Origin of the sequence: Streptomyces sp. HUAS TT11 (assembly GCF_051553595.1) — a bacterium.
GTDB lineage: Bacteria > Actinomycetota > Actinomycetes > Streptomycetales > Streptomycetaceae > Streptomyces.
Window position 1 is genome coordinate 6326476 of the sequence record NZ_CP196184.1, and the last position, 54799, is coordinate 6381274.

The following is a 54799-nucleotide window of genomic DNA, read 5'->3' on the forward strand; positions in this document are numbered from 1 at the left end:
CCATTTGGGCGGCGACGACCTGGGCGAACGTGACCAGTGGTCGCTGGTCTTTGCAGCCGAGCGATCGGCGGGGGCCGCCGTCAGAGCCGCTGGCGTCGGAGAGGTCGACGGCAATGAGTTTGGTGGCGGTGAGGTTGTGATCTTCGCCTACGGCCCTGATGCAAAAGCTCTGTACCGGGCGATGGAGCCCCACTTGCGCGCGCTACCTTTCCGCCCAGCACATGTTGTCCTGCGCTACGGAGAACCTGCCGACGATGTCGCAAGTGAACGCATCGAGCTTTGAGCATGCTTGCGGTTCTACGAGTTGGACACGGAAGGCATCTACCACGACGGAGGACGTTAGTACCCTGCGCTCATCAGTCCGCCGACCTTGGAGGCTTCGTGGGCCATGCCGCTCTCACCGCACCAGATCGGCTGTGGTCGGCGCAGGAGGTCTTGTTGCGCCCTAGCCCGGTGCCGGCCGGGGCGGGGGTCTACGGCTGGCACTTCAAACAAGCGCCCTGTGCGGATCTGGCTGCTGGACGCCTGCTCTACGTCGGCATAGCCCCGCGGTACATGGCGAACCGGACCAGCACGCAGAACTTGCGCAAGCGCGTGCGCTACCACTACCGAGGCAACGCGGCCGGGTCGACGCTTCGCCTCACGCTCGGTTGCCTACTCGGAATCGAGCTTCGTCGGGTGGGGAGCGGGACGCGTATGACCTTCGGCAAGGCCGGGGAAGCCGTCCTCAGCCAGTGGATGGCAGAGAACGCCCGGGTGTGCTGGATCGAGCACGACGAACCGTGGACGCTGGAGTCGGAACTCATCTCTCAACTCGACCTGCCGCTGAACCTAGACCAGAACCGCCACAACCCGTTCCATAGCCGTCTCAAGGAACTGAGATCCCAAGCCCGGCAGCGTGCGCGAGAGCTGGCCATCAGCGCATAGACCGTCTGTCGGTCTGACATCACCAACTGACATCAACGGCGGCGAACGATGGCACACGGCGGTGGCTGGAGCCAGATGCGCGAGCGACCAGCAGTCCCAGTTCCGGCAGGCCGCACCGAGTCGCGATCGAACTTACAAGGCGGATGTCGGCGGTTCGGAACCGTCCGCGCCCACCAGTCTCAGGACACGACTAAGGCCCAGGTCAGCGGGGGGATACCCAAGGCCTGGGCCTTGATCTTTACGGAGCGTTCTGGGCCACCGTGCCGCTTACGTGCCGGATGGACAGCGCGGGGGCCGCTTCACCCTCTTGACCAGCCCGTCGACGTAGTCGGCGATCTGGTGGTCGCGGCCGTTCACGAGGTGCTGATGGACCAGCGCGGCCCGCACCGACGAGTGGCCCATGCGGTGCATCAGCTCGCGGGTGGTGGCGCCGGTCGCGGCGAGGGCCTTCCTTCGCGATCTGCGGTTCGGCATGCTCGCAGATGTGAGCGCCTACAGCAGCGACCAGGACCTGTCGGTCACCGACGTGACGGGCAACGGTGTGGAGGTGGATGTCGGAACCGATCTCCTCAACGGCAGGATCCGGCTGTCGCTGCTGTGGACGCAGGAGATCTACCTGACACCCGATGATGCGGAACAGGTGGCGCATGCTCTGCTGCGGGCAGCCGAGCGGGGTCGCGGCCTGGGGCGTGCATCGGCCTGAGAGGTCTGCGCGTTCGGTCGTCACGCCACCGAGTGCAACCGGACCGTGGGATGGAGTTTTCCCTACTGCATCCAGCACCTGTCGTCGCTTTCAGCGCAGGTCAGGAAGACACTGGGTGGCGCCCCCCGAGGTAGCAGACCGGCTGCGCCACTTCCAGAGGAACTGACCTCATTCCGCCGCGCTTCAGGCGCAGTTGCAGGAAGATGCAAAGTAGGCAAATACGGTTGCAGCAGTGAAACCGGCCAAAGTCGCGGAAGCCAGGCGGCCACGCCGTCCTGGCCTTGCGGGTCGGAACATCTCCCAGGTGCCGTAGCCCAGGAAGGCCAGCACGGTCCCACCTAGGCCCCCGGTGAGAAGAGGGCTGCGACCCCAACCCCAGAGGAATGCGAAGACCACGCCCGCAAGCAGAACACAAGCGGCCACTGTGAGCAGTACCTCTGACACGGCCTCGCCGAGGAACTCGCCCACGGCCCTACCTGCCTTGCGGACCACGCGAGCAGCGCGGCCATGGCTTATGGGACCAGTCAATTCCGCCCCCGACGAGCCTGATCTCAGCATGTGGGCTCTGATCTTAGGGCCGATTCCACCGAGGCGTGCCACACACGTGCCGGACGGACCTGAAACCAGCGAGTAATCGCAGGAGAACTGTGTACTGGGCCGTCCATCCGGTGAGGACTGCCGCCCGATCCCCGAGAGTCCGCAGCAGGGGAAACGCGACTGCCAGTCACGCAGCCGATGCGGCTCCTCTCTGAAAATCCCCATGTCGTCGAGAGTCGATGGCGCGGCGACTCGTGGCTGTGGCACGCGTCAATCGAGGAGCCGAGACGCGACGAAGTACCCGGCCCGTACGGAACCGGGGATGCGCGGTCCAGGCCCGGACTAGCGCGCCACCCGGTAGCGGACGTAGACGACTCCCGTCTTGAAGGTGCGGGTTTCGACGAGTTCGAGATCCACCCGGCGCTCCCTCCGGGGAAAGAACGGAATGCCACCGCCAACCAGCACCGGGTAGACCCTGGCCCGGTATTCGTCGATCAGACCCGACTCGGCTGCCTCTGCGGCGAGAGTCGCGCCGCCGATCGCGATGTCGCCCTGCCCCGGTTCGTTCCGCAAGCGCTTGATCTCCTTGGCCAGCCCCCCTGAAGCCAGGCGGGCGTTGCCCTGCACCGCGGAGAGCGTGGTGGAGAACACCACCTTCGGGAGCCGCTTCCAGATCGCGGCCCACTCGAGCCTTGAGTCGTCGAGCGCTGGATCCTGGTCGGCGGTCTCCCAGTACAGCATCGTCTCGTACAGCCGTCGTCCCAGCAGGTGGATGCCGACCTCTCGAATCTCGTCGATCCAGGAGCGAAACACCTCCTCGTCCGGCTCCGTCCAGTTGAAGTCGCCGTCCGGTCCGACGATATAGCCGTCAAGGGAGACGTTCATCGAATAGGTCACGCTGCGCATCAGTAGTCCTCCTCGGTAAGGGGTTCGACATTACGACCGCCGTGCGCCGCAGAACTCATCGCAGCTCGCGGAAGTCCTTCTCGCTGAAGTCGAGCCGCCCGTCATCCGTCATACCGAAGGTGGTGATGTGGTCACGGAGCACCGCGACTCGTTGGGGCGGAATGGGCACGCATCGAACTGCCTCACTCGATCGGTTCTTGAGCCCGCGGCCTGCTTGAGCAGCCGGCCTCGGTCCAGGTCGCCATGAGGTCACGGCAGATGACGATGAGTGTTCCGCTCCAGCAGGCGATCTCGTGGCTGCAGCCGTCCTTGTGCGGCAGGATTTCGTCGAGCATCACGGTCCCCGGATTCGCCGCTCGGCCGTCGTCGGGCGGATCGATGATGCTGCTGGACACGCCCGTATAGCGGATCACCAAGTCTTGGTCGTGCTTCCAGCAGTTGTGCCGAAACCGGATCTCGATCCCACCGTCGCCGAAGTCCCGGATGTCCTGGAGCGCCAGGTCCTTCACACAGCGCTTGCTGTGGAAGTCGTAGTGGTCCGGGTCGGTGGCGAAGGCCCGGGCTCCCGGAGGCAAACCACCAGCGATCGAGGGCAGATGCTGTAGGTAGCGGGTCGGATCCAATACGCCTGACAGGTCGCCGACCCGCGCATCGAGATTGACGTACTCCACCGACCCTCGTTCCCGGTCATGGCCATCTGCCGACGGATGAATTGTCGCATCCCGCAGCCTTGGCAAGTCCTTCACCGCCGACACGCCGAATGCGCTCTATGCGGGTGCCTGTCCGACCCCGGGCGTACGGAGCTTCTCGAGGACAGGCCAGGGCGCGGGTCGGTGCGCGTGCGGTCGCCCGGGTCCGGTGGTGCCGACGCGCGGATTCCTGCTTCACCATGCTCTGCCGCGCCGTTAATTCCTTATGGATCCGGCCCGGTGGCGTGGTACGTTGCAAAACTTTGTTCCAATCGGAAGGAATGCCATGGACATCCCCTCCCTGCACAGCCGGTTCCTCGGCGATGTGCTTCCCCGGATTCAGCAGGACGCGCGGGTGAGTGGTGTCGCCGTCGCGGGGTCGATCGCGGGGGGAAACCCCGACATCTACTCCGATGTCGACCTGATCGTGGTCATCGACGACGAGGCGTTCGACTCGGTGATGAAAGAGCGGCTTACGCTGATCAGCTCATGGGCCGCCCTGGTGGCCGGATTCACCGGGGAGCACGTCGGTGAACCCCGCCTGATCATCACGCTCGTCGGGCCGCCCCTCCTCCATGTCGACTTCAAGTTCGTGAAAGCCTCCGACTTCGCCAGGCGTGTCGAGGACCCGGACATTCTGTGGGACCGGGACGGTGGCCTGGCCGATTCGCTCGCGGAACATCCGCCGGAGACCTCGTCGTTCGACTTCCAGTGGATCGAGGACCGTTTCTGGATCTGGGTGCATTACGGAGCGACGAAACTCGGCCGCGGTGAACTGTTCGAGGTCATCGGCTTTCTCAACTACCTTCGCGAAGTCGTGCTGGGCCCCCTGGCGGCTCTCCGAGCGGGTGCGACGCCCCGCGGCGTGCGCCATCTTGAAACCATCGCACCGGATGAGGCGCGCGACCTTCGGACGACTCTGTGCGGTGACGACCGACACGGCGCCGGTCAGGCACTCCTCGCCGCCGTCGAGCTCTACCGGCGGTGGCTCGACGACACGGGAGCGACGATCGATCGCCGTCACCACGCGGAAAAGCTCGCCGTGCAGTACCTCCACGACGTCATCGATCAGAGAAGCTGACCGAGCGGTTCGGTGTGCACCGATCGGTGGTCGTCGACTTCTCACCCCGATTCACGTCGACCATCAAGGCCAAGGGGGACAGGCTCCGTCGTGGACGTCCGCGGAACGTCGCAACAAGCGTGACAATTGGCGGCCACAGGCCAAGCGCCCAGGAATGATCGTTCGGGACGAAGAGCGTGCGCGCGGGATGTGTATCGGTGTGCACCGTCCTGGCGGATGGTGTTTGCCGTTGGCGCAAGTGGCAACGCGAAGTCCATGAGTCAATCAAACGGCAGCACGAATCAAGATTCCGTATCCGAGCGGAGTGCATCCGCCAAGGCCCGGCGGGCCACGGCGAAGGCGACTGCTCCCGCGTCGCGGGCGGCGGACAAGGCGGCCGAGAAGTCCGGCGACGTGGCGTCGACAGCCCTGGACGCGGCCGAGCGTACGGCCGGCACGGGCACCGCGGTCGTGCACGGCGCGGCCGAGCGTGTACAAGCCGGTCGCCAGGCAGTCATCGCTGCCTCCGGCCAGGCCGTGGCCCTCGCCAAGACGGGGTGGACGTTGATCGCCCATCGAAAGATCCTCGCCGCTGGTGTGGGTGCGGGCCTGTCAGCGTTGGGTGCCACGTCATACCTGGCGGGGCGTCGTGCGGGGCGTCGCACGCACGGTCCGATCACCCGTCTGACCGGCGGGCGGATCTGAGGCGGGAGGCGAGCCTCGTCACTCGTAGCGGGGCCGCCGAGCGCTGTCACAACTCGACGTGCCGGCCGCCGGTGCGGCTGGGCCGGGGTCGAAGCGGCATCCGGCAAGATGCTTCACCACCCGGCGACGAAGGAGTGGATCCAGCGGGCTTGAAGCCCAACACGGTGGCAGGGCCGGGCCGTTCGTATGTCATCCGAAGACGGCCACGTCGATGCACGTCGCCCCGAGGCCACCGGGCCCGTTGCACAGCCGGGGCAACCGCTCCGTACGGAAGGACGAGGTCGGAGACCGCCTTCTTGTCGGAGGGCAGCCTCACGGGCGGGCGATCGGCTCGTCGAGCGGCACGAGGTTGTCGGCGCTGAGCAGATCACCGCTGATCGCTGAGTGGACCGTCGTGCGCAGCCCTCCGATACCCGGATCGGAGACGGACACGGTCAGGGTGTAGGGCGGCTGCCCCGTGATCGTATTCGTGGAATCGATCGGCGCAACAAGCTCCTTCATGACACTGGCGCCCTCGTAGCCGGGGCACAGGGCCTCGAGCGGCAGCGAAACCTCAGCGCTTCCACCGCTGCCCGCGTCGATGTGCATCTTGTTGTCGCGGTCGGCAGCCGTTGGACGGTTCCACGTGACCGGAAGCCCGTGCGCGCCGCCGACCAGCCCGTGCGGCCCCTCGATCTCCACCGCCACTCCCTCCGCACCCAGCGTCCGGGACAGGGTCAGTGCCTGCTTCCCGCGGAGGGCGAAGAGAAGCTGGATGGTGAAGTGACCCGGGGCATCGGACGTCCGCTCGTATCCGTAGGGGCCGAGAACCAGTTGTGGGCCGGCCGGCGGGGTGCCGGGCGATGCCGGCGAGGAGGCCGCTGTGGGCAGCGCGAAGTAGTGGAAGTCCTTGACTCCGCACTCGCCGCCGTCGGAGACCCCGCCACCGTCCAGTGCCACGGCGGTCGTTGGGCCCGATGAATCGGGTGCCCACAGTTTCTGCCGGCAGACCAGGGCGATGAGGGCGGCGGCAGCAACCGCCCACGGAACTGTGCTCCACGCCCTGACGTTCATCGGCCCCCCTCCGGGACAGCGGGAGGCTAGCGGATCCCGCCGACCACACAGGCGGTGGGGGTGCGGGGTTCGGGGTGAGGAGTGGTGTGCGCCCACGGCCCGGCCGACCTGTCAGGGCCCTACAGCGCCAGAGGGTCCCCCCCACACGAACGCCTCGCCCATGGCGGCGCAGCACTGCGTGCCGCGGCGGCCGGTGACGTGCCGGCCGGGGCCGTCTCAGCCCGCCGTAGTGACGCGCTCGGCTGCGGTCACCTGGTCCGGGCGCTCCCCGCCCGAGTGCACGAACCGCGTGGCGAGGCCGGTCAGGAGTGCCAGGACGAGGGCGCCGCCGCCGATCAGGAACAGCACGCGGTGGTTCTGGCCCGTCAGGTCGAAGACGTACGAGTACAGATACGCGGACACCGCCAGCGAGAGGGCACCGGCGACGGTGGCCTTCCCCCAGGCCGCCGACTGCTCCTCGGCGCGTGCGGGCACCAGTTCGTGGACGCGGCCCAGGACCATGGGCACCACGCCGGGCGGGAGGGACCCGATGACGGCGCTCAGCACAGCGACCTCCGGCAGGCCGTGTGCGAAGGCGAGCGTGATGAGCGCTCCCGTCTGCACCAGGGTGATCAGCAGCAGCGCCCTGGCGAATCCCAGGCGGTCGCCGAGGAGACCGTAGAGGGCGGGACCGACGAGGGCCCCGAGTCCGTACACGATCCACACCATGGAGCCGCTGCCGGAGCCCCTGCCCAGGCCGCGGCTGACGAAGTCGGCGAGGAAGGACATGGCGGGGACGATGCCCATCGAGATCAGGGCGTACTGCACGAGGAGCAGCGTCAGTCGCGGTGATCCGGCCGACTCGCCTCCCCGGGGCGCGGCACCGGGCGGCGTGGCCGCCGCGGACGCCCGGGCCGTCGGCCAGCCGTTCCAGCTCAGGGCCGTGAGCAGTGCGCACAGCGCCGCCAGGCCGACCCATGCGCTGCTCAGGCCGGCGGTCAGCAGGAGTGGCACCAGCGTGCCTGAGGCGGCGATGCCCAGACCCAGGCCTGCGAAGATCGCGCCGCTCGCCAGTCCCCGGCGCTCACCGCGCAGGTGGGGCAGTACGGCCCCGGCGACCCGCACCATGATCACGCCGCCCGCCACCCCGGAGACCAGGCGCCAGGCGAAGAACCAGACCACCGAGACGGGGACGCTGCACGCCAGGAGGCCCGCCGTGGTGAGCACCATCACCCAGCGCAGTGCCCGTCGGTCGCCGAGCCGCCGCGCGACGCGGCGGGCGGCGAGCGCACCCAGAAGGTAGCCGGCGAGGTTCGCCGCGCCCAGGTAGGCGACGGCCGAGGGCGAGAACCAGTGGGCGTTGATGAGCTCCGGCAGCAGTGGTGTGTAGGCGAAGCGGGCCAGGCCGATGCCGACGAAACTCGCGCTCGCGCCCGCCGTGACGGCGCGCCAGGGAGCGGGTCCGGGAGGTGTGGGGTTCATGTGCGTGTGCCCGCTTTCCGCCCGGGTGTGACGGGCCGGGGCAGGGCCCGACCCGTCTGCCCGAGCCATCTTTGACAGCCTCGTCATGTTTGACAGAGTTGCAAACTTTGACGATGGCGTCAAAAATGAATTACCGTGGGGTTATGGCGGGACGGCGGCAGTTCGACGAGCAGCACACCTTGGGCCGGATCCTGGACGTCTTCTGGCACCAGGGCTACGGGGCGACCTCCATGCAGGACCTGGCGACGGCCACCGGCGTGCAGCGCGGCTCGCTCTACAACGCGTACCAGGACAAGGAATCGCTGTTCCTGCGCGTCTTCGCGGGCTACGCGGACGCTTTTGTCGCCGACGCCCGCACCGCCCTGGACCAGCCGGACGTCCGGCGGGCGCTGGAGGACTTCTTCGACTTCACCATCACGTCCATGACCCGCGGCACCCCGGCCCGCGGCTGCCTGTCCACCAAGACGGCCACCGACACCCAGGCCGACGCGGAGCCCATCCGTGCCGCGATCCGCGGCATGCTCGACCGCCTCGAGGGCACCATGATCGAACGGCTGTCCCGGCCGGACGCTGCGGACCGCCTCACCGTCCCGCCCGCCGAGGCGGCCCGGGTCCTGGTCACCATGACCCGCGGCACCGTCGTCATGGAACGCGTCTACCAGGACCCCGAACGGCTCAGGGCCACCGCCCGATCCATGATCACCATGCTCCTCGCCGGACACCGGGAACCTGCCGCCACATGATCGCCCCACCCGGGGTGCCCGGGCGGGGCGAGGACACCGAGCCCGCGCCGGACCAGGTTTCCTGCGACCTCCAGGAGGTCGACGATTCACCTGATGAGAGCTCAGGTCCCGTGCTCAGGCGCGTCGTTCGGCATCAGGGCGAACTCCCCTCATCGACCGGCGAACCGGCGAACCCGGACGGTGGATGTGGGGGAGAGGAACTGCTCTCGCCCGCCCGAACCGTGTGGCGTGCGCTTACTGCACCCGAGATGACACCGCCTCAGCGGAGGACCGGTCCTGCATGGTGAAGTCGGCCCGGACGGCGACGCCGGACTGCAGCAGCTTCTGGTGGACCATCGGGTTTCGGCCGGGGAACGAGGCCACGACGCTGATGTATCCCTCGGGCAGTCCGGTGACGGCGTACTCGCCCTGAGCGTTCGTGGTGGTCCGCACCAACTGCCGGCCGCTGGTGTCCATGACGGTCACGGCGGCATGGTGGACCGGCTGCTGCTCGCCGTTGTGCACGGCGCCCTCCAGCATCGGCAACGGCTCACCGAAGTGGTGGCGGTGGACCGGCAGCGCGGTAGGCGTGGGTGCGTTCACGGACGGGTCCTCCACCGGCGGCTCCTCAATGTCCTCCCGCTCGTCCTCCCCGCCCCGTCGTACCGCCTCGCGGTGGTGCCTCCACGCGTCGAGGCCCAGCAGGGCCGCACCCGCCGTGATCCACGCGCAGAGCACGAGAACCGGCTTGAGTACCCCCGCATCGTCGAAGTAGAGGATTCCCTTCATGGCGTCCACCGCAGTGCCCAACGGCATGACGGCGTGCAGGTACTGGAAGAACGTCGGTAGCAACGGGACGGGTGACACGCCGCTGCTGGGAACGCTCAGCACGATGTACAGACCCATGCCCACCAGGGGGAAGAACTGCTTGGTGAAAGGCGCCACGCCGGAGGCGAACGTGGCCACCGCCGTGGTGAGCAGGAAGGCGATCGCCAGGACCCAGGGGTTGTCGGGCAGGTAGCCCAGCCCGACGCCGGTGTAGAACCCCACGACGCTGAAGAGGGCGGCGACGGCCACGATCGTCATCAGTTTCCTGCGACGGTTGAAGGTGACCGCCCGCAGGAGCGTCGTCGCGAGTATGTAGCCGGGGATGCTCCAGGCGACACCGAAGTAGACCAGGGTCGTGCCGTTCTGGTCCTTGGCCACGGTGGGCGCCACCTCCGTCACCGTGAGCTTCTGGTGGTTGTGCGCCGCAAGCTCGGTGAAGCCCTTGGTCAGCGCCTGCTCGAGGGACATCCCGTTGGCCCTGGCCACGTACAGCACACTCTGCCGGTGCCCGGCGACGTAGCCCGCCACGGCGTCCCGGTCGAGGACCGCTCGGCGGGCTTCCTGGGCGTCCGCCACGGCGGTGACGTCGAACCCACCGGGATGTTGCCGCTGCAGAGCGGCGTCGACCTTGCGTTCCGCTGCGCGTCCGGCGACCGCGATCTTCGCGTGGTGCGGCTGAGGCGCGTGCAGGGCCGGAGCCAAGCAGAACAGAAGCCCGAGGAACAGCAGCGTCGGAAACATCAGGGTCTCGGCCACGGTCCTGGCCAGAGGTATGCCCTGAGGATGCTCGATCCGGTGTGTCACAGACCCACCCCTTGGGTGCCGTGGTGAGCCACGCCGTAGGGCTCGCAGGATGCGCTGCCGACCGGATGCGCGGCGATGCCATGGCCGCCGTGGCGGGGCCGAGGAAGCAGTTCGCACGCACCCGAACCGCGCGCAGTAGGCCCTGGTTCGCGGGCGGGCGGCACCGTTCCGACGGCGGTCTTCGCTGCGTCCACGGCTTGGGCGGAGGTCTCGGAGCTGTTTCCGGGCCTCCGTGGGGAGGCCGCGGGACCCGGTCCTTCGACCCTGCGTATCGCGAACGTCACTCGCGGCGCGGCGAGCTCCATGGCGCCCCTCTCCGGTCCTCGCAAGTGGCCGTGGCCCTTGCGGCGCTCCGTTGATGTACCGATCGGCACATTTACGTCGGGTGGACCATACGCGTACCGATCGGTACAGTCAAAGGTGTGCCTCGCCCCGTCAACGCCGAAAAGCGTGCCGAACTGCTGAAACAGGTTGTGCACCACCTTCAGCACCACGGTCTCGCGCAGATGTCGCTGAGCCCGCTCGCCGAGGCCATCGGCACCACCAAGCGCATGCTGCTGTACTACTTCGGCAGCCGCGAGAACCTGCTGGCCCAGGCGCTGGCCGCCAGCCGTCCCGACATCCGGGCGGTGTTCGACGACGTCCACGACCCCGCCGGTCTGGGCAAAGCCGTCCAGGACCTGTGGGAGGCGATCACCGTCGGGGAGCAGTCCGGGGTGATCCGCATGCTGCTCCAGTTGCTCAGCCTGGCCGCCACCGAACCGGAGCAGTACGGGAGCCTCGGTGCCGACACCGTCGAGGCCATGATGGGACCGATCGCCGCCGCTTACGTCCGGCTGGGGCATCCGCCACAGCGGGCGCGGGCCGCTGCCACACTGCTCGCCTCCGGTCTGCGCGGGCTGTGTCAGGACCGTTTGGTGACCCATGACGTCGCGCGTACCGACGCGGCCGCTCGCCGCCTCGCCGAGAGCGCGGTCGCAGCCGCCGCGATCGGCTGACGCCCGCTGCGTACGCCCGGTCAGGAGACGGACGATGCCGAGACGCGGCCGAACGCGTCGTGGCCGGGGTGACCGCTCCGCGGGTTCGTCCCTGTCACGGGGGCCTTCTGAAGGCCAGGCACGCTCTACAGGAGACGGCCTGTGTTGCACACGCCCGATGCGACGGCATCACGCGTACGGAACCTGCCGGATGACGGGACCGTAAGCGTCGTCAGGGGTGTCGGATCGGCGGCTTCGGTGCACAACGGCCGGGGATTCATGGGAAATCGGAGTACGGCAGGGTACGTACGCCGGACTCGGCCCAAGGCGGTAGCCCGTAGCCCGCAGGCCGGTGTCAGTCGGCCAGATAGTCAAGTCGGTGGACCGTCGGCCGGGTTGTCACGGATCCACCCCGCACCTGCCACTCGACCTGCGGAGCCACCTCGCTGCCGGCCACGAAGAATCCGAGAACCCGGTCCCCGTCCTCGTCGGAGGCCGGGATCGCTGCCATGGACCGGAGCTGTTCCATGAACCAGTCCACGGCCGACTCGCGGACATCGCCGCCGTAGAAGACGTAGTAGGTCCAGTTGAAATGGCGGTTCGGAAAGCCCCAGCCGCCGCTGTAGTGCTCGTCGGAATGGTCCGCGATCACTTGCCGGACGGCGGCGAGTTGCCGCTCGTCGCACTCCAGCCAGCCCCTGATGGAGACGAAGACGCCCATCTCGCTGCCTCCCGTCGGACCGATATCACCGGCAACCCCTGAGCCGCGCTCGGTCATCGAGTCAGGGCGACGACCGCCGCCTCGATGGGTTCGATGTCCGGTTCACCGTCATCCGAGGTGTCGACATCGACGACGGCATCGGCTCCGCTCGGCGGATGGAAGATCGACCGCTTCAACTCGCCCCGCTGGAACTGGGACCAGAGCTGTCGGTCGGCTGCCCCGCCTGCGGCCGCGCGGGCGTGAAGGCGTTCCCCGATGACCGATTCGCGGGCGATGACGTGAACAGCGAGCACTCGGGCCTCACATGCGAGCAGCGCATCCAGCAGCGTGCGCGACAGCACGGAGGACTCCACGACGAAACTCACCCCCGATGAGGCGAACAGCCGGGCCGCGTCGACCATCACGGTCTCGGCGCGAAGACTCACAGGGCCGCCGGCGATGTGGAAATCCGGGTCGAGCCGGACGCCACCGTCCGGGGCGACGGAAGCGGAGGACAGCCCAAGGCCGACCTTGATCTCGTCCCGGGTCAGGAACGGCACACGGAGACGGCGTGCCGTCGCGCGGGCAACGGTGGTCTTTCCGGCTCCCGGAGACCCGCATACGGCGACCACCACCGGCCGTTCCCACCTCGACATCCGCCGATCCTGCCGGATCCTGACCGGGCTGTCCATGAGCCGATCGCGGCCGGCCGAGCAGCCGTCTGTCGTCGCACCACCCGGCGGTTCGCATCGCGGGAGCCCGTCGGGCACGACCCGGTGGCTGCGCCCCCGCTCGTGCCGGGGGAACGCGGAGGCCGACGGGAGCCGGGGTGCCGAGGACGAGTTCACCCCCGGCGCACCGATTCCGTGCCATGACTAGGCCGGAGGGGCGTAGGGGTTCCCGTCGGGTGCCGGGGGGCCACCCCAGTGCACGCTCGGCGGCGGGACCGGCACCCAGTTCGGGCCGCGGTGGTCCAGCCACCACCGGCCGATCGTGTGGAACTTCTCCTCGAATCTGCGATCCATGCTCAGGAACCCGGTGATCGGCGCCCGCAGACGGGTGCGGCGGCCGCCCGCTTCGTAGAGCACGACGGTCCGGCTTCCGAGGAGCGAATCGATCTGGATGGCTTGGACGTTCGACCACGGGATGGTCCGGCGGCGGAGGTTGTGCACCACTGCCGCCGACGGGGTGAGAGTGATCCCGAAGGGCCGCGAGGTGATCAGAAGCAGGGGCACCAGGGCACCCCAGGCGATCAGCATCGAGACCAGTACCGGGTCGAACGGTCCTCCGTCCAGCCACAACAGGACCGGGGCGCACAGGATGACGACGACGCCCGGCAGCACGGGCAGCAGACGCTGCAGGGGCGTCAACCGGTAACGGATCCGCTCCGGCGGTACGGCTGCCACCTGCGATTGCTCCATCGATCCCCACCCCTGGCACCATGCGCTCGGCGGTGGCCCACCACCGCCGGGGCAGCATGACGGATCAGGGGCGCGCTGTCCATGCAGTACGGCCGGTGAGGCGAGCGGTCGCCGGACCCATGGCCGTCGCCGGTCGGTCGGTGCCGTGCCACGCCGGTCGCGGGCCGTCACCGCGGGCCATCGATTCAGGGCCCGCACAGGCGGATGCGGCGATGTGGCCGGTGCGGCGGACGGCGGTGGCCGGACTCGGTGAACCGGGCTCCCGCCACCGCCGTGGAGGGAGATCAGTCGGTGTTCAGGGCCCGCCGCAGGACCGTGACCGCCTGGGTGACGGCGGCCTCGGCCGCCTGCGTCCCGCGAAGCGCGTTCAGCATCACGAAGTCGTGGATGATGCCCTGGTAGCGCACCGCGGTGACCGGGACACCGGCCTCGCGGAGCTTGTTCGCGTACGCTTCGCCCTCATCGCGCAGGACGTCGGCCTCGCCGGTGATGACAAGGGCCGGGGGCAGTCCCTCGAGCTGCTCGACGGTCGCGCGCAGCGGCGAGGCGGTGATCTCGGCGCGCTGGGCCTCGTCCGTCGTGTACTGGTCCCAGAACCACTGCATGGCGTCGCGGCGCAGGAAGTAGCCCTCGGCGAACCGGTGGTAGGAGCCGGTGTCGAAGCTCGCGTCGGTCACCGGGTAGAACAGCACCTGCTGGAGCAGCGGAAGGCCGCCGCGCTCCTTCGCCATCAGGGTGAGGGCCGCGGTCATGTTGCCGCCGACCGAGTCACCGGCCACCGCGATCCGGGTGGCGTCCAGGTCCTTGGTCGCGCCCTGCTCCACGACCCACTTCGCAACGGTCCAGTTCTGCTCGATGGCGACGGGGTAGCGCGCCTCGGGCGAGAGGTCGTACTCGGGGAAGACCACGGCGGCCTTCGCGCCGACGGCGAGTTCACGGACCAGACGGTCGTGGGTGTGGGCGTTGCCGAACACCCAGCCGGCGCCGTGGATGTAGATGACGACCGGCAGGGTGCCCGTGGCGCCGGCCGGCTTGACGATACGCGCCCGGACGGTGCCCGTGGGGCCGCCGGACACCGTGATCCACTCCTCGTCGACCACCGGCTTCTCGATCTCGCCGGACTGCACCTCGTCAACGGTCTTGCGGCCTTCGACGGGCCCAAGGTCGAACAGATAGGGCGGGTTGGCCGTGGCGGCGGCGAAGTCCGCGGCGGCCGGTTCCAGGACGGGAGCGGTCGGCGTGTTCTGCTCGGACATGCGTCTTCCCTGTTCTTCTCGGGTGACGATCCGTGCGATCGGGGTCGCCTGAGGCCTGTGGCTGAATGCCGGGCCGCCGGCCCCGGACGCCCCGGTGCCACCTGCGTGCTGACGACAACGACTCTCGCACCGGCGGCCCGACGTTGGATGTCCTGTGTGCGCAGGCATGTGGTCCGGGCGTGCACGATGCAGGTCAGGGGTGCCCGCAGGGGCGTTGACGCCACTGGACGGGTGTGCATCCGAAGGCCTCGCGAAAGCGCCGTGCGAAGTGTGAGGGGCTGGTGAAGCCGCGGGCGCGGCGGGAGCCGTGGCGCCCCGGGCCGCCCGCCGGGCATCCACCGGGGCGGTACGACGAGCACGGACCGTCCGAAGCCGCCGCGCCGACCGTCACTGCGCCGGGTCCGACGACTCGGGTACCCGGACCGGGTCGCGCCTCTTCGACCGCAGCAGCGACCTTCCCCCCAGAACGGCCGCGACCAGGGCGAGAACGAACGCACCCCCGATGACCGCGACCACCAGGCCGACGGTCATCAGGAACACCAGAGAGATCACGGAAGCCTCCTCGCGGCGAACCCGGCCCATCGGTGGCAACGGACGCGATCCGTCCGGGGCCGGTTGCGCGGTGAGCGGCGCAGTGCCCGACGGCGCTTCACCTCGGGGGACGGGCGGTAACTCGGTGGCGATCATCACCTTCGGGACGGTCACCCTGACCGGGGAGGACGCAACCACGTCGTCCTTCGAGGTCGACCTCGCCTGACGGCCGTCACCCGTAGGCGCGCGCCCCGGCCCGGCAGGCCGACTCCACGCGACCGACGTCGAGTTCCCCGGCACTTCCGCCGTGAACCGGTTCGGCTGCGCCGCCGGTGGGGGGCCAGCCCTGCGCCGTACGGACCGCTCGTCCGGGACGGCCGGCCGCTGACGCCCCGTCCATGAGGCCGTCCGGGTGGCGTACGGACCGGCACGGGCGCGGGTGTGCCGGATGTGACGGGCCACCACCGTGTCGAGCCGTCGGCGCGGCGGCATCGGCCGGCTCGCTTCATGCGAGGACCCCGGCCGTGCGTGGCCGGGGTCCCGGTGTCGGCTCGGTCAGATCTCCCGTGACGGCTCCGCGTGCGTGTGCTTCAGCCGCATCCGTGCGTCCACCGTCTTCTCGGCGGTCACGTCCGCCCAGAAGCGGTGGCAGGAGACGAAGACCGCGAGCTCCCGCTCGCGCTGCCGGAGCTTCTCCACCTCGGCCTGCTCGTCCTCGGTCCAGCCGGGGGAGGCGGGGCGCTCCACCTTGCGCCAACCGGTGTCGTCGCTGAATCCGTCCAGTGGCTCCACCGACCAGGGAAGTCGCTTGAGGAGGGCCAGGAGCTCCGCCCGGACCTGATGCAGCTCCTCCTGACCGGCGAGGAGGTCACTCGGAAAGTCATAGGTCGCAGCCACGCCGCAATGCTACGCCTGTTCGATTTTGGGATGCGAGTCGCTTCCTGCGGTTCACTCGAACGATTGAGCCAGTGCGCTGACCTGCAATTTCCCCCTCTTTGAGGGCTCCTGGGGCGCCTCGCGCCCCCTGTTCGGGTTCTCTGCCGATGTTTCTCAGGACAGGCTGTTCAGGTGGAACTGGACAGCCGTGCCTGAAGGAATTAGCGTGAGGGCCCATGGAGCAGAACATCGAGGGCGTCTCCGCGTCCGCCGCTCGTGCGGCGCGTGACCTGCGGGTCGTGTTCAGCCGACTGCGCCGGCGCATGCGGGAGGTCGCGGGGGAGGAGGGCCTCACGCCCTCCCAGGTGTCCGCGCTCACCCTGATCAGCAAGGGCGGTGCCGCCACGGCCAGCGCCCTGGCGTCCGCCGAGGGCGTCCGTCCCCAGTCGATGGCCGCCACGCTCGCCGTCCTCGAACAGCTCGGCCTGATCCGCCGCAGTCCCGACCCCGACGACGGCCGCCGCCAGCTCGTCACCCTCAGCGATGCGGGCCGTGAGCGCGTCGAGGGCGACCGGCAGGCCCGTCAGGAGTGGCTCGCCCGCACTCTTCAGGACCGTTACACGGAGGAGGAGCGCCAGACGGTCCTCGAGGCGCTCTCCTTGATGGAACGGCTCACCCGGCCGTGATACCGAAGCTCGTCCCCGCGGACGCCGGCATCCGGCGCGCCGCTCCGGCCGCCCGCAGCGTCCGCCGGCCGTCCGCCCCGATGATCCCGGATTGCGTACGGAACCCGACGTCCGCCGCCGAACTCGGCGCCCCCGCCGTCGGGTTGCCGCGGACCCACATGTACCTCGGAGCCCCGGGCACCCCCGCCGCCGACACGGCGCTCCCCGCCCGCGGCGCCGACACGGGGGGGCCGCCCGAACCGGCCCCGTCGACGGCGGCGGGACCCGTGCCGCCCGTACGGGTCGCTCCGCCGGATCGTTCGCCCTCCTCTTCCACCCCCAGCTTCCGAAAGGCCTGAGCCATGGCTCTCACCACCCTCGACCCGCGTACCGCTCTGGTCGTGATCGACCTCCAGAACGGCATCGCGGCCATGCCCGTCCAGCCCCACAGCGGCGCCGAGGTGGTGGCCCGCACCGCCGAACTCGCCGACGCCTTCCGGGCCCGGGATCTTCCGGTCGTCCTCGTCCGGGTGTCCTTCGCCGCCGACGGCTCCGACGCGGTCCCCGGCCGCACCGAGCAGCAGCGCGGCGCGCGTTCCTTCCCCGAGGGCTGGGACCTCGTCGTCGACGAACTGTCCGGCCACCCGGGCGACATCCAGGTCACCAAGCGCAACTGGGGTGCCTTCCACGGCACCGGTCTCGACGTCCAGCTGCGCCGCCGCGGCGTCACCCAGATCGTGCTGACCGGCATCGCCACCAGCATCGGTGTCGAGTCCACCGCACGGGCCGCGTACGAGCACGGCTACCACGTCACGCTCGTCACCGACGCCATGGCCGACGCCGACCCCGAGGCCCACCGCGGCAGCGTCGAGCGGATCTTCCCGCGTCTCGGCGAGACGGGCACGACGGCCGAGGTCCTGGATCTGCTGGCCAAGACCCACGCGGTCTGACCCCTTGGCGGCCGCCCGGCGGCCCGTTCCGCCGGGCGGCTACCTTGATGCCCGTGACCCTCGATGATCTGCGTGTCTTCGTCGCCGTCTGCCGGGCCGGAAGCCTCAGCGCCGCGGCCCGGGAGCTGGGGTGCACCCAGTCCGCCGTCAGTCAGCACGTACGGCGGCTGGAGCGTGAGGTGGGGGTCGGCCTCGTGGAGCGGCAGTCGCGCGGAGTCGTGCCGACACGCGCCGGACGTGTGCTCCGGCAGGCCGCCGAGGAAGGGATGTCCGGCCTCGATCTCGCGCTGCGCAGACTGGCGGAGATCGCCCGGGGCGACGGCGGTGTCGTACGGATCGCCACCGGGAGTGTCACCGTGCGGCACTTCATGGCGGCCGCGGTGGCCGAGTTCCGCGGGCTGCACCCCCGGGTCAGCCTGGAGTTCCGGACCGAGAGTTCGAGCCGCGGATGCTTCGACGCGCTCCGTGAGCCCGGGCTCGACCTCGCCTGGGTGACCCTCGGGGCGCCGGTGCGCGGCGTCGAGCAGCGGCCCGTCGTCCGCCTTCCCTGGGTGCTCGCGGTGCCGGTCGACGACGAACTCGCCGGGCGGGAGCGGGTGGAGGCGGTCGATCTGGCCGGGCTGCGGCTGATAGGGCTGCCCGAGGGGTCCACCTCCCGCGCTCAGCTCGAGGCCTCCTGTGCCGAGTTGGGGATACCGGCGGCCTCCTCCGACACGAGCGTCGCCGACTGGGACACCGCCATCCTGCTCGCCGAACTCGGCGTCGGGCACGCGGTCGTGCCCGATCTGCCCGGCTGGCGCGCCGACGAACGGCCGCGGCTCCGGTTCGTCCCGGTGCCCGAACTGCCACCCCTCACCGTCGGCTGGGCGGTCCGCCGGTGGGACACCCTGTCCCCGTCGGCCCACGCCTTCGCCGACACCGTCACCCGGCACAACACCGCGCCCTGAGGGTATTTGGGCCTCCGGGACGCCGACCGAGGCCTCCGGCCCGGGACTTCGGTCGTTCCGACCCGGCCCTCATGCGTCGAGGAAGGACCAGCGCAGCTCCCGCACGAGCCGGGTCGCCACCGGCGCCGCCACCCCGTGCCGTTCGGCGGCACGCAGCAATGCGCCGCCGATCGCGTCCAGTTCGAGTGCCCGGCCGGCTTCGGCGTCACGCTGCATCGACGACTTCATCTCCGCCGGGAGCGCGTCGTAGCGGGCCAGGGCCACCGCGGGGTCCGTGGCCGCGCCGGCCGCCCGGGCGACCGCGGTCGTCTCCTCCACCAGCGCCGCCAACTCCTCGCGATACCGGGTGCGGACCTCGCCCAGGGGCACCCCGTAACGCGTCGTCAGCAGCGCGAACGGCGCGAGGAAGACCATCTTCGCCCAGAGGGCGGCCGCCTCACCGTCCAGGACGCGCACCCGCACCCCCGCCCACTCCAAGGCCCCGGTCAGCCGGTCGAGTCGTCCCCGGGGCACGTTCTCACCGGTCAGATCGATCTCCACGAACGGGCTGTCGTGCTCGATCACGCCGGGCGCGACCCGCGTCGACTCGACGCGGATCACCGCGGGGGCCAGGCGCCCGGCCCCATAGCGCTCGCGCAGTACCGCCGGGTGTTCCACGCCGTTCAACAGCGGTACGACGAGGGCGTCCTCGGCGAGCTCGTGCGCCGGCACCCGCTCCAGCGCGGCGTCGAGCGCGGTGTGTTTCACCGTGACGAACACGATGTCGGCGGGCTCCCGCAGCCGCGTGTCCGCCGCCACCCGCGCGGTGAACGGCCCGTAGCGGCCGCTGCTGACGCGGATGCCGTGCTCGCGCAGTGCCTGTACGGTCTTGTCGCCCGCCAGGCAGGTCACCCGATGGCCGGTGCGAGCCAGCAGTGCGGCCAGCAGCCCCCCGACACCGCCGGGGCCCAGGACCGCCACGCTGAGGTCGTCGTTCGCCATGTTCCGTCCCCGCTCCTCGCCGTGTGCCCCCGCGGCCGGGGCCCCTCGGCGAGGATCACAAGGGCCTGGAATCCAGTCAATCCTCGGGGGAACTTGCCGATCTCCAAGGAAATGCTTGGGTATCGCTCACAGCCGCACCGAGGAGCCCGGTACCAGCAGGTGCAGTCGGTCCGACAGATCCGCGTCCGCGGACGCCTCGGTGAGTGCGGCGCCGTCCTCGCCGAAGTGGGCCCAGTGCTCGAAGTGCAGCGGAACCACCTGCCGGGCCCCGAGGATCCGGGTTGCCTCCACGGCCACCTCGCTGGTCAGTGTGAGCGGCGCGTCCGGAACGAGCGGGGTGCGGGCGGCACCGGCGAACGGGACGGCCACGTCGAACGGTCCGAGGCGGTCGGCGATGTGGCGGACGACGTCGAGGGAGGCGTTGTCCCCGCTGACGTACACCGTGGGCAGGCCCCCGCCGGACGGAACGAAGCCGGTGACCTCGCCGACGACGGGCTCGCTGCCCTCGGCCCCGTGCAGCGCGGGCCCGGCGGTGACACGCGGCACCCAGCCACGGGGGCGGGGGAGTTCCAGGTGCTCCCAGGAGGACAGGGCCCGCACCGGCGCACCGGCGCGGTCGTACGCCGACGCGGTGGACGGCGCCAGGGGCGCCTCGGCCGGATGACGCCGACCTGCGGAGCCGGATTGTCCGGGTGCTGGTCGTGCGGGAGGAGGACGGCGTCGACCGGGCCGATCTCCACGGCCCGGACTGCGGGACCGACCGTCTCGACCAGGCTGCGCAAGCCGAGGGGGTACTCGCCGGTGCGTCGAAGGTGGGATCGGTGAGCAGGCGTGGACCGCCCGGTTCGATGACGGCGGTGGGACCGCCCACATGGAGGATGCCCACAGTGGTCACACGCCGTACGATCGGGCGGCCGACGAGGATGTTCCCACCGATGTGCCCGGGAGGGCGGGACCGTGCCGCGCGATGGGGTCACACTGGACCCATGTGCCGCAGCATCAAGACGCTCCGCCCGCCCGCCATCCCCGAGGACGCCACGGAGGAGGAGATCCGCGCCGCAGCCCTCCAGTTCGTGCGCAAGATCTCCGGGTTCCGCGCCCCGGCCGCCCACAACCGTGAGGTCTTCGACCACGCGGTGGACGTGATCGCCGCGGCCACCGCGGAACTGCTCGCCGGCCTGGAGGTGCGGGGCCGGTCCCGGGAGGCTACTTCCGAGGTGCCGGGCGGCGCATGAGGCAGGCCGCGCCCGCGCCCGCGGCGAACAGGGCCGCCACCGAGACGGCCGTCGCCAGCCAGGTCGCGCCCAGCCACTGGCCGCCGAAGTAGCCGAGAGCCACGCTGTAGGCGGCCCATGCGACACCGGCGAGCGCCGACCAGGGCACGAAGTCACGGGCGCGGCGATGGGCCGCGCCCGCGCCGAGCGAGACGACCGAGCGGCCGGCGGGTGCGAACCGGGCGAGGATCACCAGCGCGCCGCCGCCCCGGGCGAGCGCCGTTCCGAGGCGTTCCTGGGCGCGGGTCAGCCGCCGCGAGCGGGCGATGGCACGGTCCAGGCGGGCGCCGCCGCGCCAGGCCAGACGGTAGGCCACCAGGTCGCCGAGGACCGAGGCCGTCGCAGCGCACAGGACGAGACCGAGAATGTCGGGTGTGTGTCCTACGGCCGATCCGGCCGCCGCGGCGGTCGCCGCGGCGATGACCAGGACACCGCTCGGCAGCAGGGGTACGAAGACGTCCAGCAGGACCGACGCGGCCACCGCCGGATAGATCCAGGGGCTGTCGGCCAACGACCCCATACTCTCCCACACCCGAACTCCCCGTATGACTCCCCAGAGGCAACTGCGTGCCGCAGTCTCGCTGGGGAGCGGCAGGAAGCGGCCTTCGACAGCCGTACAGCGTACGCCTGGCTGTGGCGGCCGAGGCACCGGGGGCTGGTGAGCCTGCCGGGTCCGTCCGAGGCGGTCGGGGCGGGACTCGCGTCCGGGGACGACCAGGCGGGAGGAGCGCGCGGAGCGACGGCGGTCCGGCCGGACGGGCGCAGTACGCCCATTCCGGCGCGCCGGACCGGGCATGACCGCCTCGGCCATGGCGCGAAGGAGCGGTCCTCGCCGTTCACGCGCCGCACCGCATCGTCCGGCGTCCCGCCCGCGCCGAACCGCACCTGCCGACCGGCCTTCGCTCTCCGGAGCCCTGGGCGTTCGGCCCTGCCCGATTTCCGGGGACGCGGCACGGCGAGCGCCGGGCGGTACCGGCCACCGACGACGAACCGACTGCCGTGGCGAGCCGGGCCCCGAGCCGGAGCGGTTCGGCGCGTTGCCGCCCCGGTGCACGCGGCGCCGTCGGGCGGGGCGAGCGGCGCGGTGGTGAGGGGCAGCCGAGCGACTAGTCGATGCGTGCGAGTGCGCCGTGCGGCCGTGCCGCCGGAGCGGCTCGCGGACCCGACCTCGGTGCCGTCGCGCGCAGGACCGCGCGCGCCACCGCGTCGGCATCGGACAAGGTGACCGAATCCACTCCCGGGCGGGCGCCCGCCGCGGTCACCCAGTGCACGCCCTCGGTCGGCACCCCGAAGGCGAACCGCCGTGGGTGCGCCACGCCCTGACGGTCGATCAGGTGATAGGGGCGCGGTGTCACGTCCACGCCCCCGGTTTCGTACCCGTCGACCGTGTGCGGACGGCATCCCCCCGCGCGGAAGAGCCCACCGAGGAGTTCGTCGGCGGTGTGCCGCAGATCGGGCTCGGGCAGCCGCGCCTCGACGAGTGTGCGGACGCATACGGTCGAACCCGGGACCGAGGCGGAGCGGGCGACCCATGTGCCGGGCTCGGCCCGCACCTCCAGGCCCGGTCCCAGCACGTCCAGCACGCCCGCTTCCATCAGCGCCGCCATCTCCTCGATGCGCCGCCGGGGCGGCCCGATGGACAGGAACGCGTTGAGCGGGGTGTACCAGCCGTCCAGATCGTCCCGGCGGGAGCCGCCGGACAGACCGGCGTGGTCGACGATCAGCCGCAGTTCGTTGCGCAGGTCGCGCAGCACGTCCAGGGCGGCCTTGAGCGGACCCTCGACATTGCCGAGCGCGGCCTGGGCCGCGTCCTCACGGAGGTGGCCGAGCAGCCAGCCGCGCCAGGCGGCGGGGGAGCCGAAGGTCCGTCCCGTGTACGGGCGCGAGACACGGTCCCAGCACCAGCGGTCGGCACGCGGTACGCCGAACTCTTCGAGGACACGGCTCTCCTCGGGCCCGGCGGGTTCGGTGGCGAGGAAACGGTCCCGGAAACCGGCGTGTTCGGCCTGCACACGGCCCAACAGCGCCTCGTAGTAGACCGTCTCCACCTCTTTCGCCACCAACGGCCATATCTCCGCCCGGAAATCCGGTGCCTCCCCGGAGTCCGCGCGCTTGCGGAACCCGGCTATCACCTCGTCGGTCAGCAGCAGCGGGGCATGGCGGCCGTGGGGTCCCTTCGCGTTGTCGCCGCGCGCCTGGTACGGGACACCTCGGCGGGAGCCCGCGTACAGGCGCGGCTCACGGCCCGAGGGCCGGTAGCGCAGCCCTTGGGGAGTACGGACGAAGCGGCCGCCGCGGCCCGTCGTCAGCAGGGCCGCGTGGTCGAAGAAGTTGAGGCCCAGGCCGCGCAGCAGAACCGGTTCGCCGGGTGCGAGCGGGGAGAGGTCGACGTCCGCCGGGTTGGCGGGAGGAATGTGGCGCAGACCGTAGCGGGCCGCGTGCGCGGCGAGCCGGCGCCGGTCGGGGCCGTCGATCGAGGGGAGGTGGCCCTGGGCGAGGACCACGGCGGACAGACCGGCGAGGGTGCGGCCGTCGGACAGGGCGAGGACCTGGCGGCCGTCGGGCGACTCGGTGAGGCGTGTGGCGCGGGCCGTGTGCACCTCGACCCGGAGCACGTCCGGCGCGCCGTCCACCACCCGGGCGAACACCCACTCCAGGTAACGGCCGTACTGGGCGCGGGTCGGGTAGTCGTCCGGCCCCAACCCGCCCTTGGCCGGCCCCGTTTCGCCGCCGTCCGGCCATCCGCGCCCGTCCGTGTCGGCCACGCCGTCGCGTGCCCACTCGTACAGGCTCGGCCCGGGCCGGATCGGCCCCGCGCACTCCACGCTCTCGTCGGTGAACAACGTCACCTGGCAGGCCACCGTGTTCATCAGGAGCTCCGGGGACTGCGCGGTGCGCCAGACCCGGCCCGGCCCCGGGGGCGCGGGGTCGACGACGTGCACGGTCAGCCGCGTGCCGGGCGGAAGGAGTTCCGGGGCGGAGGCGCAGAGGCGTTCCAGAATGCTCGTGCCCCGTGGCCCCGCGCCGACGACGGCGACGGAGACGGAGACGGGCACGGATTCCACGGTCGCGGCAGACAAAACGGGTGACTCCCGGGCGTGTGGGGGGCGCAGGGCGACAGATCCGCCCGCGTGAGGCGGACGGTCCGCCTCATCATGCCTGCGTGGGCCGCGGAAGCCAACGCGCGTCCCACACGCCCCGGATGTCCCTCATGAGGCGGTCAAGGACGACTCCTCCACGGTCGTGAGCCGCGCCTTTCCGGTCCCGTCCGGGCGCGCCCGGTCGACCCGCAGGGAGGCGGAACGGCCCCGCAGCGTCAGCGTCATGAGCTGGTTGCCGAACCACGGGCCGCCCGCGCGGCGCCAGTCGAGAGCGGTGCGCGCTCCCCGCCTGTGCCGGGCGACCCGGCGGCCCAGGGCGCGCCCCAGGCTGCTCCAGCCGAAGCGGAAGCCGAGCTTCATGGACAGCGGGACGGAGTTGTGCACGGGGGAGCAGGTCAGTTGGAGGACCCGGGCGTCGGGTCCCGCGCCCGGCCACTGCGGTTCCGCCACGTACGCGTGATGCACGTCGCCGGACAGCACGTACACACTCGCCGGCGCGCCCTGCCCGGTGCCCGCCTCGGAGACGAGGGCGGCCAGTGCGTCGAACGACTCCGGGAACGCCGCCCAGTGCTCCAGGTCGGCGGTCCGGCGCAGCCGTTCGCCGAAGCGGGCCCAGCGGGCACCGCGCTCACCGCGGCACAGAGCGGCGCTCCATGCCTCGGCGTCGTGCACGAGGTGCGGGAGCAGCCAGGGCAGCGAGGTGCCGATCAGGAGGTGGTCGCAGGTGCCCCGGGTGCCGAGCACCCGCTCGCGCAGCCAGTCGGCCTCCGCGGGGTCCAGCATCGCCCGGCCGCCCTCGTCGAGGACGCGGGCCGCCCGGGTGTCCACCATCACCACGCGTATTCGGCCGAAGTCGCGGTGGTAGCTCCAGCGGACCGTGTCGGGACGGGCGTCGGCCTGGGCGGTGTACGCGCGCAGGACGTCCGTGCCGTCGGGGGTCTCGCGGACGGCCGCGTAGACCGGGTCGGCGGCCAGTTCCGCCGGGGACAGATTGCCGAGGTGCTGGTGGACCCAGTACGCCATCAGGCCGCTCAGCAGCCGTTCGCGCCACCAGGCGGTGGCGCGCATGTCGGCCACCCAGGACGCGCTGGTGTTCCAGTCGTCGATGATGTCGTGGTCGTCGAAGATCATGCAGCTGGGCACGGTCGACAGCAGCCAGCGGATCTCCGGGTCCAGCCAGGACTCGTGGTAGAGCCAGGTGTACTCCTCGTAGTCCGCCACCTGGACGCCCGGGGGGTCGGTGAGGCCGCGACGCGAGTCGATCCGGGCACGGACCGCGGGGGACGTCTCGTCCGCGTACACCTGGTCGCCCAACAGCAGCAGCACATCGGGCCGTTCGGCGTCCGGGTCGGCGGCGAGCCGCGCCGCCATCGTGTCGAGGGCGTCGGGGCCCACCGGGTCCCGACGGCCCCGGGGAGGTGCGGCCAGTCTGCAGGAGCCGAAGGTGACACGGACGACCTCGGGGTCGGACGTGCGGATGGTGGAGGGCGGGTAGGGCGACTCGGGCTGCGGCCACACGGGTGTGTCGTCCAGCAGCACCTCGTAGGTCTCCGTCGTGCCCGGCGTCAGCCCGGTGACCGGCACGATCGCGTAGTGGTGCCCGGCGATCTGGAAGGTGCGGGCCCTCCCGCCGGCGCCCGACGGGCAGCGCACCTGCGCGGTGCACGGACGGCTCGCCTCGACCCAGACGGTCGCCGACGAGTCGTCCACGTACCTCAGCAGCGGTCCCAGACACAGTCTCACCACGGTGATCCCCTCCTCCGTCGCCCCGTACGGTACGGAACGACGGAGGGGGGCCGGGAGGGGCCCTGCGTCAGCAGCCCGACAGGTAGCTCTGGAGCGCGCTCTTCTCGGCGGAGTCGACCGAGAGGTTGTAGTAGTACTTCACCTGCACCCAGGCGCGGACGTACGTGCAGCGGTACGCCGTGCGGGACGGCATCCAGGTGGCCGGGTCCTGGTCGCCCTTGGCCTGGTTGACGTTGTCGGTGACGGCGAGCAGTTGCGGACGGGTGACGTCGTTGGCGAAGGCCTGGCGCTGGGCGGTCGTCCACTTGCTCGCGCCGGAGTCCCACGCCTCGGCGAGCGGGACCAGGTGGTCGATGTCGACGTCGGAGGCGGCGCTCCAGGTGGCGCCGTCGTACGGGGAGTACCAGCTGCCGCTGGTGGCGACGCAGGCGGAGTCGGTGACGACGTTCGAGCCGTCCCGCTTGAGGATGTACTCGCGGGTGTTGCAGGTACCGCTGATCGTGATCCACGTCGGGAACAGGTCGCGGTTGTAGCCGGTGCGGTTCTCGGTCGCCACGGTGAGGGAGGAGAGGTAGCTGCGGGCGGTGGTGGCGCTGACGGGTGTGGGGAGGGCTGCGGAGGCGGTCGGACCGTTGAAGAGTCCGACGGAGGCTATGAGTCCGGTGAGGGCCGCGACTATGCTGAGGTGTCGACGCGCGTAGACCTTACGCATGCGAACTCCCTTGTGGGGTAGGGGCGTTGAGGTGCGGGCGAAGGAATGCTCGTGGGGGGTCGTTGCGGGCAGGCGTGCGTTGGGTGAGAAGCTAGTGACGCGTACATGACATATCAAGGTGTGTGACATGACTTACGGCCCGGGGAAGGATCCCTCGAGGTCGCGTACGATGGACGGCGCAGAAGGGGAGTAGCTCTTCGCCGGACCGTCGACATACTGCTCAGCCCGCCTGAGCCGGCGCCCGGAGGCGGATCCCGTCGTGGGATCGGCCAGCGAGACCTTCGGCATGCAGTGCACGTCCGTGCCCTACGGCATGGGTGATCCGTGTGCTGCCGTGCCGAGGTGTCCAGCAGTCACAGCACTCTCGGTGGGGCAGCCCCGACCGATTGAGGAATCTTGATCAGCATCACCGTCCTGGCGCTCGTCTTCGGCGTCGTCTTCCTGGCCGAACTGCCGGACAAGACGGCCCTCGCCGGGCTCGTCCTCGGCACCCGGTACCGCGCCTCGTACGTGTTCGCCGGAGTCGCCGCCGCCTTCCTGCTGCACGTCGTGCTGGCCGTTGCGGCGGGCAGCCTGCTGACCCTGCTGCCGCAGCAGATCGTGCACGGGATCACCGGTCTGCTCTTCCTCGGTGGCGCCGCCGTGCTGCTGCTGAAGAAGGACGACGGCGACGAGGAGATCCGCCGGCCCGAGAACCAGAGCTTCTGGAAGGTGTCGACGGCGGGCTTCATGCTCATCCTGATCGCCGAGTTCGGTGATCTCACCCAGATCATGACGGCGAACCTCGCCGCCCGCTACGACGACCCGCTCTCGGTGGGCCTCGGTGCGGTCCTCGCCCTGTGGGCGGTCGCGGGCCTCGGTATCGTCGGCGGCAAGGCGCTGATGAAGAGGGTGCCGCTGAAACTGATCACGAAGATCGCGGCGCTGCTGATGCTGGTCCTCGGGGCCTGGAGCCTGTACGAGGTCGTGGCCGCCTGACGGCCGCGGTGCGGGGCGCGGGTGGGGACCGTGGCCGCCGGGGTCCGCGCGTCCGGGGCGTGCGGCCGTCCGGTGCCCTTCCGGTGTCCGCCGGGTGGCCGGTTGATGTCCGTGCGGATCGTGGCACCTTCGATGCAGGTCGGGCGCGGTGGCGGGGCCGGGAGTCGTTTTGTATCGTGGAGGAACAAAGTGGCTCCCGTCCGCTTCCCCTGACCGGCGGGCGGGGCCGCCTTGTCCCCGGAGGTCGCCAGCCGGCCCCTTCCCCCCGCGCACTGGAGACATGCCGATGACGGCCACGACCGTTCTCACCGCCCGCGCCCTGCTCCTCGACATGGACGGCACCCTCGTCAACTCCGACGCCGTCGTGGAGCGGTGCTGGCGGCGCTGGGCCGATCGGCACGGGCTCGACGGCGACGAGGTGCTGAAGGTCGTGCACGGGCGCCAGGGCCACGCCTCGATGGCCGTTCTGCTGCCGGACCGCCCCATGGAGCAGAACCTCGCCGACAACGCCCGCATGCTCGCCGAGGAGACCGCCGACCTGGACGGTGTGGTCGAGGTTCCGGGCGCCGCCGCGTTCCTCGCCTCCCTCGACGGACTCCCGCACGCCCTGGTGACGTCCGCGGACGTGGCGCTGTCCACCGGGCGCATGGGTGCCGCGGGCCTGAAGCTGCCCGACGTGCGGATCACCGCCGAGTGCGTGGGCGCGAGCAAGCCCGACCCCGAGGGTTTCCTGAAGGGTGCCGCCGAACTGGGGGTCGCCCCCGAGGACTGCCTCGTCTTCGAGGACTCCGGCGCGGGCATCGCCGCGGGACGGGCCGCCGGGATGCGGGTCGTCGGCGTCGGCCCGCGGGCCGGAGCCCACGGACCCGATGTGCTGGTCCGGGACCTCACGCAGGTGCGTGTCGAGGCGACGACGGACGGCCGGATCCGGCTGCACATCGGCTGACCGGGGGTTCCCGGCCGGACGCGTCAGGGCTGGGACGTCTCCGACTCCAGCTTCGCCCTCGTGGCCGGCCCGTACACGCCGTGCTCGTCCTGCATGATGCCGCGCATGAACTGGTACGTGCGCACGGCGTTCTCCACCTGGTTGCCGTACCGGCCGTTCGCCGGACCGAAGTACAGGTTGACCTGGCGCAGCCGGAGCTGCAGCTCGGTGACGCCCGGGCCCCTGTCGCCGTGCCGCAGGGACTCCTGCGAAGGATCGTTGTCCCCGTCGTCGCCGGACGTCGGCGACGGAGAGTCGGTGGCCGACTCGGTCGTCGCCGACCGGCTCGGAGCGGTGGAGGCGGTCGCGCTCGGCGTCGTGCTGGGCGAGGCCGGGGGCGAAGTGCTGGTGGACGGCGAGGGGGACAGGCTCGCCGGGGCGACGGGCGCGGACGCCGTGGACGCCGACGCGGACGCGGCGTCCGGTACGGCCTGCTCCGGCACGCTCGCCCGTACGTCCTCGGGCAGCGCGCCGTTCCGCTCCGGCGAGTCGTAGGAGAAGAGCCCACTGGCCAGCCCGGCGGCCGCCACGACCGTCGCGACGGCCGCGCCGGCCGCCAGCACCACCGTGCGCCGCCGGCGCCTGCGGTGGGTCGGCGCGGCGTCCGGCGGGGCTGCGGCGGGACGTCCCTCGGCCCGGTCGGCCCCGGCGGGCAGGGTGCCGAGCTGCATGGTCTCGTCCGGCCGGCCGGCCCCGTCGGCCCGGGAACCGTCCTGCGTCAGGGCCGTGAGCTGCATGGTCTCGTCCGGTGCGCCGGACGTGGCGGGCATCGCGGAGGTGTCGGGAAGGGCGGTGTCCGGTCGCTGCGCACCCTCCGGTGCCGCGCCGGCCCCCTGCGGCACGGCCACGAGCTGCACGGTCTCGTCGACGGCCGCCTGCGCCGCGCTCGTGGTGACCCCCAGGTCCACATACGGCCGGATCCGCAGCGGATCGAAGTCCTCCGCCGCAGCCGCCTCCGCGGTACGGGCGTCCCGGATCGCCTCGGACGCCCGTCGGGTGCACCCGCACGACGGCGTGCCGTCCGGCCGCCTCGGTGCCTCGCACTCCGGGCAGGCCTGTCCGTTCGTTCCGTTCACGCGTGAGTCCCCTCCCGACGAATTCCAGAAATTATGCAGATCTCCCTCACACAATCTCCCAGGAGCCCCCGGAATCCCTGCTTCCCCCGGGCACTCAACAGGCCATAACGGGGCACACCAACCAGGATGGGGATGCACGATGGACGGGAACCCCGGGCCTGCGCGGGCCCCGCGCCCGGGCCCCGGGTCCACGGAGGTCGTACGACGTCACGTCCCCGGGAGGCCTCATGACCGACGACACTCAGGGCAGGGCGGGAGAGGCTGCACGGACGGAGTCGGACTTCGGCATCGGCGGCGGACCGCTCTCCACGCGGCGCCGGGCCGTCGACGAGGGCATGGGCGGGAGCGTCCTCGTCTCCATCGGAGCGCTGCTGCTGGGTATGCTGCTCGCGGCGCTCGACCAGACGATCGTGTCGACCGCGCTGCCCACCATCGTCAGCGACCTCGGCGGTCTGGAGCACCTGTCCTGGGTGGTCACGGCGTATCTGCTGGCCTCGACCGCGGCGACGCCGCTGTGGGGCAAACTCGGCGACCAGTACGGGCGCAAGAAACTGTTCCAGGCCGCGATCGTGATCTTCCTCATCGGGTCGGCGCTGTGCGGCATGTCCCGGAACATGCTCGAGCTCATCGCCTTCCGCGCGGTCCAGGGCCTGGGCGGCGGCGGGCTGATCGTGCTGTCCATGGCGATCGTCGGCGACATAGTCCCGCCCCGCGAGCGGGGCCGCTACCAGGGACTCTTCGGTGCCGTCTTCGGCGCCACCAGCGTGCTCGGGCCGCTCCTCGGCGGCCTGTTCACCCAGCATCTGAGCTGGCGCTGGGTGTTCTACGTCAACCTGCCCCTGGGCATCGTCGCCCTCGCCGTGATCGCGGCGGTCCTGCACATCCCGAGGAAGGCCGAACGGCACGTCATCGACTACCTCGGCACCGTCCTCGTCGCCGCCGTCGCGACCTGCCTGGTCCTGGTGGCCTCGCTCGGCGGCACCACCTGGGGCTGGGGCTCGGCTCAGACCGTCGGCCTGGCGGTCCTCGGTGTCGTCCTGCTGGCGGCCTTCGTCCTCGTCGAACGCCGGGCGGCCGAACCCGTCCTGCCGCTCAAGCTCTTCCGCGTCCGCACCTTCACGCTCTCGGCGGTCATCAGCTTCATCGTCGGCTTCGCGATGTTCGGCGCGATGACGTACCTGCCGACGTTCCTGCAGATCGTCCACGGCATCACACCGACCCTGTCCGGTGTGCACATGCTGCCGATGGTGGCGGGCATGCTGCTGTCGTCCACCGGCTCCGGCCAGATCGTCAGCCGCACCGGCCGGTGGAAGGTGTTCCCGCTCGCGGGCACCGGCATCACCACGATCGGGCTGCTCCTGCTCCACCAGCTCGACGAGCACAGCAGCACCGCGGAGATGAGCGTCTACTTCTTCGTCTTCGGCCTGGGCCTCGGCCTGGTCATGCAGGTCCTGGTGCTCATCGTGCAGAACGCCGTCCCCTACGAGGACCTCGGTGTCGCCACCTCGGGCGCCACCTTCTTCCGCTCCATCGGCGCCTCGTTCGGTGTGGCCATCTTCGGCACGATCTTCGCGAGCCGTCTCGGCGGCGGCCTCGCCGAGGCGCTCGCGGGGCGTCCGCTGCCGAGCGGTGTCAGCGCGGACGCACTGAAGTCCGATCCGCGCGGTATCACGACCCTGCCCTCCGCGGTACGGCCCGCGGTCCTGCACGCGTTCGCCGGCTCGATCACCGACGTCTTCCTGTACGCCGCGCCGGTCGCCCTCCTCGGGTTCGTCCTCGCATGGTTCCTGCGCGAGGACAGGCTGCGCGGGTCGGTGACGGCGCCGGACGGTACGGAGACGCTGGCCAGCAACCCGGTCGAGCGCTCCTCGTACGACGAGGTGTGCCGGGCGCTGTCCCTGCTCGGCTCCCGCGAGGGGCGGCGGAGCGTCTACGACAAGATCACCCGGCGGGCCGGGTACGACCTGCTGCCCGGGGCGAGCTGGCTGCTGCTGCGGATCAAGAAGTACGGCTGGGCCGAGCCGGGGGTGCTCGCCGAACGCAGCACCGTGCCGCTCACCGTCATCCTCGCCTCCGCGCGGCAGCTGGAGGAGCGGCGCCTGGCCCGGCGCGAGGGGCTCGACCTCATGCTGACCGAGGAGGGCCGTGAGGTCGCCGAGCGACTGGCCCGGGCACGCGAGGAGTCGCTGGCCGAACTGCTCGGCGACTGGTGGGGCCCGGACCGCCCGACGGACCTGGTCAGGCTGGTCCGGGAACTGAACGCGGAGCTGTGCGGCTGCGACGCGGAACGCCCGGACGAACGGTCGCCCACGCGGCGGCCCGGCACGCTCTAGGACAGCTGCTTGGCGAACCAGTGCTCCGCGTAGGCCTGGTCGTTGTGCGGCGGGGTCTCCAGGTATCCGAGCCGGGTGTACAGGGCGCGGGCCTCCACCAGGTCGTGGCGGGTGTCGAGGACGATGCGCCGCGCGCCGAGTGTGCGGGCGGCTTCCTCGGCGGCGGCCACGAGGAGCGGGGCGCCGCCCCGGCCGCGCATCCCCCGGTGGACGAAGACCCGCTTGAGCTCGGCGGTGGCGCCGTCCAGCAGCCGTACGCCCGCCGTCCCCGCCGGTTCGCCCTCGTACCTGGCGACCAGGAGCGTCCCGCTCGGGGGAGCCAGATAGCCGCCGGAGTCGGCGGCGATCTCGCGCTCGAGCTCGTCCGGGTCGGTCGAGCGCTCCTCGTGCAGCTGGTACCAGCGATCGCTGACCTCGGTGTAGTACGCCCGCCACAACGCGGCGGCGGCGGGCGAGTCGGGGCGCTCGGGGGTGATGGTCCAGGTCATGCCCGCCATTGTGGGGAGCGACCGGGCGAGGGCCGCAACCGAATATGCGCTGCGCGGTCCCCTCGGTGGCCAGGACAGGCGACACCGCCGCACGGCCCGGCGAGCAGCGGGAATGCGGTCGTTCGCCGGTCGTTTGGGGGCGGCCGTCCGGGCAACCCGGGCGAAAGACGGCCCGCTGGGCCGACAGACCGGAAGGCATCCATGTCCACAGGCGTGATCATCGTTCTGATCGTGATCGTGATAGCGGCGGCCGTCCTCGCGGGCGCCGCCGCCCTGTCCCCACGTGCCCGGGGCGCCCTCGGTGGGGGAGGTCTGCAACACCGCTTCGGGTCGGAGTACGAGCGGACCGTCGCGCGGCACGACGGCGACACGAAGGCCGCCGAGCGTGAACTCACGGAGCGGCTGAAGCGCTACGGCTCGCTGCACGACCGGCCCCTGGAGCCGTCCGAGCGCGAGCGCTACACCGCGCTCTGGACGGCCGTTCAGGAACGTTTCGTCGACTCGCCCGGGGAGGCGGTGGCCGCGGCGGACCGGCTGCTCGCCGAGGTGGCCGGCGCCCGGGGCTACCCCGACGGCGACCGTCGCGAGGAGCAGCTCGACGCGTTGTCCGTGCACCACGCCCCGCATGTCCAGGGCTACCGCAGGCTGCACAGCGCCGCTCTGGCCCCCGGCACCGGCTCCCGGGACGGTGCCGGCACGGAGGAGCTGCGCGAGACGCTGCTGGAGGCGCGTGCCCTCTTCGAGGACCTCACGGCGCCGGCGCGGCGGCAGCCGTCCCGCGCCCCGGCGAAGAAGGCGCCTGCGCAGGCCTCGGACCGCACCGAGGGACGGTCCCACCACCCGTGGAGGTTCCACCGGCAGCACGCGAAGGGGAGTTGAGGGCGATGACCGAGGTGACACCGAGCGAGGGCGCCGTCCGCCGGGAGGGGGCCGGGACGCGGCAGGAGCAGGCCGTCCGCCGGGAGGGGGCCGGGACGGGGCGGGAACACGACGCCCGCCTGGAGGGGGCCGGGGCGCGAGGGGACCAGGTCGCCCGCCGGGAGGGGCTCGAGACGCGACGGGAGGCCGGTCGTACGGAGAGGCCCGGCCCACGGTCCGGTGCGGGCGGGCGCGGGGAGGCGGCCGTGGCACCGCGACCCGAAGCGCGCGGGGCCGGGGAACCGGGGACGCGCGGTGACCGGCGTGATGCCCCGCTGCTGCCCCCGCACGAGAGCGACGAGCTGGGGATGCGCCTGCAGCACGCGGTCGGCGGGTTCGTCGACAACCCCAGGGAGGCCGTCGAGGAGGCCGACCATGTGATGGAGGAGGCCGCCGCACGGCTCGCGGAGGCCCTGGCCTCGCGGCGGCGGACCCTGAAGGCCTCCTGGCAGGACACCGGCGACGGCCCGCACGCCACCGCCGACACGGAACAGCTGCGGCTGGCCCTGCGCGACTACCGGGCCACCGCCGAGCGGCTGCTGCGCATGTGAGCCGTGCGACACACGGTGGGGCCGCGACCCGGACCATGGCCCCGGGACGCGGCCCCACCCGGGGTCGCGCTCAGTCCGCGCGCGGATGTCCGGCCCGGCGCTCGCACCAGTCCCGGACGATCTCCTCGACGTCGTACGGCTTGAGGCCCAGCGGCGGTCCCGGCGGCGGCTTGAACATCATGTCGCGGATCTTCACGTTCAGATCCTCGACCAGTCGGCGCACCACCCGCTCGGACGGCGCCGCCGCGGCCGCCGCCAGCGTGTCCTCCGCCTCCTTGCGCAGGGCCAGCGTCGGCGGCAGGACCGCGAGCCCCTCGCGGGCCAACTTGCGCTTGATCCACCACAGTTCGTCGTACACGGCCTCGGTGACGGCGGGTGCCGGTTCGCCCACCCCGGGGAGGTTCGCGAACTCTCCGCGCCCCTCGGCGTCGCGAATCTGTTTGTCGACGAAGGACTCGAAGCCGACGCCGGGTGGCTTGCGCTCGGTCATGGGTTCATTGTGCCGGACGTCACCCTGAGGGTCGATCGGGCGAATTATCATTCCGCAGCGGTAGGCCAACCGGGCTCGCCCGCAGAACACTTGACCGCCGCACTCAGGAGGAGCGCACGTGCTCGAACTCACCATGGCCTCGGTCTCCAGGGCGGACGTCGGGGCGACGGCCGGAATGCTGATGGCCGACGCGCCCAGCGATCCGGGCACCGTGCTGCGGGTGGGCCGCGACAAGTCCGTGTGCCGGCTGGCGACCCCGGACGACTGGCTGTTCGTGTCGCGGGTGCACCTGGAGTTCCTGTGCGGACCCGATGGCGTGTGGCAGGTCACCTGGCTGCGCGGCTCGAACACCGATCCCTCCTCCGAGGTGGTGCTGACCCTGCCCGGGCTCCCGGTGCAGGCCCTGCCCTACGGCGGCACGGCCAGGCTCCCGCACGGCGGCTCGGGAGAGCTGGTCATCCAGGACCGCACCGCCCCCCGCAGCGTCAACGTGGGCTTCTACCACGAGGTCTGAGCTGCGGGCACGGCGTCAGCCCGTCACCCGTGCGAGCGCGAATCCGTCGTGCCCCTTGCTGCCCACCGTCTGTACCGCGGTCCCGCTCAGCCCGGGGTGCGAGGCCATCAGCTCCAGCGCGGCCCTGGTGCCCAGCACGCCGGGGTCCTCGCTGTCCGTCTCGGTGACGCGCCCGCCGCGCACCACGTTGTCGAGGACGATCAGGCTGCCGGGGCGGGTCAGCTCGAGGGCCCACTTCACGTAGTGCGCGTTGTTGACCTTGTCCGCGTCGATGAACACCAGGTCGAACGGCTGGGGGTGCTCCTCGGCCAGCTTCGGCAGCGACTCCAGCGCCGGGCCGACGCGCACCTCGGCGATCGAGTCCAGACCGGCCCGGGCGAGATTGCGGCGGGCGACCTCCGCGTGGGTGGCGTCGTACTCCAGGGTGACGAGCCTGCCGTCCGCGGGCAGGGCGCGACCCAGCCAGATGGTGCTGTAGCCGCCGAGCGTCCCGATCTCCAGGACGCGGCGCGCTCCCTGGATCAGGGCCAGGAGCTGAAGCAGCTTGCCCTGGTTCGGCGCGACGTTGATGGGTGGGAGTCCGGCCGCCTCGCTGTCCCGGAGGGCCGCTGCGAGCACGTCGTCGGAGGGGGAGAGGAGGGTGGTGAAGTACGCGTCGACGTCGTCCCAGAGCTCTTGCGCTGTGGTCATGCACCAAGCCTTTCCTGTGCCTAGTTAGGTCAGCTAACTAGTTTCGCTAAGGAATATAGCCGGAGCGGAGGGCCGTGTCAGCGTATATGCGGTCGTGAGGCGCGATATCAGCCGTTCGAGGGAGCCGGTCCCGGATCGAGTGCCGCCACCGGCCGCGCCTCAGCCGCGCGCGGGCTCGACCGACGGTGCGGAACCCGGCAGCGGGCGTCCCGCCGACTCCGCCATGAACCACACCGCGGCACCGCCGATCACGGCCGCCGCCATCATGTAGTAGGCAGGCATCATCATGTTCCCGGTCGCACCGATCAGCGCCGTGACCACCAGCGGCGTGGTGCCGCCGAACAGCGACACGGAGACGTTGAAGCCGATCGACAGCGAGCCGTAGCGGACCCGGGTGGGGAAGAGGGCGGGCAGTGCGGCCGGCATCGCCGCGGTGAAGCAGACCAGCAGCAGCCCCAGCGCGCCCATGCCGAGCGCCACCGCGAGCAGTCCGCCCTGGCGGATCAGCAGCACGGCCGGAACCGACAGGAACAGGAAGCCGGCGCAGCCCGCCGCGATCAGCGGGCGGCGGCCGATCCGGTCGGTGAGGGCGCCCGCGAACGGCTGCACGACCATCATCAGCGCCATCACGCCGAGCACCACCAGCAGTCCGTGGGTCTCGTCGTACTTCAGCTCACTGGTCAGATAGCTCGGCATGTACGACAGCAGCATGTAGTCGGTGACGTTGAAGACGAGCACCAGGCCCATGCACAGCAGCAGCGCCTTCCACTGGCCGGTGATCATCTCGCGCAGCGGCACCCGGGGGCGGGCGGCCTCCGCCTTCTCCACCTCCGCGGCGAACGCCGGGGTCTCCTCCAGGCGCATCCGCAGATAGAGGCCGATGATGCCCATCGGACCCGCGATCAGGAACGGGATCCGCCAGCCCCACGACACCAGGTCGTCGGAGGACAGCAGCGCGGTCAGCAAGGTGACCAGGCCCGCACCGCCGATGTAGCCGACGAGGGTGCCGAACTCCAGCCAGCTGCCGAAGAAGCCGCGCCTCTTGTCCGGGGCGTACTCCGCGATGAACGTGGACGCGCCCGCGTACTCGCCGCCGGTCGAGAAGCCCTGTACCAGGCGGGCGGCGAGCAGCAGGACCGGTGCGCCGACGCCGATCGTCGCGTACGACGGGATCAGGCCGATCGCGAACGTGCCCGCAGCCATCATGATCATGGTCAGCGCGAGCACCTTCTGCCGCCCGACGCGGTCGCCGAGCGGTCCGAAGACGGTGCCGCCGAGCGGGCGGACCAGGAAGGCGGCGGCGAAGGCGCCGAAGGTGGACAGCAGCTGTGCGGTGGGGCTGCCGGACGGGAAGAAGACCTTGCCGAGCGTCACGGCGATGTAGCTGTAGACGCCGAAGTCGAACCACTCCATCGCGTTGCCGAGGGCTGCGGCCTTCACGGCACGCCTGACCAGCGCCGGGTCGGTGACGGTGGCGTCCGTGCGGGCGGGTGCCCCGGATGCGACGTGGGCCTGGGGTGGAGCGACGATCGACAAGATTCCGCTCGCCTGCCTTTCGACGGGGACAAGGACGGGGCCCGCCGCCGGGCGGTGGACCGATGGCCTGCCCCGGGGGGTGGCCGAAAGGCGACCATAGGTGCAGTTGCCGCTCTCACGGACCGTGAGTGAATCGATGCATGCTGCACCTGAATGCGGCCCGAGCAGGGGTGATGGACCGGCCGCGGCGCGCCGCGCGCCGTCCGATTTGTGATCCTTCTCGCGCAGCGGGGGTGGAACCGGAACGGCCCACGGCTATCGTCATCCGGACAAAAGGTGGGCGGACCTCAGGTGAAGAGGGGGTTGCCTGCGTCTCATCGTGGGGGGCCGAGAACCTCATAGGGTTCGGGCACGGGGTAACACACGGGACGCACGGGACGAACGGGGCGGGAGGGCCGACGGGGCGTGGCGAACGTGGAGCACGGCGGGCAGATGGGCGGTGCCTTCGGGGCGGGGAACGCACACGAGGCGAAGGCACGGCTGAAGGTGGCCCGCGTCGGGCTCTGGGCGGTCGCCGCCGTTCTGGCGGTGCGCCAGGTCGCCGTCGTCCTCGGCACGCCCCGGGGAGAACGGCTGACGGACCTCGAGACCTGGGTCGGGACCAACGGGGTTCTGCACGTGAACGGGTCGTTGTACGACTCGACGCGGTTCACCGGCACCCCGTTCGCCGGGCTCGTCCTCAAGCCGCTCACCCGGGCGGCACAACAGGCCCTCGGCTGGGGCTGGACCTTCGGCACGCTGCTGCTGGTCGTCGCGCTCGGCCTGATCGCCGCCCGTGCCCTGCCCAAGCCGGTGACCCGGCGCAGTTCGCTGCTGGCGGCGCCTGTCGCGATCAGCCTGCTGATGCTGTCGCTGCCGGTGCGCAACACCCTGTATCTCGGCCAGACCAGCATCATCCCGGTGCTGCTCGTCCTGCTCGGCTGCTTCGCCGTGCGCGGGGAACGCACCAGCGGAGTGCTGATCGGCCTGGGCGCCGCGCTCCAGCCGACCGTGCTGCTGTTCGCGCCCCTGCTGTGGTTCACCGGCCGCCGCCGTGCCGCTGCCTCCACGGCGGGCACCTTCGCCGTGTGCACCGCGCTCGCCTGGGCCGCGATGCCGCACGACTCGTACACCTACTGGGTGCACCACCTGGCCGGCACCGGGCTCGGGGGCAAGGCCGACGACCACGCCAACCAGTCCCTGCACGGCGCCCTGCTCAGGCTGGGACTGTCCGGACCGCTGGAGATCGGGCTGTTCTTCGTGCTGGGCACCGCCGTCGCGGTCCTCGGGCTGCGCCGAGCGATCCGGTACGCGCACGACGGACAGCTTCTGCTCGCCGTCGCGGTCACCGGGTGCGTCGCCGTCGCCGTTTCGCCGACGAGCTGGCAGCACCAGCTGCTGTGGGTGCTGCTGGCGGTGGTCGGCCGGGTCGGCACAAGGGCCTCCGACCGCTATGTGTGGCCGGTCGCCGTCGTCCTGCTGATGACGCTGCCCGCGAGGATGATGCTGCCGAACATGGGGGTGCTCGAGCCGCTCCGCGACAACCTGGTGCTCCTGGCGGCCCTCGGCGCCGCCATCTGTGTGCCGTTCCTGTCCCGGACCTCCCCCCACTACCGGACGCCGATTCCCACCGAGTACGCGCGGCCCGTGCCCACCCGGTGGAAGCGCGTCCCGCTCCTGCCGTTCCTGCGCCGGGTCCTCACCCGCCCGAACCTGCTGCTCGAACTGCTGCTGATCCGGGTCACCTACGCCGCCTACGCCCAGGTCCGGCTCGCGGCGACGGGCGACAGCAGCACGGCGGGCCGGGTCACCGCCGAGCACCACGGCGATCAGATTCTCGTGGTCGAACGCCTTCTGCACATCGACGTCGAGCGCTGGGTCAATCACGCCGTCGCCGGGGTCGGCTGGCTGCGGGGCTTCTTCGACTTCTACTACGAGTCCTTCCACTTCGTGTTCCCGCTGGCCGTCCTGGGCGTGCTGTACTGGCGCCGCCCGGTCGACTACCGCTGGGCGCGCTCGGTGCTCGGCTTCACCACCTTCACGGCGCTGATCGGCTTCTGGCTCTACCCGCTGGCTCCGCCGCGCCTGATGCCGCAGCTCGGGATCATCGACACCGTGCACGGTGTGCAGGACTTCTCCAAGCCGGACTACGGCACGCTCACCGCGCTCACCAACCAGTACGCGGCGATGCCGTCCCTGCACTTCGGCTGGTCCCTGTGGTGCGGTCTCACCATCGCGATCCTCGCGCCCAGGTGGTGGATGAAGGTGCTCGGCCTGCTCCATCCCCTCTTCACGGTCTCGGCGATCGTGGCGACCGGCAACCACTGGGTGCTGGACGCGGCCGGCGGCGCCGCCGTCGTCGGTCTCGGCTTCGGGCTGGCCCATCTGTTCCAGGGGCCGCGGGCGCGGGTGACGGCGGCCGCGGTCAGCAGTGTCCCGGTGCCGGAGGCGGCCCGTACTCCGAGCTGATCCGGTACGTGCCCGGCGCGTTGACCGTCAGCCGGGTGAACTCGCCCTGCGGGCCGAGGCAGCCGCCGTCGGTGTGCAGCCACGGCGAGTGGGCGACCCGCACCGTCACCGAGCCGGGGCGCGGGACACGTACGTCCACCTCGGCGCTCGTCGTGCGCACCACGGTGGCGGGTGCCGAGACCAGCGGGACCGCGTCGCGCACCCGGTACACCCGCCAGTGCGCGTCCTGCCACACCGGCTCGAGCCAGTCCGGACGGTGGTCGCGCACCAGCCGTGCCTCCTGCTCCGCGTACCCGTCGGGCTTGCCCAGCGGCAGGACGACCAGGCCGACCGCCCAGCGGTCGAGCCAGCGGCGGTAGGTCGCCGCCGAGAACGTGCCGTCGTAGAAGAGACGGCCCCGCTCCATGTCGAGCTGGCGGTTCCAGCCGCGGGCCAGGTTCATGTGCGGGGCGAGCGCGGTCGCCTCCCGGTGGTTGCGCGCGGGGACGACCTCGACGCGGGTACGGTCGGCGCCGAGCCCCCGCAACGCCCGGAGCACTCCGCCGGTGTCGGCGGCCCAGGCCGGCACCGCGGTGGAGACCCGGAGGTCGTCGACGGTCTTGCGACCCACCCAGACGACGGAGAGGACGAGCGCGGCGATCAGCAGGTTGCGCCGCAGCACGCGCAGCCGGGGCTGTCCCAGCAACGCCGCGAGCAGCGCCGCGGGCGCGAACAGCTCGGCGAAGCGCTCGACGTTCGTGCCGACCGGCGAGGGGATCAGATACGCGAGGACGGTTCCGGCCGCGTACACCACCCCGCTCCACCGTGCGACCCGCCAGTCCGGCGGGGCCAGGAGCGTGACGGCCAGTCCCAGCGCCACGGGCTGCCAGACGCGGTCGGCCGGCATCAACTGCTCGCCGGTGAAGGGGAACAGCACCGTGGTGGTGGCGACCACCGCGAACGGCGGCAGCAGCAGGACGAGGGCCCGCCGCCGGTCCCGTACGAACAGGAAGCCGGCCCCCACCACGGCCAGGAACAGCCCGGCGACCGGACTCGCCATGGTCGCGAGGGTCGCGTACGCGGCCGCAGGCAGCGGCCGCCGCTCCCTCCCCGCCAGCAGCACAGAGCCCGCGAGAGCGAACGCCATGCCCAGCGCGAAGGTCGTGCGCCCGGACGCCACGTTGCACCACAGCGCCAGCGACGCCAGCAGCGCGGGGCCGAGCGGCCGCGGGACCCCGGCGCGCGCGATCAGCACGGCGGCCAGCCAGGTGGCGGCGACACCGGAGACCACGGTGACCGTGCGTACGCCGAGCGCGGCCATCAGGTACGGGGAGAGCAGGCTGTAGTTGGCGGTGTGCATACCGCCGTACCAGAAGAGTCCGTACGCCGACCCGCCGTTGTGGGCGGCGAACCGGGCCCACGCCTGCTGGGCGGCGAGATCACCTCCGCCGGTGGCCAGGAAGAACCACCACACGGCGTACAGCGGCAGGGTGGGGAGCGTGGCGAGAAGCGGGACCCGATGGCGGTCCCGGAACGCCCGGAGAGGACGGTGCCGTACAGCGGCCGGGTGCTCGGGCCGGGTGAGGGCGAGGTCGGCAGGGGCCACAGGTGCGCGCTTCCGTTCGACGTCTTCGGCGGTGTGGGACGACTGTGCCCCCTGGTAGACGTGAAACGGAAGGAGGACGTTCACCCGGCTCCGGGACGCGTTGCCGGACGTCGCGGGGGAGGCAGGGGCGGGGCGCGGGGGGATGCCCCTGCCTCCCTCGAAACGGGCCGGCGGCGCCGGGAGGCCGACGGCCCGCGTCGGTCACTCCGTGCTGACCCGGAGTTCCTTCACGCCGTTGATCCAGGCCGAGCGCAGCCTTCGCGGCTCGTCGAACAGCCGGAGGTTCGGCATGGCATCGGCGACCGCATGGAAGATGAGATCGATCTCCAGCACCGCAAGGGACTTGCCGAGGCAGTAGTGCGGGCCACCGCCGCCGAAGCCGAGGTGCGGATTGGGGTCGCGGGTGACGTCGAAGACCTCCGGTCGGTCGAAGGTTTCGGGGTCGTTGTTCGCGGACGAGTAGAAGAGGCCGACCCGCTGGCCCTTCGTGATCCGCTTGCCGCCGAGTTCGGTGTCCTGGGTGGCCGTGCGCTGGAAGGCGACCACCGGCGTCGCCCAGCGGACGATCTCCTCCGCGGCCGTGGACGGGCGCTGCCGCTTGTAGAGGTCCCACTGGTCGGGGTGGGTGAGGAAGGCGTGCATGCCGTGCGTGATGGCGTTGCGCGTCGTCTCGTTTCCCGCGACGGACAGCATCAGGACGAAGAACCCGAACTCGTCGTAGGACAGGTTGCCTTCGCCTTCGGCGGCCACCAGTGTGGTGACGATGTCCTCGGCCGGGCACTGTTTGCGGTCGGCGGCCATGTTCATGGCGTAGGCGATGATCTCGGTGGCCGCCTCGGCGCCGACCTCCTCGGTGATGGCGTACTCCGGGTCGTCGTACGCGATCATCCTGTTGGACCAGTCGAAGATCTTGGCGCGGTCGTCCTGCGGGACGCCGATCAGCTCGGCGATGGCCTGGAGGGGCAGCTCGCAGGCGATCTCGGTGACGAAGTCGAACGGGCCCCTCTTCTCGAGGGCGCCCTGGACGATGGCGTGCGCACGGGCGCGCAGCCGCTCCTCCAGGGCACGGATGGCGCGCGGGGTGAAGCCGCGCTGGACGATCTGACGGACCCGGGTGTGCTCGGGTGGGTCCATGTTGAGCATGATCAGCCGCTGGGCGTCGATCGCGTCGCGCTCGATGTGCGGGTTGAACCGGATGATCGCGGTGTTCAGCGACGAGGAGAAGATCTCCGGATGGGTGGACACGTACTTGACGTCCGCGTGCCGGGTGACGGCCCAGTACCCCTCGTCCTGGAAGCCGGCCACATTGCCCGCCTGGGGTATCCAGCGCACCGGCTCGGCCAGGCGCAGTGCGGCGAACTCCGGGAGTGGGACGTGGTGGTGCAGTACGTCGGGGTCGGTGAAGTCGAACCCGTCGGGCAGCGCGGGACAGGGCATGGCGACCCCCAGCATTCTGACGGTCCATCAGGAATGGCCGTGAAGGTAGTAACGGGTTCTACAAGTCGCAAGGGGTGCGGCAACCCCAATTGCGTGCGGGATTCGTGCAGATCACGACTTCGGAGGCTGCAAGGCCCTTGCCACTGTGGCCCCGGTGTCAGCAGACTGCATGCAGAACTAGAACGCGTACTAGTTCTGCGTGGCGGGTGGGCCGGGACGCCCGCGCCGCGCGGGTGACCGAGGAGAGGACGAGCCCCCCATGGCCGCGGAACCCGTGATCGTCGAAGCCGTACGCACCCCCATCGGCAGGCGCGGCGGCGCGCTCGCCCATCTGCACCCCGCCTACCTCCTGGGCGAGACCTACCGCGAACTCCTCGGCCGTACCGGCATCCACGCCGACTGTGTCGAGCAGATCGTGGGCGGCACGGTGACGCACGCGGGCGAGCAGTCCATGAACCCCGCGCGCACGGCGTGGCTGACGATGGGCCTGCCGTACGAGACCGCCGCCACGACCGTGGACTGCCAGTGCGGTTCTTCGCAGCAGGCCTCGCACATGGTGGCCAACATGGTCGCGGCGGGCGTCATCGACGTCGGGATCAGCTGCGGTGTGGAGGCCATGTCACGGGTGCCGCTCGGCTCGGGCTCCAAGCACGGGCCCGGCAAGCCCTTCCCGGACGAGTGGAACGTGGACCTGCCGAACCAGTTCGAGGCGGCGGAGCGCATCGCCAGGCACCGGGGGCTGACCCGCGAGAACGTCGACTCGCTCGGACTCATCTCGCAGGAGCGGGCCGCGATCGCCTGGTCCGAGGAGCGGTTCAAGCGCGAGACGTTCGCCGTGCAGGTCCCGACCACGGAGGAGGAGCAGCGGGCCGGTCAGGGCATGTGGCGGCTGGTCGACCGGGACGAGGGACTGCGGGACACGTCCATGGAGGCGCTGGCCGGGCTCAAGCCCATCATGCCGACGGCGGTGCACACGGCCGGCAACTCGTCGCAGATCTCCGACGGCGCGGCGGCGATCATGTGGGTGTCCAAGCGGATGGCACGGGCGCTGAAGTTGCGGCCGAGGGCGCGCATCGTGGCCCAGGCGCTGGTGGGTTCCGACCCGCACTTCCATCTCGACGGCCCGATCGACGCCACGAAGGCCGTACTGGGGAAGGCCGGGATGTCCTTGAGGGACATCGACCTGGTCGAGATCAACGAGGCGTTCGCGTCGGTGGTACTGAGCTGGGCCCAGGTCTTCGGGCAGGATCTGGAGAAGGTGAACGTGAACGGCGGCGCGATAGCGCTGGGGCACCCGGTGGGTGCGACCGGGGCACGGCTGATCACCACTGCACTGCACGAACTGGAGCGCGCCGACAAGGAGTTCGCGCTCATCACCATGTGCGCGGGTGGCGGACTCGCCACCGGCACGATCATTCAGCGGTTGTAGACGCCCAGGAGACGAACGCCGAGTAGGCGGCGGGCCCGAGGGTGAGCACCGGCCCGGCGGGGGCCTTGGAGTCGCGCACGGCTACGGCGGCGTCCGGGAGTTCGGCGAATTCGAGGCAATCGCCCCCCTGGTCGCTGCTGTAGCTGGACTTACGCCACTCGATCCCCGTCGGCTTCGGCTTGCTCTCCATAGCGTTCCTCCATCACGCGCCGGATCAGCTCCGCCGAGTTCGCGAGGGACAGCGCGGCGGCCTGGAGATGATCGTAACGGAGCGAGCAATCCCTGACGGTGTCCAGACCGGCGGTCGGATGCCCGTTGCCATAGCTCTCCGTGTAGACGATGGCGGGGTCACTTGTAAAGCGGTAGAGATTGAACGAGCCCGTGAGTCCCGCATGTGCTCCGGCCGTGAACGGCAGCACCTGGATATTGATCCGGGGTTGGTTCTCGAAGGACAACAGACGGGCCAGTTGGTCGCGCATGGTCGAAGGGCCGCCGATTTCCTGGTACAGGGCGGCTTCGCTGAGGACCATCCAGAAGACGGGCGGCTCCTCTTTGACGAGGATGCGCTGCCTGGCCAGGCGTACTGCGGTGCGGTCGTCGAGGCGATTCCGGTCCAGTGCGCCGAGGGTGGCCCGCGCGTACGCCTCGGTCTGAAGGAGGCCGTGGACCATGCCCATCTGAAACGTGCAGATCTCCGCGGCCCGCGCCTCCAACTCCGCGACGTGTTGGAACCACGCCGGAAGCTGGCTGCGCATGACCAGTGCGACGAGCCGCGACAGCAACCCACCCGTCCCCAGCGCCGCGTCCACCCGCTCGCTGAACTCGGGTGTGGGCAGTTTCCGTGCCGTCTCGATCTGCCCGACCAGCGAACCCGTGTAGTTGACGATGTCCCCGAGCTGCTTCTGCGTCAGCCCCGCGGCCTCCCGATGGCGGCGCAGCTCGAACCCGTAGTAGTCGAGTGGTGAGGCGCCCGGGTCGAGGACGTTGACATGGGTCATGCGCGGCCCCCTCCTGCGCAACCGGGCCCACCGCGAGGCCGGTTGTATCCGATCCGTAGCCGAGCGTAGTCGTACCAGGTCAGCCTTGTACGGTGAACGACTACATTTCCCCGCCCCTCCTGGGTGCCTTCGCGAACCAGTACCGCATGCGCCTCGTCGTGGGCGAGCACTCGGCCCGGCATGTCCGCCGCATCGTCCGCTCCCTCCTGCGCGAGTGGGACATGGCGGACCTGGCGGACGCCGTGGAACTGGCCGTGACCGAGCTGGTCGCCAACGTCGTGCGCCATGTGCCCGACCGGCACTGCACGCTGCTGGTCCTGCGGCAGGCCGCGGGAGTCCGGGTGGAGGTGAGCGACGGGTGCTCCCGGCTTCCCTCGGTGCCGCACGCGCCGGCCCCGGACGCGGAAGGCGGACGCGGGCTGCTGCTCGTCGACGCCGTCGTCGACAAGTGGGGTGTGGAGCCGGAGCCTTCGGACGGCAAGACCGTGTGGTTCGAGTGCCTGGTGCTCTGACCCCGCACACCGCGCGCAAGCGGCGGGCGTATGCGGACATGCCGAAGGCGGCGGTCCCGGAGGGGGACCGCCGCCTTCGCGGCAGCGTGAGCTCGGCCGGCTCAGTACCAGTGGTGGGTGGACCAGAAGTTCCACGCGGCGACGGGGCTGCCGTAACGGGAGTTCATGTAGTTCAGGCCCCACTTGATCTGGGTGGCCGGGTTGGTCTTCCAGTCGGCGCCGGCGGAGGCCATCTTGGAGGCGGGCAGCGCCTGGACCAGGCCGTAGGCGCCGGACGAGGCGTTGGTGGCGTGCATGTTCCAGCCGCTCTCGTGGGAGACGATCTTGTTGAACGCTTCGTACTGCGCGGCGTCAGGAATCATCTGGTGCGCGATCGCCCGGGCGTTGGAGGCCGAGTCGGTGGCCGCGTGGGCGGGCACCGAGGTGAGCAGCATGCCGGACGCGGCGGCGGCGACGGCGGCAGTGGCGAAGGCCTTCTTCGGGGAAGCGACGCGGCGGATGAAGGAGACGGACACAGAGAACCTTTTCGTTCGGGGACAAGGAGTCGCAGGCATGCCGTTACCGCGTGGGGTGCGGTGGGGGCGTACGTCGGCGCCGCGGCCCGTGTGGGCTCGTCGGCGCCCGGCGACGTCATCCAGAGAAGCAGGCTCGAGGAATGTCCGCAATGACCCTTTTTACTAGTTGTGGTCGCATCGGGGATGTGTGGTGCTCGTGTGACCTGGCTCTCAATCCCCAGGTCGGAGCCTGGATTGCCGCGCTCATGCTCGTCCGCTCGATCTACGGCCACGGGCCGTAGGTGACCCCGCTCACGTGGGGCTCGTCACGGTTTGGGTCACCGACCGTCGAGGAGGTGACACGGAGCGGAGCCGAAGGGTGTGACCTGCGCCGCATGCCGGTGAGTCGGGATGTGACCGGTGTCTCGTCTCAGCGCGGCTCGAAGGCGATCGGGCTCTCGAAGGCGGCACGCCGGGTCGCCCGCCGCAGTGCCCTGAGCACGGCCGGACCGAGGAAGAAGGTCAGGACGACCGTGACGGCGGCCCGCCCGAGGTCCCAGCCCAGTGAGGTGGCCACGCAGTAGGCGACGAAGCGGGCCAGGTTGGCGGCGAGCCCGGCATGCGGGTCGAAGGCGATGCCGGAGGCGAGCGCGCTCATATAGGGCCAGCCGGCGAGGTTCATCACCGTGCCGTACGCGAACGCGGCCAGGAAGCCGTATCCGGCGAGCATCGCCGCCTCGCCCCGTCCCCGCAGCCGGTTGCCCGGCAGCAGCCCCGCGCCCAGGGTGAACCAGCCCATGGCCAGCATCTGGAACGGCAGCCAGGGTCCCACCCCGCCCGTCAGCAGGGCGGAGGCGAACATCGTCACGTTTCCCAGGACGAACCCGAAGCCGGGCCCGAGCACCCGCCCGCTCAGCACCATCAGGAAGAACATCGGCTCGATGCCGGCGGTCCCTGCACCGATCGGCCGCAGGGCCGCGCCGGTCGCGGCGAGCACGCCGAGCATCGCCACCGCCTTGGGACCGAGCCCCGACTCGGAGATCGTCGCCGCGACGACGGCGACGAGCAGCACCAGCAGACCGGCGAAGAGCCAGGGTGCGTCCTGGGCGTGCGCGCCGACCTGCGAGTCGGGGTCGGCGAACAGGGGCCAGGTGAACCCCGCGGCACCGACCGCGCTCACCAGCGCGAGAGCGGCGACGGACCGGGGGCCCAGGCGGACGGGACGGGCCCGGGAGGTGGCGGCCGGATTCGGTGTGCGGGGTGTCATGACGACAGCGCCTCCCGGACCTGGGCGACGGTGAGCCACTGCTGCGGGGCGAGGACCTTCGTCACCTGGGGTGCGAACGAGGGGGACGCGACGACCACCTCGGCGGCCGGCCCGTCGGCGACGACCTCGCCCTCGGCCAGGATCACCACCCGGTGGGCGAGTTCCGCGGCCAGCTCCACGTCATGGGTGGCCAGCACGATGGCATGCCCCTCGGCGGCGAGCCCGCGCAGCACGGCGACCAGACGCGCCTTCGCCGCGTAGTCCAGTCCGCGTGTCGGCTCGTCCAGGAGCAGCAGCCGGGGGCGTGCCGTGAGGATCACGGCCAGGGCGAGCGCCAGCCGCTGTCCCTCCGACAGATCCCTCGGGTGCGCATCGTCGGTGACGCCGGGCAGCAGTTCCGTCACCAGGGCCCGGCAGCTGCCGGGGGCGGCGTCCGCGTCCCGGTCCGCGGCCGCGCACTCGGCGCCCACCGTGTCCGCGTACAACAGGTCCCGTGGCTCCTGCGGTACGAGGCCCACGCGCCGTACCAGGTCGCGCGGTGCGGTGCGGTGCGGCACCACGCCGCCGGTCCGTACCGCGCCACGGGCCGGTTCGACGAGCCCGACGAGCGCGGACAGGAGCGTGGACTTCCCGGCCCCGTTGCGCCCCATGAGGGCCACGGTCTCACCCGCGGTGACGGTCAGGTCGACCCGGCGCAGCGCCTCGACGGCACCGCGGCGGACGGCCAGGGAGGTCACGGCGGCCGCGGGGTGGGCCTCCGCGGCGTCCGGGACGGTGCGCCGGCGCAGGAAGCGGCGCGGGACGGGGACTTCGGTACCGGGGCTCGACGCCGCGCGGTGCGACGGATCCCGGCCGTCCACGGGCGACGCGCCCGCGAGCCGTTCGCGCAGGGCGTCCGCGCGGCGGCGGGCGTCGCGCACCGTGAGGGGCAGGGGCGACCAGCCCGCCAGCCGGCCCAGGTCCACCACCGGCGGATACACCGGGGACAGGGCCATGACCTCCGCCGGGGCGCCGATGACCGGACGGACACGTGGGCCGGGGAGCAGGACGACCCGGTCGGCGTACTGGACGACCCGTTCCAGCCGGTGCTCGGCGAGCAGGACCGTCGTACCGAGATCGTGGACGAGCCGCTGCAGGACCGCGAGGACCTCTTCGGCCGCCGCGGGGTCCAGAGCGGAGGTCGGTTCGTCGAGGACGAGGACCTTCGGGTGGGGGGTGAGCACCGAGCCGATCGCGACGCGCTGCTGCTGGCCGCCGGACAGGGTGGCGATCGGCCGGTTCCGCAGATCGGCGAGACCCAGCAGGTCCAGGGTCTCCTCGACCCGCCGCCGCATGACGGCCGGGGCCAGCCCCAACGACTCCATGCCGTAAGCGAGTTCGTCCTCCACCGTGTCCGTCACGAAGTGGGACAGCGGATCCTGCCCCACCGTGCCCACCACATCGGCGAGTTCACGCGGCTTGTGGGTCCGGGTGTCGCGCCCGGCCACGGTGACACGGCCGCGCAGGGTGCCGCCGGTGAAATGCGGCACCAGTCCGCTCACCGCGCCCAGCACCGTGGACTTGCCGACCCCGGACGGGCCGACCAGCAGCGTCAGTTCACCCTCCGGGACCTCGAAGTCGACGCCCTCGACGGCGGGTTCGGCTGCCCCGTCGTACCTCACGGAGACATCCTCGAAGCGGATCACGCGGACTCCTCGGGTGCGGGGGTGACGAACGCGGGCAGCAGACCGACCAGCACGGCCGCGGCGGGCAGCAGGGGCAGCGCCGGAGCGGCCAGCGGGACGACACCGGGGTGCAGGGCCGCGGGGTCCAGGGCGGCGGCGACGGCCAGCACCGCCGCCGCCACGATCCCGGAACCGGCGACCAGCCACGCCCGTGCGCCCCAGACGTCCGGCCGGTAGCGCGTGCGCGGCGAGCGCCGGCCGCCGAGCCGGAGGCCGGCGACGGCGGCGGCGACGCCCACGAGCAGGACGGGAAGACCGTAGACGCCCCCTTCGGCCGTCAGCAGTCCGTACGTTCCCGCGCAGACGCCGAGGAGGCCGCCCAGGGTGAGGGCGGCGGTGGTGCGCCGGACGGCGGGGGGTACGTCGGCGGTGCGGCCGAAGCCGCGGGCGTCCATCGCGGCGGCGAGGGCGACCGAGCGTTCCAGTGCGCCTTCCAGGACGGGCAGTCCGACCTGGAGCAGTCCGCGCAGGCCCCGGTCGGGCCGGCCGCGCAGCCGGCGCGCCGCGCGCAGGCGCCGGACGTCGGCGACGAGGTGCGGGGCGAAGGTGAGGGCCACGACGACCGCCACGCCCGTCTCGTACAGGGCGCCCGGGAGCGCCTTGAGCAGCCGGGCCGGATTCGCCAGCGCGTTGGCGGCGCCGACGCAGATGAGCAGGGTGGCCAGTTTGAGGCCGTCGTACAGGGCGAAGACAAGGCCTTCGGCGGTGACCCGGCCGCCGATGCGGATGCCCTGGGCCCAGTGCGGCAGGGGGACTTCGGGCAGGGTCAGGACGGTGTGGGTGCCGGGGACGGGCGAGCCGAGGACCACGGCGAAGACCAGACGGATGACGAGGACCGCGAGGGCGAGTCTGGCGAAGGCCGCGTAGGAGCGGGACCACGGATCCCGTGTGCGGCGGGCCGCGACGACGTACGAGGACACGGCGACGAGGAGGGCCAGCACCAGTGGGTTGGTGGTACGGGTGGCCGCGACGGCGAGCCCCAGTGACCACAGCCACCAGGCGCCCGGGTGGACGGCCGGTCGGCCGCGACCGGTCGGGGGCGCCATCGTCAGCTCCTGCGGCGGCGTGCCTGCCACAGCGCCGCCGCACCCAGGACGACCACGGCGGCGACGCCCGCGAACACGCCCACCGACGGGCCGTGGTGGGGCTCGTCCTCGGTCCGCGCGGGGTGCTTCTCCGCCGCCACCTGCTCCCCGCACCCCTGCCGCGGATAGCCCGCTATCGCGCACAGCAGGGCGTTCGTGTCGTAGCGGAGGGGCCCCGCGACCGCGGCCAGGGCGTCCGCCGTCGTCGCGTCCCCGGGTATGCGGGCGCAGGCGGTGCGCGCGGCGGGCGGGGTCTGGCCCGAACCGGCGTCCGAGGGCGTACCGAAGTCGATGACGAGCGCCACCCGCTTCTGGCCCGACCGTGCGGGCGTCCCGTCGCAGACGGCGTCGAAGTCCGCGGCCCCACGCGGTGCGGTGGCGTCCGCGGAGTCCTCGCTGACGGCGAAGCGGAAGCCCTGGACGTCACCGTCGGCCGGTCGGGCGGTCGAGGGGCCCTGGGTGGCGTAGGTCCAGTGGCCGCCGTCGCGCTCCCAGAAGGACCAGTAACGGTACCCGGCGGCCTGCGCCTGCCCGGCGGCCCCCAGCAGCAGGAGCAGGGGGGCCAGGAGCAGGGCGCAGACGCGTCGGCTCACGGCTGGCGCCTCCCGCCCCGGGAGGTGTACAGGATGCCGCCGGCGGTCAGGGCGAGCAGACAGGCGCCGACGATCCAGGCGACGCGGAGGGCACCCTCGTCCTTGTCGGACTTCGCCGCGTCCTCGGAGCCGTGCGGCCGGGAGCCCTTGGCGTCGGGGACCGAGGCGGGGGCCGGTCCGGTCGCGTCCATGAGCCGGACCAGGTCCTGGCCGCCGAAGTGGCGCGGGTCGGAGCCCGCCGCGTTCGCGGCGAGGATCAGCTGGGCGTACGCGGCCGGTCCGCTCTGCTTCGCCCACTGCGCGTAGTGGGTCTCCAGCCAGCGCAGCGCATCGGCCGCCCGGTCGCCCTGGCCGACGGTGGCGAGCGCGACGACCGCGTCCGCCGTGTTGCCGTAGTCGGGTTGCGGCTTGGCGCCGGGCAGCTCCTGGGTGAGGTGCTTGTCCTTGGCCAGTGACTTGCGGAGGTAGGCGGCGGCGTTGTGTGCGGCCTGTTCCGGATCGTCGGCGTTCCCGCAGACCAGGGGTGTGCCGTCGGGCTTGGCGTCGTCCCCGGCCAGCCCCTTGCCGAGCGCGCCGAGCACGGCCGCCGCCGTCGCGTCCGCGTTGGCCGCCAACGCGCCCTTCTTGTCCGGCTGGTAGGCGAAGGCACCCGCCCCGTCTCCGTCGCAGGGCAGCGCGAGCCTCAGCAGCGCGTCGTAGGGAGACCTGCCGCTCTTGCGGGCGTCCTGCGGGTTCCCGCCCGCGGCGGCGAGGGCGCCGATGACCACGGACGTGGAGTTCGCGTCGCTGGCCCCGCCCGGCGTGTATCCCCAGCCGCCGTCCCCGTTCTGCACGGACTTCAGCCAGGTGACCGCCTTGCCGGTGGCGGCGTCGTGGCCCCCGAGTGCGGCGAGCGCCTGGACGGCGGCGGCCGTGCTGTTGGTGTCGACCATGAGTTCGGCGGCGCAGGACCCGGCGGGGTCGGCGCGGAAGGCCGCGAACGCGCCGTTCGCGCACTGCTGTCCGGTCAGCCAGTCCACCGCCGCGATCGCGGGCTTGACGCCCACGGTGCCCTGGGCGAGGAGGGTCAGCGACTGGCGCCAGACGCCGTCGTACGTCGGGTCCGTGCGGCCGTACAGACCGTCGGGTATCACCGGGGACGGCGACGCGGACGGGGACGGTCCTGCGGCGACGGCGGGCGTGGCCGTGCCGATCACGGCGACCGCTGCCAGAGCCGCGGCGCTGCGGCGGAGGTTCATGTGCCTCTCCCTGCGGGGAGCCGGGCAGCACGGAACACTCCGGGCGGCTCGGCTCCGTAGACCTCGACGGTGCCGCACATCGGCGGGCCGCCGGTGTGCGTGAGCCGGTCACGAACCGTGCGGGGCGATCCGGCTCGCCACGTGTGTGGCTCACGGTTGCGGGTCAGCGCCGGAATTCCACCGGCTTCCCCCCGTACGGGTGCGAGAACGACCCGGCTACTGTACCCGCCGGTAGGAGGGGAGCCGAGAGCCCCCTGCGAGCGGACCGGGCGCCGGGACCGTGCGGGTCCGTCGCGGACGGGGCCCGTTCCCGCGGACGGGGAGATCGCGCGGGTGCCGCGGCGCCGGCGGGAGGGCCGGGGCGACGCGGCGGCCGAGGCCGTGGTGACGGCCCACGTCCGTGGCCACGGCTCCTCCCGCGCCCGGCGTACGGACGGCGACCCGCGGCGACCTCGTGACGGAGAGACTGTCCGGGCCGGCGAGGCTGGAGGCGATGCTCCAGGGGCGCCTCGGCCCGTAGGAGGCCGGGGAGTTGCCGGCCCGGCTGCTGCGCGACCTGCATGCGCTGCCCTCCCGCGACTCGTCGGACCCGGCCGTCCGCGTCCTCCACCTCGACCTGCACCCACTGAGCATGAGCATGACCGCCGAAGGGTCGAAGGTCATGGACCGGGCGACCGCCGAGGAGGGCGCCCCGGGGCTCGACCGGGGCATGCCCGCGGTGGTCCTCGCGCAGGTGTCCGTGGTCGGTGAACCCCGGGTGGAGGGCGTGCGTGCGCCCCCGGCGGGGCAGCGGGGCGCCTCGGTCCTGACCGGGGAGGGCCTGACGGAGGCTCTGCGCCGCCGGGCGGAGAACCCGACCATGAGCGAGCGCGAGGTCGAACTTCTCGGCGGGGCCGAGGCGTTGATCCGACGGACGGCGTCGGGGACCGCCTGGCGGGGGAGCCGGCGCGTGGGGCCGCCGAAGGGCAGGTGCAGGGTGCGGGAGGTGAGCAGCCAGATGCCGTCCGCCCTGCCGAAGGTGTCCTGGTAGTGGCCCACTTGGGTCGGGGGACCCGCCGGGACCATGCCGCCCTCGTACCCGTCGACGCGGTACGTCGTGAAGTACGACGTGGCGGCGGCCTCGTCCGGGGACGTCACCGTGACGAGGACGTTGGACATCACGCGGCGTGAGAGCCGGTCGGCGGGACGCCCGCCGAAGTGGCGGCGCAGCGCGTTTCGGCCCCGCACGGTCCTGTCGCCCGCCGGCCACCGCCGGACGCCGTCCTCCGTGAACAGCTCGGCCACGGAGGCGGGTGCGCCGAGGTCGAGCCGGTGGACGAAGTCGAGGACGAGGCGCTCGCAGGCGCGTTCGGCGAGGAGTCGCTCCCAGGGATCCATACTGCTTGGTATCAGCGGCGGGACGCGGGGTGCGAGTGCTTTCACACCGCCACGTACGTCACCGGATCGCTCGCCGTCACCGCCTCCGCCCGGCCCGTCTTCACCAGCCGGCGCACGTGCGCCTCGGCCTCGGAGACCGCGATGTGGCGTGAACCGTACGGGATTTCCTCCCAGGGGCGGTTCCACTCCATGCGCTCGGCGAGCTGCCAGGGGGTCAGCGGGGTGCCGAGGAGCGCGAGGAGGTCGGTCAGCCGCTTCTCGTGGTGGGTCAGCAACTCCCGGACACGGGCGGGCGCGTCGGGGAAGGTGTGCTGATGGGCCGGGAGCACCTCGGCGGGTGCGAGGCGCCCGATGCGTTCGAGGGAGTCGAGGTAGTCGCCGAGGGGGTCCCCCCGGTCGACCGGGGCCGAGACCGTGGAGGGGTCGGTCGACGTGGCGCCCTCCGGGTCCTCGTAGAGGCCGATGTGCGGGGTGATCTCGGGGAGCAGATGGTCTCCGGAGAACAGACGGCCGCGGCCGGGCAGCCCGGCGGGATGCTCCTCCTCCAGGTGCAGGCACACATGACCGGGTGTGTGTCCCGGGGTCCAGATCGCGCGCAGCCGGCGGCCGGGGAGGTCGAGGAGGTCACCGGGGACGATCTCGCGGTCGGGCAGCGCGGGGGAGAAGCCGGGCAGGCTGCCGCGGGCTCGCGCGGCGCGCAGGGGTGCCAGATGCTCCTCGGGGGCGCCGGCCGCCGCCAGCTTGGCCTCCATATACGTGAACCAGCGCTCGGGGCGGGTCTCGCGGGTCCTGCGGACGATCGCGGAGTCCGCCGCGTGCATCGCGATCCACGCCCCCGACGCCTCGCGGACCCGCCCGCACAGACCGTGGTGGTCGGGGTGGTGATGGGTGACCACCACTCCCGTGATCTCCGCGATCGTTGTGCCGCAGGCCGTCAGCCCCTCGACGAGCGCGTCCCAGGAGTCCGGATCGTCCCAGCCCGTGTCGATCAGGACCGGACCGCGGTCGGTGTCGACGACGTACACCAGCGTGTGGCCGAGGGGATTGTCAGGGATCGGGACCCTGATCGACCGTACGCCCCCGCCGTGATCGGCCGTCCGAGCCATGGATTCCCCAATCGCCGCCCTCCGGCCACTATAACTAGAACACGTTTCGAAGGTAGCCCCGGTCACCTTCCAGGCCCCGTGTCCCGCCCGTGGACTACGCCGACCGGACCTGGTATCAGTTTCGATATCTGATGCATCGTCAGAAGACACCCCGGGGAGGCAGTCGGCCATGACGGAGCTCGTGGAACACGGACAGCTGTTCATCGGCGGGGAGTTGACCGACCCCCTGGGCGAGGACGTCATCGAGGTGGTCTCGCCGCACACCGAGGAGGTCATCGGGCGCGTGCCGCACGCCTCGCGGGAGGACGTGGACCGGGCCGTCGCCGCCGCCCGCCGGGCCTTCGACGAGGGGCCCTGGCCGCGGATGACGCTCGACGAGCGGATCGCGGCCGTGTCCAGGATCAAGGACGCGATC

The 54799-nt window shown here is 71.6% G+C and carries 57 protein-coding genes, 2 pseudogenes and 1 riboswitch (2 of these 60 running past the window's edge); of the genes and pseudogenes, 22 read left to right on the forward strand and 37 right to left on the reverse strand.

Annotated features, from left to right (window positions below):
* A protein-coding gene (locus ACSHXN_RS28180; RefSeq protein ID WP_355132090.1) for a hypothetical protein crosses the window boundary here: on the forward strand, positions 1–283 show its 3' portion. 62 nt of this gene lie to the left of the window's left edge; the window shows 283 of its 345 coding nt (coding positions 63–345); the start codon falls outside the window, past its left edge; its stop codon occupies positions 281–283.
* A 272-nt stretch (positions 284–555) separates the two neighbouring features.
* The gene (locus ACSHXN_RS28185) at positions 556–927 is read left to right on the forward strand and encodes a GIY-YIG nuclease family protein (protein WP_355132266.1); all 372 of its coding nucleotides are present in this window, start codon (positions 556–558) and stop codon (positions 925–927) included.
* Positions 928–1194: 267 nt separating this feature from the next.
* Here the strand turns inward: ACSHXN_RS28185 and ACSHXN_RS28190 are convergent, their stop codons facing one another.
* The gene (locus ACSHXN_RS28190; RefSeq protein ID WP_355132091.1) at positions 1195–1401 is read right to left on the reverse strand and encodes a hypothetical protein; all 207 of its coding nucleotides are present in this window, start codon (positions 1399–1401) and stop codon (positions 1195–1197) included.
* A gap of 10 nt (positions 1402–1411) precedes the next feature.
* Here ACSHXN_RS28190 and ACSHXN_RS28195 point away from each other — a divergent pair, with 10 nt between their 5' ends.
* Positions 1412–1630 carry a hypothetical protein gene (locus tag ACSHXN_RS28195; protein ID WP_355132092.1) on the forward strand — a complete coding sequence of 73 codons (219 nt, stop codon included), beginning with the start codon at positions 1412–1414 and terminating at the stop codon, positions 1628–1630.
* An 879-nt stretch (positions 1631–2509) separates the two neighbouring features.
* Here the strand turns inward: ACSHXN_RS28195 and ACSHXN_RS28200 are convergent.
* Positions 2510–3073: a dihydrofolate reductase family protein gene (locus ACSHXN_RS28200; protein ID WP_355132093.1), complete on the reverse strand. Its 564-nt coding sequence runs from the start codon at positions 3071–3073 to the stop codon at positions 2510–2512.
* Positions 3074–3255: 182 nt separating this feature from the next.
* Positions 3256–3828 (reverse strand): hypothetical protein, encoded by a 573-nt coding sequence (locus ACSHXN_RS28205; protein ID WP_438304083.1) that lies wholly within the window; start codon positions 3826–3828, stop codon positions 3256–3258.
* Between the two features lie 160 nt (positions 3829–3988).
* Here ACSHXN_RS28205 and ACSHXN_RS28210 point away from each other — a divergent pair, with 160 nt between their 5' ends.
* Positions 3989–4843, forward strand: coding sequence for a nucleotidyltransferase domain-containing protein (locus ACSHXN_RS28210; protein ID WP_356112857.1), 855 nt, complete (start codon positions 3989–3991; stop codon positions 4841–4843).
* A gap of 393 nt (positions 4844–5236) precedes the next feature.
* Entirely contained in the window at positions 5237–5527 is a 291-nt protein-coding gene (locus tag ACSHXN_RS28215) for a hypothetical protein (RefSeq protein WP_438304085.1), read from the forward strand.
* A 312-nt stretch (positions 5528–5839) separates the two neighbouring features.
* On the opposite strand, the gene ACSHXN_RS28220 is transcribed toward ACSHXN_RS28215, so the two are convergent.
* Both ACSHXN_RS28220 and ACSHXN_RS28225 read right to left on the reverse strand, forming a co-directional pair.
* Positions 5840–6580 carry a hypothetical protein gene (locus ACSHXN_RS28220; protein ID WP_438304087.1) on the reverse strand — a complete coding sequence of 247 codons (741 nt, stop codon included), beginning with the start codon at positions 6578–6580 and terminating at the stop codon, positions 5840–5842.
* 216 nt (positions 6581–6796) lie between these two features.
* Positions 6797–8041: a YbfB/YjiJ family MFS transporter gene (locus ACSHXN_RS28225; RefSeq protein ID WP_438304089.1), complete on the reverse strand. Its 1245-nt coding sequence runs from the start codon at positions 8039–8041 to the stop codon at positions 6797–6799.
* A gap of 143 nt (positions 8042–8184) precedes the next feature.
* Between ACSHXN_RS28225 and ACSHXN_RS28230 the strand changes: the two genes are divergently transcribed.
* A complete protein-coding gene (locus ACSHXN_RS28230; RefSeq protein ID WP_356293192.1) occupies positions 8185–8784 on the forward strand; it encodes a TetR/AcrR family transcriptional regulator in 600 nt (199 codons plus the stop codon).
* Between the two features lie 234 nt (positions 8785–9018).
* Here the strand turns inward: ACSHXN_RS28230 and ACSHXN_RS28235 are convergent, their stop codons facing one another.
* The gene (locus tag ACSHXN_RS28235; RefSeq protein ID WP_438304091.1) at positions 9019–10395 is read right to left on the reverse strand and encodes a carboxypeptidase regulatory-like domain-containing protein; all 1377 of its coding nucleotides are present in this window, start codon (positions 10393–10395) and stop codon (positions 9019–9021) included.
* 422 nt (positions 10396–10817) lie between these two features.
* Here ACSHXN_RS28235 and ACSHXN_RS28240 point away from each other — a divergent pair, with 422 nt between their 5' ends.
* Complete coding sequence (locus ACSHXN_RS28240; RefSeq protein ID WP_355132101.1) at positions 10818–11393, forward strand: TetR/AcrR family transcriptional regulator; 576 nt, start codon at positions 10818–10820, stop codon at positions 11391–11393.
* Between the two features lie 334 nt (positions 11394–11727).
* On the opposite strand, the gene ACSHXN_RS28245 is transcribed toward ACSHXN_RS28240, so the two are convergent.
* The 6 genes from ACSHXN_RS28245 to ACSHXN_RS28270 form a co-directional block, all read right to left on the reverse strand.
* Positions 11728–12093, reverse strand: a complete 366-nt coding sequence (locus tag ACSHXN_RS28245) for a hypothetical protein (RefSeq protein WP_438304094.1) — start codon at positions 12091–12093, stop codon at positions 11728–11730.
* A gap of 53 nt (positions 12094–12146) precedes the next feature.
* Positions 12147–12728, reverse strand: a complete 582-nt coding sequence (locus ACSHXN_RS28250) for an AAA family ATPase (RefSeq protein WP_438304096.1) — start codon at positions 12726–12728, stop codon at positions 12147–12149.
* A gap of 219 nt (positions 12729–12947) precedes the next feature.
* Positions 12948–13493 (reverse strand): hypothetical protein, encoded by a 546-nt coding sequence (locus ACSHXN_RS28255; protein ID WP_355132104.1) that lies wholly within the window; start codon positions 13491–13493, stop codon positions 12948–12950.
* A gap of 284 nt (positions 13494–13777) precedes the next feature.
* Positions 13778–14749: an alpha/beta hydrolase gene (locus tag ACSHXN_RS28260; protein ID WP_438304098.1), complete on the reverse strand. Its 972-nt coding sequence runs from the start codon at positions 14747–14749 to the stop codon at positions 13778–13780.
* 193 nt (positions 14750–14942) lie between these two features.
* On the reverse strand, positions 14943–15140 hold the full coding sequence (locus ACSHXN_RS28265; protein WP_355132106.1) for an AraC family transcriptional regulator: 198 nt from the start codon (positions 15138–15140) through the stop codon (positions 14943–14945).
* Entirely contained in the window at positions 15137–15301 is a 165-nt protein-coding gene (locus tag ACSHXN_RS28270) for a hypothetical protein (protein ID WP_355132107.1), read from the reverse strand. Before ACSHXN_RS28270 ends, ACSHXN_RS28265 begins: the two co-directional genes overlap by 4 nt.
* A 70-nt stretch (positions 15302–15371) precedes the next feature.
* Between ACSHXN_RS28270 and ACSHXN_RS28275 the strand changes: the two genes are divergently transcribed.
* Positions 15372–15506 (forward strand): hypothetical protein, encoded by a 135-nt coding sequence (locus tag ACSHXN_RS28275; protein WP_438304101.1) that lies wholly within the window; start codon positions 15372–15374, stop codon positions 15504–15506.
* 329 nt (positions 15507–15835) lie between these two features.
* Here the strand turns inward: ACSHXN_RS28275 and ACSHXN_RS28280 are convergent, their stop codons facing one another.
* Positions 15836–16177, reverse strand: coding sequence for a hypothetical protein (locus tag ACSHXN_RS28280; RefSeq protein WP_355132109.1), 342 nt, complete (start codon positions 16175–16177; stop codon positions 15836–15838).
* Between the two features lie 215 nt (positions 16178–16392).
* Here ACSHXN_RS28280 and ACSHXN_RS28285 point away from each other — a divergent pair, with 215 nt between their 5' ends.
* A complete protein-coding gene (locus ACSHXN_RS28285) occupies positions 16393–16842 on the forward strand; it encodes a MarR family winged helix-turn-helix transcriptional regulator (RefSeq protein WP_355132110.1) in 450 nt (149 codons plus the stop codon).
* Here ACSHXN_RS28285 and ACSHXN_RS28290 read toward each other — a convergent pair.
* The gene (locus tag ACSHXN_RS28290; protein WP_438304104.1) at positions 16829–17185 is read right to left on the reverse strand and encodes a hypothetical protein; all 357 of its coding nucleotides are present in this window, start codon (positions 17183–17185) and stop codon (positions 16829–16831) included. The genes ACSHXN_RS28285 and ACSHXN_RS28290 overlap by 14 nt on opposite strands.
* On the opposite strand from ACSHXN_RS28290, the gene ACSHXN_RS28295 reads away from it, so the two are divergent.
* On the forward strand, positions 17184–17771 hold the full coding sequence (locus ACSHXN_RS28295) for a hydrolase (protein WP_355132112.1): 588 nt from the start codon (positions 17184–17186) through the stop codon (positions 17769–17771). The two genes, ACSHXN_RS28290 and ACSHXN_RS28295, sit on opposite strands and share 2 nt — an antisense overlap.
* A gap of 53 nt (positions 17772–17824) precedes the next feature.
* Positions 17825–18718 (forward strand): LysR family transcriptional regulator, encoded by an 894-nt coding sequence (locus ACSHXN_RS28300; protein ID WP_355132113.1) that lies wholly within the window; start codon positions 17825–17827, stop codon positions 18716–18718.
* A 69-nt stretch (positions 18719–18787) separates the two neighbouring features.
* Here ACSHXN_RS28300 and ACSHXN_RS28305 read toward each other — a convergent pair whose 3' ends face one another.
* Both ACSHXN_RS28305 and ACSHXN_RS28310 read right to left on the reverse strand, forming a co-directional pair.
* Complete coding sequence (locus tag ACSHXN_RS28305; protein ID WP_356112846.1) at positions 18788–19699, reverse strand: ketopantoate reductase family protein; 912 nt, start codon at positions 19697–19699, stop codon at positions 18788–18790.
* Positions 19700–19825: 126 nt separating this feature from the next.
* Positions 19826–20585, reverse strand: a pseudogene (locus ACSHXN_RS28310) (MBL fold metallo-hydrolase).
* A gap of 100 nt (positions 20586–20685) precedes the next feature.
* Between ACSHXN_RS28310 and ACSHXN_RS28315 the strand changes: the two are divergent.
* The gene (locus ACSHXN_RS28315) at positions 20686–20934 is read left to right on the forward strand and encodes a DUF2277 domain-containing protein (RefSeq protein ID WP_059125893.1); all 249 of its coding nucleotides are present in this window, start codon (positions 20686–20688) and stop codon (positions 20932–20934) included.
* On the opposite strand, the gene ACSHXN_RS28320 is transcribed toward ACSHXN_RS28315, so the two are convergent.
* The 4 genes from ACSHXN_RS28320 to ACSHXN_RS28335 all read right to left on the reverse strand — a co-directional run bounded on the left by ACSHXN_RS28320 (position 20906) and on the right by ACSHXN_RS28335 (position 26532).
* Positions 20906–21493: a DedA family protein gene (locus ACSHXN_RS28320; RefSeq protein ID WP_383356753.1), complete on the reverse strand. Its 588-nt coding sequence runs from the start codon at positions 21491–21493 to the stop codon at positions 20906–20908. The genes ACSHXN_RS28315 and ACSHXN_RS28320 overlap by 29 nt on opposite strands.
* 586 nt (positions 21494–22079) lie before the next feature.
* A complete protein-coding gene (locus tag ACSHXN_RS28325) occupies positions 22080–24053 on the reverse strand; it encodes an FAD/NAD(P)-binding protein (protein ID WP_438304108.1) in 1974 nt (657 codons plus the stop codon).
* A 129-nt stretch (positions 24054–24182) separates the two neighbouring features.
* Entirely contained in the window at positions 24183–25820 is a 1638-nt protein-coding gene (locus ACSHXN_RS28330; protein WP_438304110.1) for a DUF7800 domain-containing protein, read from the reverse strand.
* 67 nt (positions 25821–25887) lie between these two features.
* Positions 25888–26532, reverse strand: a complete 645-nt coding sequence (locus ACSHXN_RS28335; protein WP_355132118.1) for an HNH endonuclease family protein — start codon at positions 26530–26532, stop codon at positions 25888–25890.
* Between the two features lie 396 nt (positions 26533–26928).
* On the opposite strand from ACSHXN_RS28335, the gene ACSHXN_RS28340 reads away from it, so the two are divergent.
* Positions 26929–27510 (forward strand): TMEM165/GDT1 family protein, encoded by a 582-nt coding sequence (locus ACSHXN_RS28340; RefSeq protein WP_059125898.1) that lies wholly within the window; start codon positions 26929–26931, stop codon positions 27508–27510.
* A 280-nt stretch (positions 27511–27790) separates the two neighbouring features.
* Complete coding sequence (locus ACSHXN_RS28345; protein ID WP_355132120.1) at positions 27791–28456, forward strand: HAD-IA family hydrolase; 666 nt, start codon at positions 27791–27793, stop codon at positions 28454–28456.
* A 23-nt stretch (positions 28457–28479) separates the two neighbouring features.
* On the opposite strand, the gene ACSHXN_RS28350 is transcribed toward ACSHXN_RS28345, so the two are convergent.
* Positions 28480–29571 carry a peptidoglycan-binding domain-containing protein gene (locus ACSHXN_RS28350; protein WP_438304114.1) on the reverse strand — a complete coding sequence of 364 codons (1092 nt, stop codon included), beginning with the start codon at positions 29569–29571 and terminating at the stop codon, positions 28480–28482.
* 335 nt (positions 29572–29906) lie between these two features.
* Between ACSHXN_RS28350 and ACSHXN_RS28355 the strand changes: the two genes are divergently transcribed.
* The gene (locus ACSHXN_RS28355; RefSeq protein ID WP_355132267.1) at positions 29907–31904 is read left to right on the forward strand and encodes an MDR family MFS transporter; all 1998 of its coding nucleotides are present in this window, start codon (positions 29907–29909) and stop codon (positions 31902–31904) included.
* Here the strand turns inward: ACSHXN_RS28355 and ACSHXN_RS28360 are convergent.
* The gene (locus tag ACSHXN_RS28360; RefSeq protein WP_355132122.1) at positions 31901–32392 is read right to left on the reverse strand and encodes a GNAT family N-acetyltransferase; all 492 of its coding nucleotides are present in this window, start codon (positions 32390–32392) and stop codon (positions 31901–31903) included. The two genes, ACSHXN_RS28355 and ACSHXN_RS28360, sit on opposite strands and share 4 nt — an antisense overlap.
* A 201-nt stretch (positions 32393–32593) precedes the next feature.
* Between ACSHXN_RS28360 and ACSHXN_RS28365 the strand changes: the two genes are divergently transcribed.
* Both ACSHXN_RS28365 and ACSHXN_RS28370 read left to right on the forward strand, forming a co-directional pair.
* Positions 32594–33271 (forward strand): hypothetical protein, encoded by a 678-nt coding sequence (locus ACSHXN_RS28365; RefSeq protein ID WP_438304117.1) that lies wholly within the window; start codon positions 32594–32596, stop codon positions 33269–33271.
* Between the two features lie 5 nt (positions 33272–33276).
* Positions 33277–33861, forward strand: coding sequence for a hypothetical protein (locus ACSHXN_RS28370; protein WP_438304119.1), 585 nt, complete (start codon positions 33277–33279; stop codon positions 33859–33861).
* A gap of 70 nt (positions 33862–33931) precedes the next feature.
* On the opposite strand, the gene ACSHXN_RS28375 is transcribed toward ACSHXN_RS28370, so the two are convergent.
* A complete protein-coding gene (locus tag ACSHXN_RS28375) occupies positions 33932–34351 on the reverse strand; it encodes a DUF1992 domain-containing protein (RefSeq protein WP_355132125.1) in 420 nt (139 codons plus the stop codon).
* A 118-nt stretch (positions 34352–34469) separates the two neighbouring features.
* Here ACSHXN_RS28375 and ACSHXN_RS28380 point away from each other — a divergent pair, with 118 nt between their 5' ends.
* Positions 34470–34865, forward strand: coding sequence for a hypothetical protein (locus tag ACSHXN_RS28380; protein ID WP_355132126.1), 396 nt, complete (start codon positions 34470–34472; stop codon positions 34863–34865).
* Positions 34866–34880: 15 nt separating this feature from the next.
* Here ACSHXN_RS28380 and ACSHXN_RS28385 read toward each other — a convergent pair whose 3' ends face one another.
* Both ACSHXN_RS28385 and ACSHXN_RS28390 read right to left on the reverse strand, forming a co-directional pair.
* Positions 34881–35555 (reverse strand): O-methyltransferase, encoded by a 675-nt coding sequence (locus ACSHXN_RS28385; protein WP_355132127.1) that lies wholly within the window; start codon positions 35553–35555, stop codon positions 34881–34883.
* A gap of 159 nt (positions 35556–35714) precedes the next feature.
* A complete protein-coding gene (locus ACSHXN_RS28390) occupies positions 35715–37091 on the reverse strand; it encodes an MFS transporter (protein ID WP_438304121.1) in 1377 nt (458 codons plus the stop codon).
* A 405-nt stretch (positions 37092–37496) separates the two neighbouring features.
* Here ACSHXN_RS28390 and ACSHXN_RS28395 point away from each other — a divergent pair, with 405 nt between their 5' ends.
* Entirely contained in the window at positions 37497–39539 is a 2043-nt protein-coding gene (locus ACSHXN_RS28395; RefSeq protein WP_438304123.1) for a bifunctional glycosyltransferase 87/phosphatase PAP2 family protein, read from the forward strand.
* Here ACSHXN_RS28395 and ACSHXN_RS28400 read toward each other — a convergent pair.
* Together ACSHXN_RS28400 and ACSHXN_RS28405 are read right to left on the reverse strand one after the other, a co-directional pair.
* The gene (locus tag ACSHXN_RS28400; RefSeq protein WP_355132129.1) at positions 39496–41124 is read right to left on the reverse strand and encodes a glycosyltransferase family 87 protein; all 1629 of its coding nucleotides are present in this window, start codon (positions 41122–41124) and stop codon (positions 39496–39498) included. The two genes, ACSHXN_RS28395 and ACSHXN_RS28400, sit on opposite strands and share 44 nt — an antisense overlap.
* A gap of 201 nt (positions 41125–41325) precedes the next feature.
* Positions 41326–42561, reverse strand: a complete 1236-nt coding sequence (locus ACSHXN_RS28405; RefSeq protein ID WP_355132269.1) for a cytochrome P450 — start codon at positions 42559–42561, stop codon at positions 41326–41328.
* A gap of 259 nt (positions 42562–42820) precedes the next feature.
* Here ACSHXN_RS28405 and ACSHXN_RS28410 point away from each other — a divergent pair, with 259 nt between their 5' ends.
* Positions 42821–43990: a steroid 3-ketoacyl-CoA thiolase gene (locus ACSHXN_RS28410; RefSeq protein WP_355132130.1), complete on the forward strand. Its 1170-nt coding sequence runs from the start codon at positions 42821–42823 to the stop codon at positions 43988–43990.
* Here the strand turns inward: ACSHXN_RS28410 and ACSHXN_RS28415 are convergent.
* Together ACSHXN_RS28415 and ACSHXN_RS28420 are read right to left on the reverse strand one after the other, a co-directional pair.
* Positions 43974–44180: a DUF397 domain-containing protein gene (locus tag ACSHXN_RS28415; protein ID WP_355132131.1), complete on the reverse strand. Its 207-nt coding sequence runs from the start codon at positions 44178–44180 to the stop codon at positions 43974–43976. The two genes, ACSHXN_RS28410 and ACSHXN_RS28415, sit on opposite strands and share 17 nt — an antisense overlap.
* Entirely contained in the window at positions 44140–44988 is an 849-nt protein-coding gene (locus ACSHXN_RS28420) for a helix-turn-helix domain-containing protein (protein ID WP_356112827.1), read from the reverse strand. The genes ACSHXN_RS28415 and ACSHXN_RS28420 overlap by 41 nt, the downstream gene beginning before the upstream one ends.
* 92 nt (positions 44989–45080) lie before the next feature.
* Between ACSHXN_RS28420 and ACSHXN_RS28425 the strand changes: the two genes are divergently transcribed.
* Positions 45081–45500 carry an ATP-binding protein gene (locus ACSHXN_RS28425; protein ID WP_438304127.1) on the forward strand — a complete coding sequence of 140 codons (420 nt, stop codon included), beginning with the start codon at positions 45081–45083 and terminating at the stop codon, positions 45498–45500.
* 101 nt (positions 45501–45601) lie between these two features.
* On the opposite strand, the gene ACSHXN_RS28430 is transcribed toward ACSHXN_RS28425, so the two are convergent.
* From ACSHXN_RS28430 to ACSHXN_RS28465, 8 genes and pseudogenes are all read right to left on the reverse strand, one after another.
* Complete coding sequence (locus ACSHXN_RS28430; RefSeq protein WP_355132132.1) at positions 45602–46015, reverse strand: transglycosylase SLT domain-containing protein; 414 nt, start codon at positions 46013–46015, stop codon at positions 45602–45604.
* 409 nt (positions 46016–46424) lie between these two features.
* Positions 46425–47261 (reverse strand): ECF transporter S component, encoded by an 837-nt coding sequence (locus tag ACSHXN_RS28435; RefSeq protein WP_355132133.1) that lies wholly within the window; start codon positions 47259–47261, stop codon positions 46425–46427.
* Entirely contained in the window at positions 47258–48946 is a 1689-nt protein-coding gene (locus ACSHXN_RS28440) for an ABC transporter ATP-binding protein (protein WP_355132134.1), read from the reverse strand. Before ACSHXN_RS28440 ends, ACSHXN_RS28435 begins: the two co-directional genes overlap by 4 nt.
* Entirely contained in the window at positions 48943–50031 is a 1089-nt protein-coding gene (locus ACSHXN_RS28445; protein WP_355132135.1) for an energy-coupling factor transporter transmembrane component T, read from the reverse strand. Before ACSHXN_RS28445 ends, ACSHXN_RS28440 begins: the two co-directional genes overlap by 4 nt.
* Before the next feature lie 2 nt (positions 50032–50033).
* Positions 50034–50663, reverse strand: coding sequence for an SCO2322 family protein (locus ACSHXN_RS28450; protein ID WP_438304131.1), 630 nt, complete (start codon positions 50661–50663; stop codon positions 50034–50036).
* Positions 50660–51901 (reverse strand): prenyltransferase/squalene oxidase repeat-containing protein, encoded by a 1242-nt coding sequence (locus ACSHXN_RS28455; RefSeq protein WP_438304133.1) that lies wholly within the window; start codon positions 51899–51901, stop codon positions 50660–50662. Before ACSHXN_RS28455 ends, ACSHXN_RS28450 begins: the two co-directional genes overlap by 4 nt.
* A gap of 101 nt (positions 51902–52002) precedes the next feature.
* Positions 52003–52132: riboswitch (cobalamin riboswitch) on the reverse strand.
* Between the two features lie 705 nt (positions 52133–52837).
* A pseudogene (locus ACSHXN_RS28460) lies at positions 52838–53278 on the reverse strand (nuclear transport factor 2 family protein); the annotation flags it as partial.
* Between the two features lie 41 nt (positions 53279–53319).
* Positions 53320–54384: an MBL fold metallo-hydrolase gene (locus tag ACSHXN_RS28465; RefSeq protein ID WP_356293178.1), complete on the reverse strand. Its 1065-nt coding sequence runs from the start codon at positions 54382–54384 to the stop codon at positions 53320–53322.
* Between the two features lie 169 nt (positions 54385–54553).
* Here ACSHXN_RS28465 and ACSHXN_RS28470 point away from each other — a divergent pair, with 169 nt between their 5' ends.
* Positions 54554–54799, forward strand: the 5' end (the start) of a protein-coding gene (locus ACSHXN_RS28470) for an aldehyde dehydrogenase (RefSeq protein WP_438304135.1). 1215 nt of this gene lie beyond the right edge of the window; only the first 246 of its 1461 coding nucleotides appear in the window; its start codon is at positions 54554–54556; its stop codon lies off the right edge, out of view.

Bases quoted from the DNA above. Each gene is read 5' to 3' on its own strand.
- ACSHXN_RS28185 (WP_355132266.1), top strand. From the start codon at position 556: ATGGCGAACCGGACCAGCACGCAGAACTTGCGCAAGCGCGTGCGCTAC.
- ACSHXN_RS28190 (WP_355132091.1), bottom strand. From the start codon at position 1,401: ATGCCGAACCGCAGATCGCGAAGGAAGGCCCTCGCCGCGACCGGCGCC.
- ACSHXN_RS28200 (WP_355132093.1), bottom strand. From the start codon at position 3,073: ATGCGCAGCGTGACCTATTCGATGAACGTCTCCCTTGACGGCTATATC.
- ACSHXN_RS28210 (WP_356112857.1), top strand. From the start codon at position 3,989: ATGGATCCGGCCCGGTGGCGTGGTACGTTGCAAAACTTTGTTCCAATC.
- ACSHXN_RS28220 (WP_438304087.1), bottom strand. From the start codon at position 6,580: ATGAACGTCAGGGCGTGGAGCACAGTTCCGTGGGCGGTTGCTGCCGCC.
- ACSHXN_RS28225 (WP_438304089.1), bottom strand. From the start codon at position 8,041: ATGAACCCCACACCTCCCGGACCCGCTCCCTGGCGCGCCGTCACGGCG.
- ACSHXN_RS28230 (WP_356293192.1), top strand. From the start codon at position 8,185: ATGGCGGGACGGCGGCAGTTCGACGAGCAGCACACCTTGGGCCGGATC.
- ACSHXN_RS28245 (WP_438304094.1), bottom strand. From the start codon at position 12,093: ATGGGCGTCTTCGTCTCCATCAGGGGCTGGCTGGAGTGCGACGAGCGG.
- ACSHXN_RS28250 (WP_438304096.1), bottom strand. From the start codon at position 12,728: ATGTCGAGGTGGGAACGGCCGGTGGTGGTCGCCGTATGCGGGTCTCCG.
- ACSHXN_RS28255 (WP_355132104.1), bottom strand. From the start codon at position 13,493: ATGGAGCAATCGCAGGTGGCAGCCGTACCGCCGGAGCGGATCCGTTAC.
- ACSHXN_RS28260 (WP_438304098.1), bottom strand. From the start codon at position 14,749: ATGTCCGAGCAGAACACGCCGACCGCTCCCGTCCTGGAACCGGCCGCC.
- ACSHXN_RS28285 (WP_355132110.1), top strand. From the start codon at position 16,393: ATGGAGCAGAACATCGAGGGCGTCTCCGCGTCCGCCGCTCGTGCGGCG.
- ACSHXN_RS28295 (WP_355132112.1), top strand. From the start codon at position 17,184: ATGGCTCTCACCACCCTCGACCCGCGTACCGCTCTGGTCGTGATCGAC.
- ACSHXN_RS28290 (WP_438304104.1), bottom strand. From the start codon at position 17,185: ATGGCTCAGGCCTTTCGGAAGCTGGGGGTGGAAGAGGAGGGCGAACGA.
- ACSHXN_RS28305 (WP_356112846.1), bottom strand. From the start codon at position 19,699: ATGGCGAACGACGACCTCAGCGTGGCGGTCCTGGGCCCCGGCGGTGTC.
- ACSHXN_RS28315 (WP_059125893.1), top strand. From the start codon at position 20,686: ATGTGCCGCAGCATCAAGACGCTCCGCCCGCCCGCCATCCCCGAGGAC.
- ACSHXN_RS28320 (WP_383356753.1), bottom strand. From the start codon at position 21,493: ATGGGGTCGTTGGCCGACAGCCCCTGGATCTATCCGGCGGTGGCCGCG.
- ACSHXN_RS28335 (WP_355132118.1), bottom strand. From the start codon at position 26,532: ATGCGTAAGGTCTACGCGCGTCGACACCTCAGCATAGTCGCGGCCCTC.
- ACSHXN_RS28345 (WP_355132120.1), top strand. From the start codon at position 27,791: ATGCCGATGACGGCCACGACCGTTCTCACCGCCCGCGCCCTGCTCCTC.
- ACSHXN_RS28355 (WP_355132267.1), top strand. From the start codon at position 29,907: ATGGGCGGGAGCGTCCTCGTCTCCATCGGAGCGCTGCTGCTGGGTATG.
- ACSHXN_RS28360 (WP_355132122.1), bottom strand. From the start codon at position 32,392: ATGACCTGGACCATCACCCCCGAGCGCCCCGACTCGCCCGCCGCCGCC.
- ACSHXN_RS28365 (WP_438304117.1), top strand. From the start codon at position 32,594: ATGTCCACAGGCGTGATCATCGTTCTGATCGTGATCGTGATAGCGGCG.
- ACSHXN_RS28370 (WP_438304119.1), top strand. From the start codon at position 33,277: ATGACCGAGGTGACACCGAGCGAGGGCGCCGTCCGCCGGGAGGGGGCC.
- ACSHXN_RS28375 (WP_355132125.1), bottom strand. From the start codon at position 34,351: ATGACCGAGCGCAAGCCACCCGGCGTCGGCTTCGAGTCCTTCGTCGAC.
- ACSHXN_RS28385 (WP_355132127.1), bottom strand. From the start codon at position 35,555: ATGACCACAGCGCAAGAGCTCTGGGACGACGTCGACGCGTACTTCACC.
- ACSHXN_RS28405 (WP_355132269.1), bottom strand. From the start codon at position 42,561: ATGCCCTGTCCCGCGCTGCCCGACGGGTTCGACTTCACCGACCCCGAC.
- ACSHXN_RS28410 (WP_355132130.1), top strand. From the start codon at position 42,821: ATGGCCGCGGAACCCGTGATCGTCGAAGCCGTACGCACCCCCATCGGC.
- ACSHXN_RS28415 (WP_355132131.1), bottom strand. From the start codon at position 44,180: ATGGAGAGCAAGCCGAAGCCGACGGGGATCGAGTGGCGTAAGTCCAGC.
- ACSHXN_RS28420 (WP_356112827.1), bottom strand. From the start codon at position 44,988: ATGACCCATGTCAACGTCCTCGACCCGGGCGCCTCACCACTCGACTAC.
- ACSHXN_RS28435 (WP_355132133.1), bottom strand. From the start codon at position 47,261: ATGACACCCCGCACACCGAATCCGGCCGCCACCTCCCGGGCCCGTCCC.
- ACSHXN_RS28445 (WP_355132135.1), bottom strand. From the start codon at position 50,031: ATGGCGCCCCCGACCGGTCGCGGCCGACCGGCCGTCCACCCGGGCGCC.
- ACSHXN_RS28455 (WP_438304133.1), bottom strand. From the start codon at position 51,901: ATGAACCTCCGCCGCAGCGCCGCGGCTCTGGCAGCGGTCGCCGTGATC.
- ACSHXN_RS28465 (WP_356293178.1), bottom strand. From the start codon at position 54,384: ATGGCTCGGACGGCCGATCACGGCGGGGGCGTACGGTCGATCAGGGTC.